The organism is Arthrobacter glacialis, assembly GCF_002909415.1.
Classification (GTDB): domain Bacteria; phylum Actinomycetota; class Actinomycetes; order Actinomycetales; family Micrococcaceae; genus Specibacter; species Specibacter glacialis.
The window spans coordinates 1-56913 of record NZ_PPXB01000015.1; the positions used below are offsets into that span (position 1 = coordinate 1).

The window sequence follows — 56913 nt, forward strand, 5'->3', positions numbered from 1 at the left end:
TGGCATGCGAACCATTGGAAACAGCATTGCCCAAAACACCCACGGCATTGCCGGAAACATTCACCGGAACCGTAATGGGAGCAGCAACCTGAACATTGCCCAGAACGTCACCAACAACCCCGCCCAGAAGGCCCCTGTCTGTATTGGGGATGGGCTGGGCAACTGTGCCCTGGGAAAGCCCACTCACTGCTGTTGACACGGCATCGGCACTGGGCTGCTCGGCGGCACTTGCCGCACCTGCGCCGAGGGCAAGAAGCCCGCCGGCAAAGACCGCTGCACAGAGCGATCGACGAATATTGACATGCATGATGTCCAACTCCTGACTAAGATTTTTTGACCCTGTTTGCGAATGCAAATCAAGGAAATACCGTTGCCTTTCCTGAACGCAGGAAAGTGCTCAACGGTCATCTAGTCAGGTGTGGATCCGGGGTCGCAGGACAAGGAGGCAGGCAGCGGCCAATTGCCGGTGCGCAATACTGATCCTGACAACGAAACAGAGGTGTTGTCAGCAAAATTTTCATGGGCTGCCGCAGAACCACCGGCTCCACCTGAGCCGCCAGAACCCGCACCGGAGGGGGCCCCTGGGGCCGGGCTGGAGCTTACAGCCGGCGCACACGGACCCACAGCAGAACTACTGGCGTCCGATCCGCAGACTGCATAGCCTGTGCCACCTGTTGGCACGGCCGTTCCGGAACTCGAGGAAAGACCCTCACCGGCTGTAGAAGCGTTTGCTGCCATGGCGAGGTACTCAGCCAAGGTGCCAACGTAGGATGAACCGGGTGCAGCTTGAACGCCTGCCACTAGTTTTGTGGGGTCATCGCTTTGCGAGCCGTTCGGCCCCACGGACTCTCCGGCCCCGATCAGGCCCGGTACGTTCACGCCCGGCTCGACGCCTGTGACGGGCAGCTCAGGCACACCGGTTCCCGGGCCGCCTGGATTGCCCGGCAATCCGGGTGCTACAGGAGGCACGACCTGATCCACAATGTCAGAAACTCCGCCAGTGACGGTGTCGACAACTGGCTTCACAGCGCCCGTGACTGGATCAATAACCGGTGCCACAACCTCAAGAGCTGGGGCCGTGACCTGGTCGACGGTATTGAGAACTGGTGTGGTGACCGCGTCAACAATGTTGACCACTGGCGGCACCAGAGAGTTGGTGACATTACGGACTGGAGCAACTACCTGCCCTACGACAGGCACAGAAACTACAGTGTTTTCCACCTGGTCAGTCAATGTCAGCACTGGGGCCACCACTGTGCCAACCGTGTTGGAGGTGATGTCCTTGACCACGGGAACCTGGGAAACTGTTTTGTCCACCGTATTGACGATGGGGCTCAAAATCCCTGAAAGGAGACCTTTTCCCTGGCCAGAAGTTTGGCTGGAACTCGGTTTTGCGCCCTGATCTGAGTCAGTTGCGGCAAAAGCTCCTGATGAGCTCAAAACCATGAACAGGGCAGCAAATAATGCCCCTCCGACGGCCAAGCGGAGGGCGCGCACAAGCGAAGTGTGGAGCAGCAATGACTTTGCGTCATGACCCACAGCATTCACCCCAAAACCGAATAACTAGAGACCTGCATCCAACCCAGCCCGCAAAAAAGCGTTTTCAGTCACATGCACTTGGAATGACTCTACGAGTCTCGAGTGAAAAAATCCAGCGTTGGAGCCTCAATTCCGCCTTTGCTACCGAAATTTCCCGAAATTTACTGGGGCCCTCATACGCTTGACTCCTCTTTTTCACTTAGACATCAGACGTCTGGCTTCTTACTATTTTTCTAGTGAGCAAAACCCCCGAACACCCGTTTTCCGCAGAAATCGATGCCCCAGGACCTGCCCCGCGCACCAAAACCCGCGTTGTGGCAGCCGCCGGAATCCTCGCCGTCGTACTGATTGGTTTGAACCTTCGGGCAGGAATCTCCAGCGCCTCGGCCCTCTTCCACGATCTTCAGCAGGTGTTGGGATACGGGGCCTGGACAGCAGCACTGCTGCCCTCGATCCCCACCCTCTGCTTTGCGGTGGCCGGCGCTGGCACGTCCTGGCTGGTCCGTCGGGTAGGCGTGGAGAAGGCAATAGCCGTTGCCCTTTTCGCGCTGACGGCTGGGCTGGCGCTGCGGGCAGTTCCCAGCGTTGGCATGTTGTTGCTGGGCACCGTGGTCAGCATGTCCGGGCTCGCAGTGTGCAATGTGGCCATGCCGTCCTTCATCCGCGAACACTACTCGGACAAAACCGCCACCATGACGGGGGTTTACACCATCACCATGTCACTCGGTGCAACCATGTCCGCAGCCGTGAGCGTTCCACTCGCCCTCCAGCTGGACTCCCCGTCGCTGGGTCTGGCCGCCTGGGCCGTCCTGTCAGTGGTCACCTTGGCCGCCTTTGTGCCGATCGCCTTGGCCGCACACCGTCGACGTTCAGTTGAGCCAGCAGCACCCATTTCTCCCTGGTCGCTGCTGAAAACCCGAACCGGCCTGCTCATCACCGCGTTTTTCACCATCCAAGCGATCGCCGCATACTCCATCATCAGCTGGCTGCCCACCATTTTGATCGCGGCCGGGCTCGAACCTGCCGAAGCCGGTCTGTTGCTTGGACTGGCGCAGGTGGTTACCGTCGTTGGCAACGTTGCCCTATTGGCCTTGGCGGGCAGGCCGGGCGGCCTGCGCCGCGCGTTCATGGTGGCCAGCGTTTCATATTTGCTCGGCGCCGTGGCCCTGCTGGTGCTGCCTGTCAGTGCCGCCGTAGTGACTTCATTGCTGCTGGGCCTGGGGTTTGGCGTTTTCGCCCTGGTTCTGGTGGTTATCAGCCGCAGCGGAGGCACCACGGCGGAGGCCACTGCCATGTCCACCCTGGCCCAGTCAGTGGGCTACCTGCTGGGGACGCTTGGTCCGTTTGGGATGGGACTTGCGCACACCCTCAGTGGAGGTTGGAGCGTGCCACTCATGATGCTGGTGGGCGTGGCCGCAGTGCAGGTGGTTCTTGCGTGGTTACTCACGGCAACGCGCGGGGACAAGGACGCGGCGGCAGATGAAGCACCCAGCACTGCCCCGGACCTGGTTCCAGCCTTGTCAGAAATACCGGCATGACCTGGCGCCCTCGCGCCGCGAACCACTGGTCCAGGAGGTCATCGGCAAACTGCGCAACGCCATCAGCGCGGGGCTGTGACCCATCGACGGACGCATCCCGTCCGAACAGGTCCTGATGAAGGAACTCGGAGTCTCCCGCGGAACATTGCGGGAGGCCATCAAGTCCCTGGCCCATGTGGGCATGCTGGATGTCCGCCGCGGCGACGGCACATTTGTGCGGGCCACCAGCGAGATTGCCGGTGCAACGCAGAAGCTGATAGGCCGGCACGGGGCCAAACACGTCATTGAGGTCCGGCTGGGACTCGACGCCCAGGCGGCACACCTGGCAGCAATCCATGCATCAACGGAGCAGCTGGACCATATGCGTGGAGTGTTGGCTGCGCGGCGTGATGCCTGGGACAGCCAAGCCCTCGATGAGTGGGTGGCCCTCGATGGGGAGTTTCACCTTGCCGTGGCCCACGCATCCGCAAACCCCTTGCTCGCGGAGTTGTATGAGTCGTTTGGTGATGCGCTCCGCAGCACCCTCATGCCGGAATCCAGTGGAATCGGCGCCAGTTGTCCGCATGCGGGCCATGAAGACCTGCCTCGCGGCCATCGAAGCCAGGAACCCGGACGCCGCGGCGGACACCGTCAGGCCAGATCTAAATTCTTGAAGTTCCTTGCACCGGCTCGAAAAATGCCGCCGCAATAACGGCGGCATTTTCGCGACACAACCGTCCGCGCTGGTGTTAGCCAACCACTGAGGCACCGCGGGAGACGTCAACCATCTCATCGCGGGATACAACCTTGATGCGCTCGCGCTGCACGGGACCGGTCTCCGATGCTGCAGCACCGAGAGCCTTTTCGTGGGCGTCGAGTTCGTTCCAGCCTTCCCAAGAGGTGAACTTCACGCCGCGGGAATCCAGCAACTCGGTGACGGCCTCAATGCCGGGAACAGCTGCAACTGGCAGCTCTGCACGGTCTGCCAGCAAGTGCGTGATGGTCTCGAGAGCATCACCCTTGGTGTGGCCGATCAAGCCAACCGGTCCGCGCTTAATCCAACCCGTTGCGTAGATGCCGGGCACCTGGGTGCCGTCAACGCCCAGGACGCGGCCGCCGTCGTTCGTGACAACTCCGCGCTGGTGGTCAAACTCCACGTCAGGCAGGGCAGAACCAAAGTAGCCCACGGAGCGGTACACGGCCTGGACGGGGTAGTCGAGGAACTCTCCGGTGCCGCGGACGTTGCCCGTGCCGTCGAGTTCGGTGCGCTCAAACTTGATGCCGGAAACCTTGCCATCCGTGCCTGTAACCTCCACCGGGCTGTGCAGGAAGTGCAGGTGCAGACGGCGTGAGGCGCCCGTGGTGGGGTCGGCGGCGTCGTCGTCCTGCTCCACGAGCCAGTTGGTCAGCGTACCCACCATGGTCTTGATCTGGTTGTTGCTCTTGACGGCTGCATCGGAGGCCTCGTCAAAGTCGAAGTCTTCCTCGTACAAGACAATGTCCACGTCACGGGAGTGGCTGAGTTCGCGCAGTTCCAACGGCGTGAACTTCACCTGGGCCGGGCCGCGACGGCCGAAGATGTGCACGTCGGTGACGGGCGATTCCTTCAAGCCGGCGTACACGTTGTCCGGGATTTCGGTGACGAGCAGGTCATCGGCGTGCTTGGACAGCACGCGGGCAACATCCAAGGCCACGTTGCCGTTGCCAATGACGGCAATTTCCTTGGCATTCAGGGGCCATTCGCGGGAAACGTCCGGGTGTCCGTCGTACCAGGACACGAAGTCTGCACCGCCGTAGGAGCCGTCCAGCTCGATCCCGGGGATGTTCAGGTCCGCATCCTTGATGGCGCCAGTGGCGAAGATGACGGCGTCGTAATGGGTCTGCAAATCTTCCAGGGACAGGTCAGTGCCGTATTCAACGTTCCCGAAGAAGCGGATGTCACCGCGGTCCAGCACCTTGTGCAGCGCATTGACAATGCCCTTGATGCGCGGGTGGTCAGGTGCCACGCCGTAGCGAATCAGGCCATACGGCGCGGGGTAACGGTCAAAAAGGTCAATGCTGACGACCAAACCATCGCGCACTTCGGCGCTCTTGGTCAGCATGTCTGCGGCATAAACGCCGGCCGGGCCGGAGCCAATGACGGCAATGCGCAGCGGGCGCTCTTCGGTGCCGGGCGCTGCTGAAGTGTTTGATGACACGGCTGTGCTCATTTCTATATGTATCAAAGGTCTTATGGATAAGTCTAAGAGAGAGTTCTGATAGTTTCCCGCGTGCCGTAGTAGGCCGTAGCGAGTTCGGCCGGTGCCAGCGGACTGACACGCACCACATCGCCGACGACGACGACGGCCGGGTTGCGCACTTGGCCCGCCTGGGAGAGGGCCACGATGGTGCCCAGGGTGCCGATGGTGACGCGCTGGTCCTTGGCGAAACCGTTTTCAATGATGGCCACGGGGCAGTCCTTGTCCCGGCCGGCAGCTTCGAGAACGGGCATTGAGCGGTTGAGTGTTCCCACACCCATCAACAACACCACCGTGTGGTCGCCGCCGTGGGGGACGTTTTCAAGTTCCTCATGGCCGCTGATCATGGTGAAAGCCTTGGCCAGCCCGCGGTGGGTCACGGGGATGCCGGCTGCGGCCGGAACACTGACAGCGCTGGTGACGCCGGGGACAACTTCCACATCCACACCATTTTCACGGCAGGCAATGGCTTCCTCGCCGCCTCGGCCCAGCACATAGGGGTCCCCGCCCTTGAGCCGGACGACCCTGTTGCCCTTTTTGGCCTCGCGGACCAGGATGGCGTTGATTTCAGTTTGTGGCACGGGGTGGTGGCCGGGAGTCTTGCCCACCTCGATAATCAACACGTCCTCGCCCAGTGTTTCCAGCAGGCCGCGCGGACCCAGCCGGTCAGCCACAACAACATCGGCCTCGGCCAGAAGCCTGCGGCCGCGGACAGTGATGAGGTCTTCCGCCCCGGGGCCCCCACCCACCAGGGCCACCGAACCACTGCGCGCGGTGTTCGCTTTGGCGTGCCCGTTTCCTGTGCCGCGGTACCGGCGCAGCGGCAGGTCTCCGCTTTCCAGCGCAGCTGCAATGGCGTTGCGGATGGCCACCGCACGCAGCGGGTCTCCCCCGGCGTTGACTGCCACCTTGATGTCCTGGACCGTGGCCACTGCTGGCGTCCACGCAGCTGAATCCTGTGCGTTGGAATGGTTCACACACCACACACGGTTATCGTCGGCATCTGCAGCCACTTGGGCATCCACGGCAACGTTGTTGGTGGCTGTCACCGCGTACCAGGCATTGGCCATGTCGGCGCTTTCGTAGCCACGGGCGTGCCACGTAATAAGGCTGGCATCGGCCAACTGTTTGGCCGGGGCGCTGAGAACAGGGGCCACCAGCGTGACTTGGGCACCGGCGTCGAGCAAAGCCTTGGCACGCCGGGCAGCAACCGTGCCGCCGCCCACCACAAGGACGGGGCGGCCCAGAAGCCGGAGCGAGGTTGGGTAAAGATCCACGATTGCCATGAAATGACTTTAGAGAAGTGCAATATTTGGACACAAGGGGCGCGTTACACCCGTTAACGTGGCGTCACGTGAGGACATATTTCACATTCGATCCGGCGGCTACCGTGTGCTGCCGGCGAGCAGGCCGCGTCCGCGCAGAAGCCGCTTTTCCACTGGGGCAAAGATGAACAATTCAACGGCAATGCCGACGAAAAGGATGGTCAGGATGGCGGACATGACGATGCCCATGTCCGCAAGCTGGCGACCTTGTTCCAGCATGGAGCCCAGGCCAAAGCCCAGGGTGCCGCCCACAGCGATAATTTCCGCGGCCATCAAGGAACGCCATGAGAACGCCCAGCCTTGCTTGAGGCCGGCAACATAGCCGGGAAGGGCCGCTGGCAGCACCACCCGAACCGCCATCTCCCAGCGGGAGGCACCCAAAACTTGGCCCATCCGTCGGAACTCCGGTGGAATCTGGTCCACGCCGGAAATGAGGCCGTTGATGATGGAGGGGATGGCTCCCATCAAAACCACAAAGTAGACGGTGCCGTCGGTGAGGCCAAACCAGATGATGGCGGCCGGTACCCACGCGACGGAGGGAAGCACCTGCAAACCCGAGATGAGCGGACCAAAGGCGCGCCTGAGCACCTGGACCTGGGCAAGCAGCAGGCCGATGGGTGTGGCCACCAGGACGCTGATGGTAAAGCCCAAAATGCCACGCTGCAAGGAGGTGCCCAGGGCTTCTTGGACAGTGCCGTCGGCCCACAGGGAGCCCAAGGATCCGAGAACGTCCAACGGACCCGGTACCTGGTCGCGTCGGCGCAATCCCAAGGAAACATAGAACTGCCAGGCCAGCAGCAACACCGCCAGGGCCCCCACCGGCAGGAACACCCTGGACCAGTCGAAGCCCTTGCGCACGTCAAGATCGGACTGCAGCGAATCCAACCCGGCTTCAACTGAGCGGAGTTCCTCGGGCGTGCCGCTTTTGAGAACTGGGGCGGTAATTTTTTCAGGCATGACGGCGAATCTCCTCGCGCAATTTTCCGGTGATTTCGCTGGTCAGTTCGCCTGCTTTGCCTGCATTGGTCCGGTGCTCCTCGGAGACGTCCCATTGGGCCACTACCCGGCCGGGCCGGGAGGAGAGCAGCAAGACGCGCTGCCCCAGCCGCACTGCTTCACGAACATTGTGGGTGACGAAGATGATGGTGCGTCCGGTTTCGGCCCAGATCCGCTCGAGTTCATCATGCAAGAGGTCCCTGGTGATGGCATCGAGGGCGGCGAACGGTTCGTCCATGAGCAAGAGCGGCCGGTCCTGCGCCAGCGACCGTGCCAGGGCAACACGCTGGCGCATGCCGCCGGACAGTTCGTGGGGCCGCTTGTCGGCTGAATGGCCCAGCCGCACCAAGTCCAAGAGCTCGCTGGCGCGAGCGTGGCGCTCGGCCCGGCCCATGCCACGCAGTTTCAGCGCAAGTTCGATATTGCCGCGGGCACTGAGCCAGGGAAACAACGCGGAGTCCTGGAACATGAAAGCAGCCCCGTCTGACGGAACCTCAAGGGCTCCGGCCGACGGGGTGTCCAACCCCGCGATAATATTTAAAAGTGTTGACTTCCCACAGCCGGACGCACCCAGCAGGGCCACGAACTCGCCCTGCCTGACGACGGCGTTGACGTCATCCAATACAGGCAAGCCCTTGTCGAACCGCTTGCCGATGTTTTCCAGAACGACGGCGGCTGGCCGAGCGGCCGGTTGGCCGGCCAACCGGCCGCGGCCAGGTTCCTCTGGTGCCGTTTCCACTGTGGTGGGAAGACTATTACTCATTCGCTACCCAATCCCGCCGCACTAACGGCCGCTTTGCCAGCAGTTTTCAAAACCGCATTGATCGGTCCCAGATCAAAAATTCCCGAAATATCCGCTTCCTTCGTGACCCCGGCCTTCACCCCATGATCCAGAAGGGTGGGGAACGTTCCGGCCAGCGGATCAACATTGAACGTCAATTCAGTCAACGAGCGGTCGATGACGTTCTGGGCCAGCGGTTTGCCTGCAGTTTTTGTCAGTCCCGCATTGATGACTTCCGCGGCTTGAGTCTTGTTGTCGTTCAGCCAGTTGACGGACGCAACATGACCTTCCAAAAGACTGGTGACGGTTTGTGGGTGTTCCGCCAGAAACTTTTTGTTGACGATGAGAATCGTGGTGCTGAATTCCCCCTTGTCCCACAAATCAGCCTCGTTGACCAGAACCTTGGCTCCTGCTTCGAGCACCAGGCGTGAGGCCCACGGCTCCGGCAGCCATGCACCGTCGAGCTTGCCGTCTTGGAACAGTTTGAGGGTTTGGGCGTTGTCCGTGGGGTTGATAATCACATCGCCGCCACCGCCGGGGGTTGTCTTGAAGCCTTGGTCGACCAGCCAGGAGCGCAGGGCAACATCCTGGGTGCCGCCAAGTTGCGGGGTGGCCAGAACTTTGCCTTTGAGTTGTGCCGGGGAGGTGATCTCTGGCTTGACGACCAACTGTGCACCACCAGACGTGGCTCCAGCGATGATCCGCACGGATTCCCCTTGGCTCTTCACATAGGAGTTGATCGCAGGGTTCGGGCCAATATAGGCGGCATCAATGGCACCTGCGCTGAGCGCTTCAATGGCTGCCGGTCCCGCATTGAAAACTTGAGTGGTTAATGCCGTACCGTCCAGGGACTTAGCGAAAAGTCCTTCTTGGAGTCCGACGATGGCCGGGGCATGGGTCACGTTGGGGAAGTACCCCAACTTTAGGGTCGCGGCCTTGACGGGGACCGGGGCCGCAGGAGTCTTGTTGGTGTTGTTGATGGATACCACCGTGGCGCCTGCTCCAATAAGGACGACGAGCACTGCGCCCGCGATAAATTCCACTCGTCGGAACTTGCGTTTCGGTTTTTGGCCCGCCACGATGCGTGTGGTCTCCAAGTGGCCATTTTCGGGGCTGCTGGGGCCCTGGTTTGCAGTCATGGTGTGTGTCCTTCGGATGTGATGAGGAAAGGGATGGTAGCAAGCTAGTCATTGCTACATCGCCGCAGCCCGAGGCCTTTGCGGGCTGTTCCGTAGCGACTCATCAAATTCCCCTTCATCAATCCAACGGGAGGTGCCAAAGTGGTCATGGATACACGGTAGAGAAGGCTGACCAAGCTGTTCAATGGGAACGACACCAAAGTTCACAACGCTTCACGTGGCGTCATGAAATTCACTAGCTACGGGCGGTCGCGCTCGGTTCGCAACTTTTTCAACCGTGCCCGCAGTTTTCCTTCTCGATTTGAATCGTTTCCCACTGTTTTAGTCGCGGCGACATACTTTTCGCCGAGTGCCTGGAGCAGGAAGTCATCGGCAACCCTGACTTGGCCCGGAGCAAATCTGTAACCCATCATGCGGGACACTTTATCGCGGTCGGCTGACGCAAACCATGCTTCTGCTTCACTAACCGTATTTACGCCGCTGGCGGCCATAACCTTCACGAGCCACCCGTAGTGTCCTGCCTTGCTGCGCGGATAGTCCGGAAACACCCTGTCCAGCACCACTTGGAGCGAAGCGGCGTCAAGGGGATGCTGCTCTTCAGCCTGTGTGGCGGAAGTTTCGGATTGCAGACGCTTTAAGATGTCACTGATGTTCACGAACTGCTGGTCGGCCAGCTCGATCAGGGTGGAGGCCATGGTGAAGGCGCGGCTGATCTCCGCATTGTCGCGGCTTGAGCCCTTGAAACGGATATCGTGTTCAAACTCGGCCCACGCGTGCTGGAGCACGGTGCGGATCTGCACCTCGAAGCGCTGGCCCGGGTACTCGGCACATGCCGTGGGCGGGTTGTCCGCCGGCACCTCCAGGGTCAGATGCCGCCCGGCGTAGCCAATGCCGCCGTTCTTGCGCATCATGGCGGTTTTGTCTTCATCGTCGTGGCAGATGAACTGGCTGGTGAGGGCAATGGCCACCGCGTCTATGTCCGATTCCACAAACAAGATGACCCGCACACCGATCAAGTCATCGAGGGCCTCTGAACCGCCAGGGTACTTCAGCTGACCATCAGCATCCCGCCGCGAGATTTTCTCGGCTGCGGATTTGGCGGTCTTGACCCTCGCCTGCACATCGTGGTGGTTGAGCCCGTCATCGTGCAGCCTGCCCACAATGGTGTTGCGGATGGCCTGGGCCGCGTTCAGCAGTGTTTGCTCCTGGAACCGATGGTGATCCACACGCAATTCCGTGTCATTCACCGCCTGAATTTCAATGACGATCCCCCCTATCACAGCAAAATCTGAAACCCCAGGCCCAAAACTGAAAGCCGGTCTTTTTCAAATTCTCCCACCTCTGCGGTGGTTGTCCAGCACCGTTTGCAGCGGGCTCGAAGGACATAGTCCCTCCGGGAGTCAGGCGCCGTCGTGGTGCTGCGCCATGAACGCTTCCGGCCCCTGCTCGGCTGCCTTGGGGTCCATCCACAGGATGCTGAACCAATTGCCGTCGGGGTCCTCAAAATCGCGGGAGTACATGAATCCCATGTCCTGGGCTGGGCGGGGTTCGGCGCCTCCGGCGGCAAGCGCCTTCTCAAGCAACGCGTCAACATCGTCACGGCTGTCACAGCTGAGGGCCGTCTGAACCTGCAACGCCTTGGCAGGATCCATGATGGGCTTGTCGGTGAACGTGGCGAAGAAGTCGTACGTGAGCATCATGAGGTAAATGTTCTCGTCGATGACAACGCAGGCGGCGTTCTTATCGGTGAAGTTTGGCTCGATGCTCCAATCGAGTGCTGAAAAGAACTCCTTTGAGCGGTCCAGATCGCGGGTGGGAAGGTTGACAAATACCTGCGTTGGCATGATTTCTCCCTCAATACGGCCTCAACGGCCCAGAACGGTGCGGATAGTTTCATGCTTCCCAACCGCCGCGGCGATGTCAATGGCAACGTCTACGAGAAATGCCGCCGTTCCCGCCTTTTGCCGCCGATATGGCGACGGCATTTTGCGGGAACGGCGGCATTTCCTGGAAGGATCCCTAGATCACGTAGCGTTCGTCCTCATGGTCGCCCGGATGGTCCTTGACCAGGCCGGCGGCGAGGGTGTTGCCGTCCTGCGGATCGATCACCAAAAAAGCGCCGGTGCGGCGGTGGCGGGCATAGGACTCCACCGGCAGCGGTGATGCCAGGCGGATCTGGGCCGCACCAATGTCATTGAGCTCCAGCCCGGAGGCCGCCTCCAGCTCGAAGGAGTCCAGGTTCAGCTTGCCCGTCACGGCACGAACCAATCCCTGCACGGTCTTGCTGCCGTGCTTGATCAGCACCTTGGAGCCCTCACGCAACGGCTTGGCGGACAGCCAGCACAACTCCGCGTAAACGTCTTGGCTGACCTCGCCAAAGGTGCCGGTGGCGGCAATGACATCACCGCGGGCAATGTCGATCTCTTCGCTCAGGCGCAGCGACACCGACTGCGGTGCAACCGCACGCTCCAGCGAGGTGCCGGCAAAGTCGATCCCGACTACTGTGGCCGTGCGTCCAGCCGGGAGCACCGTGATCTGATCCCCCACTGACACCGACCCCGACGCCACTTGTCCCGCATAGGCGCGGTAGTCACGGAAGGAGGCACCGGCGTCGCCCGTCAGGGCAAGCTCGGGAGCCAGCGCACCCTGCGGGCGGATGACCAGCTGCACGGGGAAGCGGAACGGCTCCAGCCCGCGCTCCAACTCGTCGGTGGTGGGCAGCGTTTCCAGAATGTCCAGGAGGCTGGGGCCGGTGTACCACGGCGTGTGTGCCGAACGGTCCACCACATTGTCGCCTTCGAGGGCCGAGACGGGAACGACGACGACGTCGCTCAAGCCAATCTCGCCGGCCACGGACTGCAGATCAACTTCGATGGCACGGTACACAGATTCGCTGAAGCCGACCAGGTCGATCTTGTTCACGGCAACCAGCACGTTGGGAACGCGCAGCAGCTTCAGCACTGAGAGGTGGCGCCGGGTCTGCTCGAGGACACCCTTGCGGGCATCGATCAGCACCACGACGGCGTCCGCTGTGGAAGCGCCCGTCACAGTGTTTTTGGTGTACTGCACGTGCCCGGGGCAGTCTGCCAGGATGAAGCTGCGGCGGTCCGTGGCGAAATACCTGTACGCCACATCAATGGTGATGCCCTGCTCGCGCTCGGCACGCAGGCCGTCCGTCAGCAGTGCCAGGTCGATCTTCTGGGTGCTGCCGTTCTCGCCGCCAAAGCCGCGGTCCGCGGAGGTGCGGGTGACAGCGTCCAGCGTGTCCGCCAGAATGGCCTTGGAATCGTGCAGCAGGCGACCCACCAGGGTCGACTTGCCGTCATCGACGGAGCCGGCCGTGGCGAAGCGGAACAGGGTTCCGGTGCCCAGTGCGGCAGGAGTGGTTTCAATAGCTGTGCTCATTAGAAGTAGCCGTCTTTCTTGCGGTCTTCCATGGCTGCCTCGGAGATGCGGTCATCTGCCCGGGTGGCGCCACGTTCTGTCAGGGTGGAGGCGGCAACTTCGCGCACTACGTCGTGGACTGTTGTTGCGTCGGAGGCCACGGCGCCGGTGCAGGACATGTCTCCCACGGTCCTGTAGCGGACCTGCTTGATGACCACTTTCTCATCGGGACGCGGCTCGGAGACCGGGCCCACGGCACGCCACATACCGTCACGCTCATACACTTCACGGTCATGGGCGTAGTACAGGCCCGGAAGTTCAATGTTTTCGCGGGCAATGTAGCGCCAGATGTCCAGCTCGGTCCAGTTGCTGATGGGGAACGCGCGCACATGCTGACCCACTGTGTGGCGGCCGTTGTACAGGTTCCACAGTTCGGGGCGCTGGTTGCGCGGGTCCCACTGGCCAAATTCGTCGCGCAGGGACAGGATGCGCTCCTTGGCGCGGGCCTTGTCCTCATCGCGGCGGCCGCCACCAAAAACGGCGTCGAACTTGTTCTTGGCAATGGCATCCAGCAGCGGCACCGTCTGCAGCGGGTTGCGGGTGCCGTCGGCGCGTTCGGCCAGCTCGCCGCTGTCGATGAACTCCTGGACGGAACCCACCTCCAGGCGCAGGCCCAGGCGTTCCACAGTGCTGTCACGGAACTCAATAACTTCAGGGAAGTTGTGTCCGGTGTCCACGTGCAGAACGGGGAATGGCACCTTGCCGGGCCAGAACGCCTTGGTGGCCAGGTGCAACATGACCACGGAGTCCTTGCCGCCGGAGAACAGCAGCGCCGGGCGTTCAAACTCTGCCACCACTTCACGGATGATGTGGATGGCCTCGGATTCGAGCAGGTCCAGCGAGTTCAGGGACTCGAGCGGAGTTTCGACATGCTCAACCAGTGGGATGTCTGTGATTTGGGTGCTCATACGTGTAGCCCGCATTCTGTCTTGGAGGTTCCGGCCCAGCGTCCGGACCTGGGGTCGGCGCCGGGGGCCACTTTCTTGGTGCAGGGTGCGCAGCCGATGGACGGGTAGCCCTGGCTCAGCAAGGGATTCACCGGCAGGAGGTTGTCATCGGAGTAGCTGATCAATTCTTCGTAGGTCCAGGTGGCCACGGGATTGACCTTAACCAGGCCGTTCTTTTCATCCCACACCACCAGCGGCGTATCGGTCCGGGTGGGTCCTTCATCGCGGCGCACGCCCGTGAACCACAGCTCGTAGCCACGCAGTGAGCGGCTCAACGGTTCAACTTTTCGCAAGGCGCAGCACTGGGCTGGATCGCGGGCAAACAAGTCCTTGCCCAGCAGCGAATCCTGTTCGGGAACGGTGTTCACCGGCAGGACGTCCACCACGTTGACCCGCAGGTTCTCCGCCACCTCGTTGCGCGTGGCGTAGGTTTCGTCGAAGTGATACCCCGTGTCCAGGAACAGCACATCCACTCCGGGGAGCTGGTCGGCAACCAGCGCCGGCAGTACGGCGTCGGCCATGGAACAGGCGACGGCGGCCGCACCCGTTGCGAAGTTGCGCGACACCCAGGCGATGATTTCCTCTGCGGACGCGTCCCACGCCAGTTCGGCAGCACCGGCCTGGGCAATGGACTTGAGCTCGTCATGCGAGCGGAGCGTTATGGTTGTCATTTCAGCAGCTCCTCATCGGCGCGGTGGGCGAATTCGGCGAATGTTTCGCCCTCTATGCGGGCGCCAACATACTGGCGCACCACGCGTTCCACGTAGTCGGGCAGCTCGGCGGCGGTCACCTTCAAGCCGCGAATGGTGCGGCCAAGGCCTGCCTCGACCCGGTTGTCGGTAGCCAGCCCGCCACCCAGGTGAACCTGGAAGCCGGGGGCTGTGCCGCCGTCGTCCGTGGGAAGCATCATGCCCTTCAGGCCGATGTCCGCGGTTTGGATGCGGGCGCAGGAGTTGGGGCAGCCGTTGATGTTCAACGCGATCGGCTGGGTCAGAACGTTGCTGTCCACCAGATCGGCCAGGCGTGTTTCCAAGGCGGTGATGGCCGTGGCTGCCGTGTCCTTGGTGTTCACCAGGGCCAGCTTGCAGTACTCGATGCCGGTGCAGGCGATGGTGGAGCGGCGGAACAATGACGGGCGGGCGGAGAGGCCCAGGCCGTCCAGCACCGTGATGAGCGGCTCAACCTGCTCCTTGGGCACGTCGAGGATGACGAGCTTCTGGTGCGGAGTGGTGCGCAGCCGGAACGAACCATGAGCTTCCAGAGCATCAGCCAGGGCAGTGAGAATGGTGCCCGACACCCGTCCCACGGTGGGCGTCACGCCAATGAAGAACTTGCCGTCCTTTTGCTCGTGGACACCAATATGGTCACCCGGCGAGGTGGGCTTGGGTGCGGGATCGCCGTCGGGCAGCTTGTGGCCCAGGTATTCGTCCTCCAGAATTTGGCGGAACTTGGCCGGTCCCCAGTCAGCCAGCAGGAACTTCAGGCGGGCCTTGGTGCGCATGCGGCGGTAGCCATAGTCGCGGAAGATGCTGGTGACGCCCAGCCACACCTCGGCGGCCACCCCGGGTGAGACAAAGACGCCCAAACGCTCGGCCAGACGCGGGTTGGTGGACAGTCCGCCACCCACCCAGAGGTCGTAGCCGGTGCCCAGCTCTGGGTGCACCACTCCAACCAGGGCAAAGTCGTTGATTTCATGCACCACGTCCTGCGAGGGGTGGCCGGTGATCGCGGTCTTGAATTTCCGCGGCAGGTTGGCCAGTTCCGGATCGCCAATGAACCGGGCGCTGACTTCCTTGATCAAGGGGGTGGGATCGATGATCTCATCCTTGGCGATGCCCGCCACGGGGGACCCAAGGATCACGCGGGGAACGTCGCCGCACGCCTCAGTGGTGGACAGGCCGGCCGCCTCGAGCCGGTTCCAGATCTCCGGCACGTCCTCAACGCGCACCCAGTGCAGCTGGACGTTCTGGCGGTCCGTCAGATCCGCGGTGTCGCGGCCAAAATCGGTGGAAATCTGCCCGATGACGCGCAGCTGCTCGGTGGTCAACGACCCGCCGTCAATGCGGACGCGGAGCATAAAGTACTTGTCTTCAAGCTCGTGGGGTTCCAGGGTGGCTGTCTTGCCGCCATCGATCCCCTGCTTGCGCTGGGTATACAGCCCCCACCAACGGAAACGGCCGTGCAGATCGGTCTTTTCGATGCTGTCGAAACCGCCGGCGGCGTAGATGGTCTCTATTCGCTCACGGACGCTCAGCCCGCCGTCTTCCTGCTTCCAGACCTCGTTGGCGTTCAGCGGCGCGGTGCCGTCAACCTTCCACTGGCCGTGCGGTTTCGCCGCGGGCCGGGCACGTACGGGACGTGCCGGCGCTGTTTCGGATGCAGTGGGAGCCTGGGCGGTCGCTCCGGCTAGAGCTGTCTGTGTCATAGAAAGAGCGTAGGGTGCCGCGGCGTGCCCACCAATCAAGAACGAAATGCTGCTTCACCTTGGGCAACATTTCGTCATACGCCCCATTTTTGCCCGGCGTGTGCTTGTCCCAAGGCGCCTTTAAAGAAGGACGACGCCGGTCCCGCGCACCTTGGGCGGGTGGGACCGGCGTCGAACCTGGGTCAGCAGATCTGAGCCAGTTATTTTTTCGCAGCTAGGGCAGCGGCGGCAAAGTCCGTGAAGGAACCGTCTTTCCACTGCACGCCGTCCATGAACACTGTTGGGGTGCCCTGCACGCCGTGGGTGGACGCCAGACCGGTGGCAAAGGCAACGTAGGGCCTGTACGTCTTACTGTCCATGCAGTCTGTAATGTCCGCAGCCCCGGCCTCTTGTGCCAGCCGGCCCAGCTCGGCGGCGTCTAGGCCTTCACTGTTCTCTGCGGGCTGGTTGGTGAACAGCGAATCCAGGAACTTTTTGTAGTTCTGCGGGGATTCGCTGGCCACACACGCTGCCGCAGCAGCCGAGCGCGAGGAGTAATTGGTGCCGGCAGAGAATGTGTCCAAATACCCGATGGGCCGGTACTCTACAGTGATCTTGCCTTGGTCCTGCAACGCCTGGATGGCTGGGCCTTGGCTTTGCTCAAATGCTGCGCAATGCGGGCACATGAAATCGATGAACACCACTAGTTGCATGGGCTCACCGTTGGCTGATGCCTGAATGCCAATCGCCGCCGGGTCCAACGCCTGGCCGCCTTGTTCGGGCAATTGTGTGAGGTCAACGCGTGTGTCGGTAGTGGTGGGCGGGACCAGTGCGCCGCCCTGGCCGAAGGTGATCCCGCCAAACGCATTGCTGTTCTCCGGGACGTTTCCTGTGCTGGACACGCCGCCCTTTTGGTTTGAGCCGTCCGGACTGCCCGCGGCGTTGTCGGCGGCCACACCGGCGAGGAAGAGCGATACCACAACAGCAATCACCCCCACAATGGCTGCCAGGGTCATTACATAACCAATGACGAGCCCGGCAATGGCCAGCCCCTTGCCCTCCTCCCCCGTTCGCTTGATCTGGCTCAAGGCAATGTGTCCGGTAATCACACCGGCAATGCCTACAAAGAAGGATGAGACCAGGGAAACAATGGCCAAGGTGTTGGTGCCGCCCTTGCCGCCGGGAGCTGGCATGGGCGGATACTGGCCGTAGGGCGGCTGCTGGCCATAGTGTGGCGGCGTCCATCCCGGCGGGTTTTGCGGATTTTCTGGACCTTGCACCGGGTTTTCCCCCACGAGTTTGCCTTTCGCTAGCCGAACATCCCACCCATCATCCCAGCGACAACCCGGACTGAGGCCATTGCCGCACAGCGGGTCGGGTTTTTCCCGGCCACCAACGGCTGGCGGGCGCGTTAGTCTTCGGTTCCCCGGCCCTGTGCAGCAAGGGCCGAGTCAAAGTGCTCCAAGGCAAGTTGGGCGAGCAGCACTGAGGGCAGCAACGGATCGGACACAAGATCCGCCCCGGCCTGGGACAACTGATCATGGAAGTATCCCGGCGCCAACAAGTATGAGGCAATGGCCACCCCTGCGGCTCCGCCCGCCCGCAGTTGTGCCACAGCTTCGGGCACCGAGGGAAGGGCGCTGGCGCCATAAGCCGCAACAATGCGTTGGGGCCGGCGAACCGCCAGATCCGCTGCCAGGACCTCAATTTGTTCGGCCGCTTCAGGCCGCGAGGATCCCGCGGCCGCCAGCACAATTCCCCAGTCCGCGGGCAAGTCGCCAAGCCGCTTGTGCAGCAACCCGGCCAGACGCGGGTCCGGCCCCAGCGGCTTGGCAGCAAGTGTTTCAGAACGGCTCCGGACAGCTTGGGCAATGTCCACCTGGACATGGAATCCCACGGTTAGCAGCAGCGGCACCACCACCGCCCGCACGCCCGGCGCCACGGCCGCCACCACATCGGGCAGTGCCGGCGTCTGGACATCCACATACGCTTCCAGCACGCTCAGGCCCGGGCGCAGCGCAGCAATTTCCGCCCTGAGTTCATTGATGCGGGCCTGCCCCTGCGCGCTGTTGGTGCCGTGGGCGCAGGCAATCATCACAGTCTCTTGTCCCATGGTTATGTCCTTTCAACGATTGTTCCCAGCCAATGTACGGCAGAAGGCGGTTGGGCCAATACTGTGTTGCGTCAGGGGTCACTGGCAGTATCCACGGCCTGCAGGCCTGCTGTCTTGTTGCTGATCCCCAGGGCCGAGACAACGCCGCCTGCAACAAAAAGCCCCGCTGTAATCAGCATGACACGCCGGAAGGATTCAACGTCAAGTGCCCCGCCCAATAAGAGCGCTGCCAAGGCCACTGCCAGGAGGCCGGCAACCCTTGACACTGCATTGTTGATGGCCGATCCAATGCCGCTTTGCCCCTGGGGCACGGCCCCCAGGATGGCTGCCGTCAACGGTGCCACCGTGATGGACAGGCCCACGGCAAAGACAATCTGGCCGGGCAGGATTTGCCACCAAAAGTTGAACGGCTCGGCCACGGATGTCATGAGCCAGTACCCCGCCCCGGCCACCACGGGACCTGCCGCCATGAACCAGCGCGGCCCGTACTTGCCAGCCAGGGTCCCGAACCGCCCAGCCAGAATCAACGAAATGACGGCGACGGGCAAGGACGCCAACCCGGCTTGCGCGGCGGAAAATCCCACAACCTCCTGCAGAAACAACACCACTATCAGCTGTCCCAAAGACAGTGCGGCATAGATGAAAGTGGTCGCGATGTTGCCCATGCCAAAGTTGCGGATCCGGAACAGGCCCAACGGCATCATGGGCGCTGCCACGCGACTTTCCCACCACAGGAAACCCGCCAGGGCCAGCAGGCCGGCCCCAAAAGGGAGGTAAACAGCGGGGTGTCCCCAGCCCAGCCGGCCTTGTTCAATCAGCGCGAACACTGTCCCGGCTAGGCCGGTAGCTGCCAGTGCGGCTCCCACAACGTCAATCCTGCGGCCGCGGCCTTTCGCTGTGGGGGCGGCGGACGCAAGCAGTGGTGTGGAAGCCGGCAGCGCCAGTCCCCTCAACAACCAGAGCGTGCCTGCAATAGGCACAACGTTGATGGCAAAGATGAGCCGCCAGCTGGCATAGTCAACCATCAGCCCGCCAGCCAGCGGACCGGCCAGAAACGCCGTCCCAGTCCATGCTGTCCAGGTGCCGATGGCCTTGCCTTGGGCTGCCCCAGTGAAGGTGGAGGTAATCAAGGCCAGCGAACTTGGCACCAGCATCGCAGCGCCTGCCCCCTGGACTGCGCGGGCCACGATCAGCAGCGTTGCGCTTGGCGCCACGGCGCAAGCCAGCGATGCTACACCAAAAATGATTAGTCCTGCACGCAGAATCCGCACCCGTCCGAAGGTGTCGGAGAGCGAGCCGGCGATCAAAATTAAGGACCCCAAGGCCAGCAGATACGCATCCACGACCCATTGCTGCGTGGTGATGCCACCGCCCAGGTCCAGGGTCACGGCCGGCAGTGCAACGTTCACAATGGCCCCGTCGAGGAACGCCACAAAGGAGGCCAGGATGGCCACCCACAAGACCCGCTGCTGGACGCCGGTCACGACTTCTTGGAGAAAGCGGTTCGGAGCGAGAGCTTGCGGGAATACTCAATGGATCCATAGCGGAACAAGTGCACGGCAACACGCAATGCCACCACGCCGAAGATGAACAGTTCGGCGATCACAATTGTTGCGGAGACGCCGTCGAGCGAGCCAAATGCGTTGCGCAACATGGCCGTGATGGGGGCTGTGAGTGGGAAGAACGTGAAGATTTGGACTATGACTGAGCCTGGATCACTGACCACCATGGTCACAATGTAAAAAGGGATGAACAGCGTGATCATGACGGGGGCGAACACTGTGCTGGCGTCCTTGGCCGTTGGCATGACCGCGCCAATGCTCACCAGCACGCCGGTGAAGAGGATGAAACCGCCAATGAACAGCAGCGCACCCACCAACATCGGCAGGAATTGGAACTGCAAATTGGAAAGGTCAAAATCGGGTATGGCCAGCTGGTCGTTGAAAAATACGAAAGCAACGGCCATGGGGGATGCAAACACCAGGGCCTGCACGGCGCCCACCATGAACAGCGAGATCACTTTGCCCACCACCAAGGTTGTGGGGTTCAAGGTTGTCAGGATCATTTCGGTGACCCGGTTTTCCTTTTCCTCCAAGGTGGAGGCAAGCATCTGATTGGCCAGCAAAATAATCACCACATAGAACAGGACCAGGAAAAGCAGTGGCGGCACCACAGTGTCCAGCCCGCCCGACGGCTGACCACCCTTGAATGTCTGGGACTCCGTGTCGAAATTGCCTTGGAGCGCCCCAGTCAATTCGGGCGAGCCCACTTTGTCCTGTGCCGAAAGGATCACCAGCTGCTTGGCGACGGCGTCATACGTGCCGTTTTTGAAAATGCCCTGGTCCGTGCCGAAAACCAGTACCGGGTCCGTCACCAGGCTGGCCGGGAAGCTGAAGTAAGCGTTGAGCGTGCCTGCCTTGACACGTTCGACGGCGGTGTCCGGGTCCGCCTCAATCCTCCCGCCCATGGCCTTGGCTATGGCCGGATCAATCAATGTAGAGGCGTCTGTGTAGCTGAAATCTACGGTCTGGGACTTTTGCGCCTCCGTTCTGGACTGTGTGGAGGAGCTGCTGGCAAAGACCAGGGCAAAGACCAGGCCCAGCAGCAGGGGGATGGCAAGGGTGGCAATCCAGAAGCGGCGCTTCTTCACAGTCCGGGTGAATTCAAACTGCACCACTGTGCCCAGGTTGTGGCGGGCCACCTCAAGTCACCGGCCCTGTTGAGTTTGGCTTGTGAGCCGCTGATGGGTCGCCGTAAATCTGGATGAAAATGTCATCCAGGCTGCGTTTGGCGGCCACAAATCCGCTGACGGCCAAGCCTGAGCCAATCAGCTCCCGCAGCACCTGTGACTCATCGGCACTCTCGGCCAGAGAGAGTTCAGCGTAGTTGGTTTCCTGCAGGGTGATCTTGTAGTTTGGCGATTCGTTAATGGTGCCGGAATATTTGAGCTTGATGGTGCGGCCACCAAATTGGTTTTGCACCTCATCGATGGTGCCGTAGGCCTCGGCGCGGCCGTCCTTGAGCAGGATGATCCTCTCACACAGGCGCTCCACCTCCTCCATTTGGTGGGTCACCATCATGACAGTGGCGCCGGCGTCCTTGCGTTCCTCAATGATGTCCAGCAGCAGCCGTCTGTTCACGGGGTCAAAACCCTTGGTTGGCTCATCCAAAATCAACAGTTCCGGTTCATTCATGATGGTCACGCCCAGCTGAATTTTTTGTTGCTCTCCGCCGGAAAGCTTGTCCAACCGCAGATCAGCCTTGTCAGCCAGGTCCACCCTGTCCAAATATTGCCGGGAGAACTTCTGGGCCTCTTGCTTGCTCAGACCCTTGAGCCGGCCAAAGTACGTCATCACGTCCATCACGGATTCTTTTTTGTACAGGCCGCGTTCCTCCGGCAGATAGCCAAGGCGGGAGCCAAAGTCGTCGCTGAAAACCTTGCCGTTGATCTCCAAGGTTCCCGCTGTGGGCCTGTAGATGCCCAGCAGTGCCCGGATCGTCGTCGTCTTTCCACTGCCGTTGCTGCCCAGAAAACCAAACGTTTCCCCACGCTCAACGTCAAAGGAAAGCCCGTCGATGACTTTCTTCGCGGCAAAGTGCATGTGGAAGTCGTGGATATGAATCAGAGGCTGTGCAACGTTCATTTAGTCAGCGTAGTCACATTTGGGGTCCGTGGCGTTGGCGGCATCATTCTGGGCACCCCCAGCAGCTTGTCCCGGCTAGAATTGTAGGCAACGCAACCGCCAATTTTTCGGAGATTTGAATGTCTGACATGTTCGTAGAGAAGTTCCGCGGCCTGGTGCCCCTGTACCTTCAGGAGCCGTGGCAGGAGGCCGACGGCATCACTGTGGCGGACCTTGATGACGTCTTTGCGGAATTGAAGATTTCGGTGCCACTGGCCCTGCGGGAGTTCCTGCATGCTTTGGGCAATTGCGAAGAAATCATGGAAGCGTACTACTTCTTCTGGGATCCTGAAGAGCTGGAAGTCCAGGACGGCTACCTGCTGTTCCTCGAGGACGAGGACGAGGCCTACACCTGGGGCATGCTGGCCGATCAGGCTGACGTTCCCGACCCCATCGTGTGGCGTCGGAACAATGCCACGGGCCAGTGGATCAATGAAGAGGGCACTTTTAGCGAGTTTGTTTTTGACATGCTCGACTGGGTTTTCACCGACTCCGAATAGTCCCCCATCTGGTCGGCGCCAGCTATGGGAATATTCCTCCGCTGGATGTAGCGTAGCGATATGGACGCACAGGAGCATTCGCCAGCTTTGATTCCAGACCCAGCCGCCATCGTGGCACTCGTGGAGACGTTGGTTGCGGGCATGTGGCCTCGCTCAGATTTTGAACGCAAAGCCTTCTTCCAGCGGCTGGGTTTCGCCTCGGGGGCCAAATGGGATGATGCATCCACCGTCTCGGCCACGGCGCACTTTGCCCTGCAAACCCCTCTTGCCGGGGATCTTTTCAGCTCGTGGACGCAGTACCACGGGAAATTCATGGGCGTCAGTATGCAGCCCTACACCTCCATGACCACCAATGATCTTTCCACCCGTGCCGGCTATGAGGCCATCCGGGCCCAGCTCACGGCGCACTACGGCGAGCCGGCCAATCCGTGGCACGACCCCGTTGTGCCGGCCTGTGTTTGGAACGTCAATGGCCGCCGCGTGGTGATCCGCTTCTTCAATCTGCAGCACAGCGGCATGATGCTCAGCGTTGACGACGCCGGACTGGCGGTAGCCGCTGCCACGGAGGCAAAGCGGTTGAACGAGCCCACTCATTGGAACAACAGTGAAGAGGCTGTTAGCCCGTTTGTTCTTCCCCGTTTGGGTGGCCGCGTCTAGTTAAGCAACTGACCCGCAGTAGTGGTCGAAAAACACCGCGAAATCGCGTTTTTTCGAGGGCCCACGCCCGCGAGGGGCCCCGACCGAGGGACGAGGTTGGGGAGCGGGTGGGGATTACTGCGGGTCAGTTGGTTTTTTGGTGGGGATCAGACGTCCCTCGACACCACTGCTTCGGCAAACGAGGTGAGCGCTGCCTTGACCATGCCCTCGGGCAGGGGCGCCAATGCGGCAATCGCGTCGGCGGACCATTCGCGGGCAACCACCCAGGACTCCGCGGTGACGGGGTGCTCGCGCAGTGCGGCAACAGCCTCAGCCAGAGCTTCATCGCCGCTCAGGTCGCCATCAACGAGCGTCAGCACAGCAGCGGCGGAGGCATCGCCGTCGGCGGCGGCCTTACGCAGCAACAGCACGGGCAGGGTCGGTACGCCTTCGCGCAGATCAGTTCCCGGTGATTTCCCGGAAACCTGCTTGAGCCCGGTGACATCGATGACGTCGTCAGCCAGCTGGAAAGCCACCCCAACTTTTTCGCCGTATTCGAGCATGACGTCCTGCAACTCTTCCGGCGCCCCACCAAAGATGGCACCAAGCTGGCCGGAGGCTGCCACGAGGGAAGCCGTCTTGTCGGCTACGACGGAAAGGTAGTGCTCTACCGGGTCTTCATCCTCGCGCGGACCCACCGTCTCGTGCAGCTGACCCAGGCACAAGCGTTCAAAGGTCCGGGCCTGAATTTCCAGCGCCCGACCACCGAGTTCGGACACCAGGATCGAGGCCCGGGCAAAGATCAAGTCGCCGGTCAAGATGGCGACGGTGTTGCCCCACACCTCATGGGCCGTGGGCGCACCCCGGCGGAACGGCGCGGAGTCCATGACGTCGTCGTGGTAGAGCGTGGCCAGATGGGTCAGCTCAACGACAACGGCGGCCTGCACCACTTCTCTACGGCTGGCATCGCCCAGGTGGGCAGCGAGCAGTACCAGCAACGGCCGGATGCGCTTGCCACCGGCTTCTACCAGGTGCCTGCTTGTAGCATCGGCCAAGGGATCCGAATTGGCAATGGCTTCACGAAGTACCTTTTCCACCCTGGCCAGGCTCATGGCAATGGACGGGCCAAGCTCCGGGTCATCAGCGACAGCGGAGAAGCCTGACGGCAATTGCAAACCTGTGGCAATGGCCATGGTGCTGGGGTTGGCGTCCTGCGACTCGGGCAGCCCGTGTCCGGCGTGGGTCCAGCTATGTTTCGCGGAAGTAGTCACTGCTTAACACTAACTATTGGTAGGGATTGTTGCTTGGGCGTGCGGGGAAAGTCTTGATTACTGGTGGCTGGTACCAGCTTCTCCAGTAGATGAATCACTCTATCCTCAAAACCTCGTTCCCCGGCGTCGGTGAGGTTCGCCATCATGCGGACCACAAAACGCATCAGCACAGGGATCGGCATGCCGGTTCGCAGCGCCAGCTTCATGATGGCCGGCTTGCCGATCAATTGGGCGAAGACCCGCCCCAAGGTGAAGTGGCTGCCCCACTGTTCGCGGACGTAGTCGCTGTACCCGGACAAGGCATGGTTGGCGGCCAGCACGGAGTTGGTTCCGGCCGCGCGTTGAATGAACTCGGCGGCGAAGCGGGCCGATTCCATGGCGTAGGAAATGCCTTCGCCATTGAAGGGACTGACCATGCCACCGGAATCACCCAGCAGCAAAAGCCCGGGTGAGTAGTGCGGAGTCCGGTTGAACCCCATGGGCAGGGCTGCGCCACGGATGGGGCCCACTTGGTTTTCGGAAGTGAAACCCCACTCGGGCGGCATGGCGCCTGTCCAGTCGCGCAGCACCTGGCGGTAGTCCAGCTTCCCGAACGCCTTGGAGGAGTTGAGAATGCCCAGGCCCACGTTGGAAGTGCCGTCGCCAACGCCGAAAACCCAGCCGTAGCCCGGCAGCGGGTTGCCTTGCTTGTCGGGGAGTTCCAGCCACCCCTCCATCCAGTCGTCATCGTGGCGAGGGGAGGTGAAGTAGGTCCGGTACGCAACACCCATGGGCCTGTCGTCGCGTTTTTCGTGGCCCAGGGACACAGCCGTGCGGGTGGAGTTGCCGTCTGCGGCCAGCACCAGGTCGGCGAAGAAGTCCTTGCTCTCGCCCGTCTTCTTACCCGAGTCATCCATGAGCGACGCGCGGGCACCCACCACGGTTCCGGCGTCGTCCGTCAACGCTGTGGAGACCGAGTGACCCTCAAGGATCAGCGCACCTGCGGCACGGGCATGCGTGGCCAAGGATTCATCGAAGCCCAAGCGGGTCCGGATCAGCCCGTAATCCGGGAAGTTGCTCAGTTCCGGCCAAGGAACCTCCACCTGCCGCCCGCCAGCAATGAGGCGCAGGCCTTTGTTCCGGCGCCACCCCTCGGCAGGGTCATGCGGCAGGCCCATGAGCTGCATTTCGCGCACTGCACGCGGAGTCAGGCCGTCACCGCACACCTTTTCGCGCGGGAAACGGGTCTTTTCCAGCACCGTCACATCAATCCCGGCGGTGGCCAGGTGGTAGGCCGCTGTGGATCCGGCAGGACCAGCCCCTACTATCAGTACCTTCACGGTGGGTGGAGTTCCTTTAGTTGGCGGACGTTAGTTGGCGGGGGAAGATTCGGCCGACTGCAGCGGCTTGACGGCGCGGTGGACTGCCACAATGCCGCCGCTCAAATTCCGGTAGGCAACGTTTTCCCAGCCGGACTCGGTGAGCCAGGCGGACAAGTTGTCCTGGTTGGGCCAGACCCGAATGGATTCAGCCAGGTAAACATAGGCGTCCGGGTTGGACGCAACTTTTTTGGCGATGGGAGGCAGCGCACGCATCAAATACTCGGTGTACACGGTGCGGAACGGTGAAAAGGTGGGGTGCGAGAACTCGGCCACCACCAGTTTGCCGCCGGGCTTGGTAACGCGCAGCATCTCCCGCAGTGCCTTCTTCGGATCCATGACATTGCGCAGGCCAAAGGAAATGGTGGAGGCGTCAAAGGAGTTGTCGGCGAAGGGCAGGTTGGTGGCATCCCCGGCGATGAAGTCAATGTCGGGGCGGCGGCGTTTGCCCACCTTCAACATGCCCACCGAGAAGTCACAAGCCACTACATTAACACCGGCGTCGGCAAATGGCTCGCTGGAGGTGCCGGTACCGGCAGCCAGGTCAAGGACCCGTTGGCCGGGCACAGCACCAACTGCGTCCACCACAATGCGGCGCCACCGGCGCGTCTGCCCCAGGGACAGAATGTCATTGACGATGTCGTATTTTGGGGCCACGTCGTCAAACATGGCGGCCATTTCTTCCGGACGCTTCTCCAAAGATGCACGGTTCACCCCTTTAGTCTCTCAAACTTTGAAGCGGATCGTGCATTGCGTTGCGGTGCAGTACGCCACTTGTGGGCCATCACACCGCGATTGAGCCGAAGTTGGGCCTGCAGGCGAGTAATCTGGACTCATCATGACTGCTTCCTTGGGCACCCATTCGCTGCGCACCCTGACTACGGCCCTGGATCCGGCCACGCTGGGTGAGCTCGGCGTGACCAACCCCGCCAGCTTGCTGGGCACCCTGGGCGGCACCGATCCGCTGTGTTGGCTGCGGCGCGGCGAAGGATTCCTGGGCTTTGGTGAAGTCACCGCTTTTACAGGTGCCGGGCGGGGGCGTTTTGCCGACGCCGAACAATGGTGGAAAACCCTGTTGGCCGATGCCCGGATCATCAACCCCCTGCGCCTGCCCGGCACCGGCGCCATGGCGTTTGGCTCCTTTGCCTTCTCCAAAACCAGCAGCTATGAATCGGTGCTGATTGTCCCGGAACTGGTGGTGGGTTTTTCCGGTGGCACCACCTGGCTGACCCAGATGAGTGTGGACGGCACTGCCCCCACCGCCGAATCCGCCCTCCATCTGCTGCGCTCGGCAATAGCAGGGGCATCACCTGCTGACAGCTCGACGCCGGAGCCCGCCCCCGCCGGCACGGTGCGTTCCGGGGCGCTCACCGAGGACCAGTGGAAGGATTCAGTCACCGCAGGGGTGGCGGCCATTGCCCGGGGCGGCCTGGAAAAGGTGGTTTTGGCCCGGGATGTGGTGGCAACGTTCGCCGAACCGGTGCAGAGAGTTTCAATTCTGCAACGATTAATACGCCTATACGACGAATGCTGGACCTACGGGGTGCACGGCCTGGTGGGCGCAACACCGGAAATTTTGATCAAAATTGACGGCTCGGTGGCCCAGGCAAGGGTTCTTGCCGGAACGTTGGATCGGGAAGACGAACCCGCCGGGTCCACGGGCTTTGCCACTACCGTTTTGGGCGGCTCCATCAAGCAGCGCCAGGAACATGACTTTGCTGTCAGGTCCCTGGTCCGGCAACTGGCGCCATTCGCCAGCGATCTGGCATTCCCGGCCGAACCCTTCATCCTGGAGCTGCCCAATGTGTGGCACCTTGCCTCAGATGTCACGGCCGAATTGGCCAGTTCCAACGGGCATTTACCCAGTTCCTTGGCCTTGGTTGAGGCTTTGCACCCTACGGCAGCAGTGTGCGGCACCCCCCGGGAGGAAGCCGGAACGCTCATCCTGGAGCTTGAAAAAATGGACCGTGGACCCTACGCCGGACCGGTGGGCTGGCTCGATGGTGACGGCAACGGCGAATGGGGCATCGCCCTGCGCGGGGCAGTGCTGGAAGACCCGCACAGCGTGCGCCTTTATGCGGGCGCCGGCATTGTGGAGGCCTCGGATCCGGAGGCTGAACTGGCCGAGACGTGGGCTAAATTCCGTCCCATGCTGCAAGCCTTGAACGTTCCACAGAACCGTTAAAGTGGGTCGCTGAGTCTGGAATGTCAGACACGATCGTGTCTCGGCCACTTGCTAGCCTAGGTAAAAAGTTGTTCAATAGTGAAATGTCGTTTACCGTGATGCAAATCACTCGGGGCTACACTATATTTCATCGACACACTGTTCCATGAAACAAAGGGCTAAAAATGCATATTTCAACCAAACTGTCAGTTCGTCTCGCCGCGGTAGCTGCCGTCGCAGCATTGGCACTGACCGGCTGCACCACAGCATCCCAGGATGGTGGCGGCGAAAGCAGCGGAGGAGCTTCACAGCCTGCCGCGTTCGATCCCACGACAGTAGCCAAGGACGACGCCTTGATTGCGTTGCTGCCAGCAGCCCTGAAGGAAAAAGCCACCCTCACAGTAGGCTCCGATACCTCCTACGAACCAGCCGAGTTCCTGGACAAGGACGGACAGACGCCCATCGGTTATGACGTTGACTTTGCCAAGGCAATCGCAGCAACGTTGGGCAAGACGGCAGAGGTTCAGACAGCTGACTTCTCAGGCATTCTCCCCAAGCTGGGCACCGTCTACGACATGGGATTGTCGTCTTTCACCGTCACGCAAGAACGGTCAAAGGCCGTGAACTTCATTAGTTACTTCAATGCTGGTGTGCTGTGGGCAGTGCAAAAGGGCAACCCCAAGGGCATCACCATGGACAACCTGTGCGGGAAGAAGGTGGGCGTCCAGACGGGAACCGTCCAAGAAGACCCTGACGTGAAGGACCGTTCCGCGGCCTGTGTTGCAGCAGGGCAGCCTGCCATCGAAATCATCTCGCTGAAGAACCAGACTGAGGTCACCACCCGACTGGTTGGTGGCACCATCGACGCCATGAGCGCCGATTCCCCCATCACCCGCAATGCGATGGCCAAGACAAATGGCCAGCTGGAAACTTTGGGTGATGTGTATGACTCCGCCGAACAAGGCATCGCGATCGCCAAGGCTGACACCGAATTTGCCGGTGTGATCGAGAAGGTCATGAACAAGCTCATCGATGATGGCTCCTACATGAAGATCTTGGAAAAGTGGAACAACACTGAAGGTGCCGTCACCCAAGCGGTCCTGAACCCCGCCCCGAAAAATTGAGCAGGGGATCCCGGCGTCAGACCATGGTGGGCAAGGACGCCAGCCTTGAACTGATTGACGCAGTTCCCGTTCGTCACCCGTGGCGATGGGTTGGTGCCGCCGCCATACTGCTGGCCCTCATCTTGGTCATCCAGTCAATGACCACCAACCCCAAGTTCTATTGGGGAACCTTCCGGACCTATGTCTTCGACGTACTGGTCATCCAGGGCGTGGGCTGGACGCTGATCCTGACCGCCAGCTCCATGGTCATTGCCATTGTGCTGGCCATCCTGCTGGCGTTCATGCGCCAATCCGACAACCCTCTGTTCAGGTACGTTTCCTGGGTGTGGGTCTGGTTCTTCCGTGGCACCCCTGTGTACACCCAGCTGCTGTTCTGGGGATCCATCGGGGCCTTGTATCCCAAGATCATTGTTGGCGTCCCCTTTGGCCCGGAACTGTTTTCTTGGGACACGGCCACGGTCATCAACGCAACCGTCGCGGCAATCGTGGGCCTGGGCCTGAACGAATCCGCGTACCTGGCGGAGATCTTCCGGGCCGGCCTGAAGTCCGTGGACAATGGCCAAATGGAGGCGGCCGAGGCATTGGGCATGCGCAGGTCAAAGGTCATGTGGCGGATAATCCTGCCCCAAGCCATGCGCGTGATCATTCCTCCCACCGGAAATGAAACCATCGGCATGCTCAAAACCACCTCGCTGGTGTTGGCCGTGCCGTTCACCCTGGACCTGACATTCGTGACGAATGCATTGGCCAGCCGTACATTCCTGCCCATCCCGTTGTTGATGGTCGCCGCATTCTGGTACTTGGTGATCACCTCAGTGTTTATGGTGGGCCAGTTTTACATCGAACGGCACTTTGGCAAGGGCGTTGACAACGTCATGAAAGCTCCGGTCAAGGCCACTGAAGTTGCTGCTTCGGCCCATGCAAACCCGGTGAAAACCACCGACGGAACCACGGAAGGTGGCAAGCAATGACCGACACAACTTCAACGGCCTCGCCGGTACCCGCCGGGGTCAAGCCGCTGGTGGACATCCAGGGAGTCCACAAGTTCTTCGGCGAGCACCATGTGCTCAAGGGCATCGACATGAGCGTGAAACCCGGCGAGGTCTCAGTAATCATCGGCCCGTCAGGTTCCGGCAAGTCAACGCTCTTGCGCTGCATCAACCTCCTGGAAACCATCAGTGCCGGCCGGATTTATGTCCACGATGCCCTCATCGGGTTCAAGGAGATCAACGGCAAGTTGCACGACTTGAACACCAAGCAGATCGCCGGCCAGCGCCGGGAGATTGGCATGGTGTTTCAGCGCTTCAACCTGTTCCCGCACAAGACTGCCCTGCAAAATGTGATTGAGGCTCCCACCCAGGTGAAGCGCCAGTCCAAGGCAGCGGCCAAACTGAAGGCACTTGAACTGTTGGAGATGGTGGGGCTTTCCGATCGCGCCAACTTCTACCCGGCTCAGCTGTCAGGTGGCCAGCAGCAGCGTGTTGCCATTGCCCGTGCGCTGGCCATGGAGCCGGAGTTGATGCTCTTTGACGAGCCCACGTCAGCTCTGGACCCCGAGCTGGTGGGCGATGTCCTTGAAGTCATGAAAAAACTGGCCAAGTCAGGAATGACCATGATTGTGGTGACCCATGAGATTGGTTTTGCCCGCGAAGTGGGCGACACCTTGACGTTCATGGACGGCGGCGTGGTGGTGGAGAGCGGAAACCCGCGCGACATCATCGCCAACCCCCAGCATGACCGGACCAAGGAGTTCCTCAGCAGGGTCCTCTAACCCCGTTCCTTCAAACTGACCCGCAGTAGTGGTCGAAAAACGACGAGAAATCGCGTTTTTTCGACCACTACTGCGGGTCAGTTGGTTTTTTGCTAGATGATGACGTTCAAGGCCGCGGTGTACCCCGCCGCGACGGAACCGGTGGTTGACGCCAATTGGTGGATGCCGCCGTCGTCCCCAAAAACCATGTCGCTGGCAAGCGTCGTGTTGGGGAAGTTCTGCTGGCTGGATTCGTATCCGGCGGACTCGTACACCTCATTGCAGGAGGCCTCCGTCATGGCGATTTGGGATGTGCGCAGGATTTGTCCCGCCGAGGTGGCATTGGACATGCTCTCAAACACCTCAAAGTGCATGTGCGGCCAGCGGCCGTTGTAGGCACCCGGGAAGATGGTGGTGAACGTGAGCTGGCCGTTGGCGTCGGCTTCCTGGACGCCGCGCAGGAAGTTCTCGTTCTCCAGGCCCTGGTCATACAGGGAATACTTGCCGTCGCGGGTGGCGTGCCACAGGTACACGGCGGCACCGGAGAGCGGTTTGCAGCCCTGCGCATTGTCCAGAAGCGTCAAGGTGACCGTCAGCGGAACACCCTCGGCCCTGGTGGTCGAGGAGCCAAAACTGGCCACAATGTCACGGCGAACCACTCCGGACGCCGTGAGGACGTCGGGCCCGTTGGAGCCGTCGGCCGGGTACGGGCCACCTGTTTCCTCCGGAGTGTCCGGGGTGTTGGCGGTGCATTCAGCGAGTGCACGGGTGACCTGTGCAGTGGCAACGGGTGTGCTGCTGGACGTGGCAGCAGGAGTGGTTGCGGCGGCGGGTGCAGACGTAGCGGCCATAGTGGCGCCAGCTGTGGAGGCGGTGCCGCCGGGAGCCGGTGTGCAGGCCGCCAGGCCCGCGATGGCGCCGGCTCCGAGCATGAGGCCCAAGGTGCGGCGGCGGGTGAACATGGTGCCCAGATCAAATTCCAGGCCCCTGTCATGGTCGGGGTGCGGCGAGTTATTCATGGCATCCACTCCATCAAAGCTTGCTATGCATCAGCTGTGTTCCCACTGTACTGAGCATAAAAGCTTGCAACCAGACCCCGGCACAAACGCCGCTTTCCAAACTGACCCGCAGAAAACGGCGAAAATTCACGATTTTGAGGTGTTTTTCGGCGTTTTCTGCGGGCTAGTTGGTTTTGAGGGCGGCGGCGATGCGGACGTGCTGTTCGCGCAGGCCTGCCCGTGTGGCCGACACCTCGATGATGCGCCGCCCGGCCACCGGCCCGGCCAGTGCCGCATCCAGCTCCGCAGCCCTACGGACCAGGGTGTGGCTGAAACCGTAGGCGGCGGCCAAGGCTGCCAGGTTCACGGTGTGTGGTGTACCAAAGAAGCGTTCGACGGCGGCCGCGTAGTCCGGTGCCGCCGCGAGCTCACCGTGCTCCAAGACTGAGAAAATGCCGCCACCGCCATCATTCAAGACCACGATGTGCAGCGGGGGCGCCTGCTCGCTGGAACCAATGTTCAGGGCACCGGAGTCGTGCAAAAAGGTCAGGTCACCCACCAGGACGCGGGTTGGTTTGTGCGTTGCCAGCGCCACACCCGTGGCTGTTGCGACGGTGCCGTCGATGCCCGCCAAACCGCGGTTTGCGAAGATCCTGGCGTTGCTTTCTTCAGTGGGCTTTCCGGCCAGGTCAACGTCGCGCACAGGGTTGGACGAGCCCAGCACCAGGTTGCTGCCGGGATCTTGCTGGGCCCTTTCCCACAGTTTGCGGGCCACCAGCTGACCGGCCAGCGCACCGGGCTGCGGCGCTTCCGCCAGTACGGCGTCGAGGGCGCCTTCAGCGTGAGCGGAGGCATCCTGCCAGGCCTGAAGCCAGCCGCTTGGCCCGCACCCGGCAAAGCCAGTCAGCTGGTCCCACTGGGTCAGGATCAGCTCCGGCCGCCGGCCGGATTCAAACCACGTCACGGGAGTTGGCAGATACAGCGCCCGTTCCAGCCCAGTGGTGGCCATCAACGTGCTGATTTCCCGGGACAGGGTGGGGCGGCCAAACAGCACCACGCGTTGGATGGGGTTGGAACTTTCGGGTCCAAATTGCTCCAGCAGGAGGCGGTAGGGGCCAATGGCGTTGGGCCCAAAGCGGGCGTTGGAAGAGGGCTCCGCCAGCAGCGGCAGCCCCAGCATGCGGGCAAAGTACTCGGCCTCGGGACCGGCGTCGTGCCCGGCCACCACCACCGTCCGGTGACTGGTGGAGGGCAACACCATGACGGGCTCGGCGCCTTCATCGGCTTTCGCGGGTGCACCGAGTTCACTGGGTGCACCGGCTGTACCGGGCGCATCAACAACTGGCAGCAGCCGCTCCCATTCGGAACCGTCCAGCGCTGGCGTCAGCGGATCCCGGAACGACAAATTAACCTGTACGGGCCCGCCCGGGATGCCTTCGAGCCGTCCGCGCGCGGCACTAAGGGCCGTGGAGATCGCAGAGGTGGGGTCAATGCCGGCCGCAACGTCCGTGGCGAAGCGTACGTGCTCGCCAAAGAGATCCAGCTGGTTCGTTGTCTGGTTGGCCCCCGTGCCGCGCAGTTCATCGGGCCTGTCGGCGGACAGCACCACAAGCGGGATTCCGGCGTGGTTTGCCTCCATCACCGCTGGCAGGAGATTGCCGACGGCCGTTCCGGAGGTTGTCACCACAGCCACGGCGGCGTCAGCTCCCAGGGCCAGCCCCAGCGCCGTAAATCCGGCCACACGCTCGTCAATGCGCACGTAGGTGCTCAGCCTGCCGTCGGCTTCTGCCTCGGCCAAGGCATACACCAGGGGTGCGCTGCGCGATCCCGGCGCCAGCACCACATGTGCCACCCCTGCGCGTTCCAGCGCGTCTACTACATAGCGGGCGGAGTCCATTGAGCTAAGAAAAGTCACAGCCCCATCTAATCATCATGAGCTCATCCTGGGTTGACCGGGAGTTGTCAGAGCAGTGCGTAGCAGCGGCGCAGGCGCTGCAGCCACCACTCGCGGCGTTCCGCCGGTGCCGCACATTGCGCCAGCAGACCGGGGTCTGCCACCACCTCACGCACCTCCATGCCACCGGCAACTGCCACCAGGCTGGGATCGGCAATGTCGGCCGCCATGAGGGACACGGTACCCAATCCACAGGCGTAGGGCAGCTCTGGAAGCGCGGCGGCCAGCGCCAACCCGGCGCTGATTCCCACGGACGAATCCAGGGCCGAACTCACCACTGCCGGCAGCCCGGCTTCAGCCACAATCTCCAGGGCACGCCGCACGCCACCCAGCGGCGCCGCTTTCACCACGAGGAGATCCGCTGCCCCGGCACGCGCCACGGCAAGAGGATCCGTGGCCTTGCGGACACTCTCGTCGGCAGCAATCAGCACAGTTCCACGCAAGGCCTTGCGTACGGCTGCCAGCTCCGCAATGGAGGCAACGGGCTGCTCGGCATATTCCAACCCAAAGACGGAGAGCATTCGAAGCGCCGACACGGCCTGCTCAACATCCCAGCCGCCGTTGGCATCCACCCGAATTTTGGCCTCGGGCAGCAAATGCCGCACGGCCCCCACACGGGCGGCGTCCTCGGACAGGGACTGCCCTGCCTCGGCCACCTTGATTTTCACCGTATGAACAGCATCAAAGGCCGCCAATACTGCGGGAACCTGGGCCGGGGCCACAGCCGGAACCGTGGCGTTGACGGGCACCCAATCACGCACCCTCGCTGGCTGCCCCAGCCAGCCAGCCTCCAAAGCCGACGCCAACCACTTGGCGGATTCCTCGTCGTCGTACTCCAGGAAGGGGCCAAATTCGCCCCATCCGGCAGGTCCTTTGAAAACCATCACCTCGCGGGCCTGAACACCCCTGAATTTCACGCGCATGGGGAGCGAAACGACGTGGGCGCCGGCCAGGACTTCATCCAGGGGTGGGAGCGAAAACATGTTCCCACTGTAGCGCCAAAGTCAGGGTGTTCCCATGAAACTGTGGGAACCTAGAGGCGATGAATACCCACGCCGCATCTCGACGCGCAGGCCCTCGCGGAGCACGTGCGCCCAGAATTTCTGCGTGGCCTTTTATAGTTGCGGCATTGATAAGTTTGGCCGGGTTGATCCTGACGTACAGATTCTTCGTCAATACCACCACGGGCCAGTTCATTGACGAGTCCGCTTTGGTGGAGGCTGCCGTGGTCCGGGATCGGATCGGCGCCCAAACGGCCCAGCTGCTGGACTTGCTGCCTGCCACCTCCGTGGTCATTGCTGCCGTGGTGGTCCTGTTCGTCACCGTTGCCAGGCGCCGCTGGAAGGCTGCCGGCATTGCCATTGCCGCCATGGCAGCCGCGAATCTCTCCACCCAGCTCATCAAGGCCGGACTGCCTGACCGTCCGCACATGGGTGTTTCCACCTTGGCGTTGAATTCGCTGCCGTCCGGGCACAGCACTTTGGCCGCCAGTGCCGCGGCCGCCGTTTTTCTGGTGGTGTCGCCGCGATGGCGACCCGCCGTCGCCTTTGTGGGCGGCGGCTACGCCATCATGGCCGGGGTTTCCACCCTCATCAACCAATGGCACCGCCCCGCCGACGTGCTGGCTGCGTTCTTTGTGGTGGCCTTGTGGACTGCCCTGGCGGCCCTTGCTGTCATGCGGGGCGGTCCCCAGTGGAATGTGTGGCTGGGCTCGAGTAGGCACTGGGCGTCCTCGCGCTGGTGGACGGCATGCACGGTGATCTTAGCGGCCCTTGGCGTCGTACTCACAATGTTGAACCTGCGCGCTGCCGACGCCGCCGGAACCGTCAGCACCATCACCTATTTCTTCGCGGGGGTGGGCCAAATTGTTGCCGTGGGCTTTGGGCTGACGTTTGCGGCCACGCTGCTCCTTACCCTGCCAGTTCGACGCCGGTCCTAGCCTTAGGCCTCACTGTCCCGGTGTGGCGGGCCGGCTGCGCGGCACCCAGTACCCCAGCACAGCTGCCGCAGCCAGTCCCAGGATGCCGGTGGCTGCGATGCCAAAGGACAAGGACACCACAGCTGTGAGCCCGGCCAAAATGGCGGGGCCGCTGGAGCCGCCACAGTCTGACAGGAATCTCCAGATGCCCAGGAATTGAGCCCGGCCGTGACGGGGCGAGTAGTCGGCCCCCAGCGTCATGATCATTCCGGAGCCAATACCGTTGCCGAAACCAATCAGGAGTGCCACCAGCAGCAGGGACCCGGCCCCCGTGGTGAGCGGCATGAGCAGCAAGGCGATCCCCATGAGTGTCATGGACGGTACGGCAACCCAGTTGCGGCCCTTTTTGTCCATGACCTTCCCGGCGGGATAAAAGACCAGCATGTCGATGGCACCGGACAACCCGTAAATCAACGACGTCGCGGCCGGGTCAAGGCCAAGGTTGTCGGCCCACAGCGGCACCACCACCTGGCGGGCCGATCGCACCGCGCTGACCAGGATCACACCAATGCCGATGGTGAGAAAGAGCCTGCGGTTGGCGATGATCAAGGAGCGGACGGTGGGCATGGGCCCCTTGGGTGCGGGTCCGTTGCCGCTGACCAAGTCCGGCAGCCACCAGGCCAGGACCCCGGCAGCGCCGATGGCCACCGCGGCAACCCAGTAGGCGCCCTGCAAGCCCACGAGGTGGATGACCAGCGCACCAATGAACGGCCCGGCAAACAGTCCAATACGCCCAACCCCGCCCAGGGTGGACATGGCGCGTGCCCGCATGAGCGGCGGCACGGCCTCGGTGAGGTAACTTTGCCGGGCCAGGTTGAAGACGGCCGCCGCGGCACCGATGAGGAACACCCCGGCACCAAAGACCAGCAGATTGGAGGAAAAACCGCACAGCATCAGGGCGACCAGGCTGAGCCCGGCGGCACCCATCATGCTCAGGCGCTCCCCGAACTTTGCTGTCATGAGCGAGGCCGGGATGTTGCTGACCAGTGATCCGATCCCGATCAGGGCCACCACCAACGCAGCACCCGCCAGGGAGGAGCCCAGGTCGCGGGCACTGAGGGGAATGATGGGGAGGATGGCGCCTTCGCCGATGCCAAACAGCAATGATGGCCCAAACGCCGGGACGGCGATGGACCACAGGCTAAAGTCACCGGGGTTTGCGCTCTTGTTCACTATCCCCACTGTAGACCCGGCCGGCGACAGCTACGGGCACGAGTCAACCCTCCGGGCGGTCAGCTTCCATGCGGTCGGCCATCCGGGCTGCAAACTCGGCGGTCACGGGCCGGCCATGGCCTGGCACCATGACGGGGAACCTATCCCCCATGCCTGCCAGTTGGTGCAGGACCTCGACCCATTCCAGCGGATACGAATCCTCACATTGCGGTTCGCCGCCTTCCTCCACCACGTCACCGGCAAAAAGCACACCGGGCGCCCCGACCATCAAATCACCGTCTGTATGGCCGCGCCCCAGGGTGAACAAGTCAACGCTGATCCCACCCAGACCCAACGTCACAACATCATCGTGAACCAGTTGTGTGGGCACCACAATCCCGGTGTCCAACCCCGTACCGGCAGCCATTTCCGGCTCGGCTCCGGCCACCTCGGCTCGTTGTGACTCCCCCGTCCCGGCGATGCTCCGCGCGGTGTTGGCGTGCGCCCAAAACTCGGTGACGCCGTCGTGCATGAAAACGGCGTTGCCAAAGAAGTGGTCCCAATGCGCATGGGTAATGGCCACAACCAGCGGCAGCTCAGTCAGTGTCCGCACGGCGAGCAAGATTTCATGTGCGTGCCGCGGCCCGCAACCGGTGTCGATCAGCAATGCGCGTTCGGCACCAACAACGAGCCCAATGTTGACCAGGGCCCTTTCACCGGAGCTGGGCATCAGGTAGATTCCACTGCCCAGTTGTTGCCATGAATCTGCCATGCACCCACCTTAGCGGCGCTAAAGGTCTGCCAGCACGGAGGCGGGGTTTTCCATGGCATCGGCCACGAACCGCAGGAAGCCTGCGGCCACGGCACCGTCGCACACGCGGTGGTCGAACGCGAGGGTCAGCTCGGTCATCTGGCGCACGCACAACTCCCCGTTGACCACCCACGGCTTGTCCATGATGCGCCCAATTCCCAGCATGGCAGCCTCCTGGTAGTTGATGATGGCGGCCGAACCGTCCACTCCAAACACGCCGTAGTTGTTGATGGTGAAAGTGCCCCCGCGCAGCGTCTCCGGCCCCGCCTTGCCGCCACGGGCTTGCTCCGCCACGGCACGAATCCGTTCATCCAGGGTGCGGGCGCTGAGTCCTTGAACGTTGCGGACCACGGGCACCATGAGTCCGCGCTCCGTTTGGGCGGCGATGCCAAGGTTGATACCGGCAAACTCCACGAGCTCCTGTTCGGGCCCGTTGTGGGCCACTTGCATGTTCAGTGCCGGGAAGCGGCCCAGACCGGCGGTGACGAAGCGTGCCACAAATGCCAGCACGCTGGGGGCTCCACCATCTTTGGCCTTCAGCTCCCGCCGCAGTTCCATGAGTGCCGTGGCGTCAACGTCAACCCACACTGTGGCGTCAGGAATTTCAGCCCGGCTGCGGGTCATCGCCGCGGCAGCTGCTTTCTTCACGCCTGTCAGCGGTGTCCTGCCGGCCACTTCGAGGCCGGTCCGCTGATCGACGACGGCGCGGGAGCCTTCCGGTGCCGCGGGCGCCAGTACAGGCCCGCCCGCCGCAGCCTGCTCCACATCGCGGCGCAGGATGAGCCCGTCGCTCCCGGAGCCATGGATGTTGGAGAGCTCCAGGCCGTGGTCGTGGGCCAGTTTCCGCACGAGCGGCGAAACCACCAGATGGGCCCGGTGCTGAACCGCGGCGGGGCCCGAGTCCTGAGCATGAAGGTGCTGGCGCAGCGCAGGACGGGTCCGCCCCGGTCCCCCGTGCGACGACGTCCCATAGCCAATGAGCACGTTGCCGGAGCCTTCAGCGGAAGTGGCTAAAGCGGGGGTGGGTGCCCCCACTTCCGCGGCCGCCGAATTCACGGAGATCAGTGGTTTCCCAACGGTCAGGGTGTCGCCTTCGGCGCCGTGGAGGGTTTCCACCACGCCTTCAAAGGGCGAGGGCACCTCCACCACGGACTTGGCGGTTTCCACCTCGGCGATGGGCTGGTCCACATGGACGACGTCACCGACGTTGACCAGCCACGTGACCAGTTCGGCTTCGACCAGACCCTCGCCCAGATCAGGGAGGAGGAACACTTGCAGGCTCATGGGGTCTCCCACTGAAGGTTGTCGACGGCGTCGAGGATACGGTCCACGCCGGGAAGGTAGTACTTTTCGAGTTTGGGCGCCGGGTAGGGGATGTCGAAACCAGTGACCCGCAGGACGGGTGCGGCGAGCGCGTGGAAGCAGCGTTCCTGGATGCGGGCCACAATCTCGGACGCCATGGAGGCAAAGCCGGGAGCCTCGGCGATGACGATGGCCCGCCCGGTGGATTTAACGGCGGCGGTGATGGTTTCGTCGTCGAACGGCACCAGGGAGCGCACGTCGATGACTTGCAGGGAGCGGCCCTCTTGCGCAGCCGTCTCGGCGGCCGCGAGCGCCACTGCCACGGAGGGTCCGTAGGCGATCAAGGTGGCGTCGGTGCCGTGTCGGGCTATCGCAGCGTGGCCAATCGTGGACGGCGCAGCAGCACCCACGCCTTCTGAGTACCCGGCCCGCAAGGCATCCAGGTCAACGGTGTCCTTGCTGAAGTACAACTTTTTGGGTTCCAGGAACACCACGGGATCAGCGGAGGCGATCGCGTCGCGGAGCATGACATAGGCGTCGGCCACGGTGGAGGGCGTGAGCACCGTCAGCCCCGGCGTGTGCACATAGTAGGCCTCGGAGGAATCACAGTGGTGTTCCACCCCGCCAATCCCGCCGGCGTAGGGAATCCTGATGACCAGGGGCAGGCGCACCTGGCCGCGGGTGCGATTGCCCAATTTGGCCACATGGCTGGTGATTTGTTCAAAGGCTGGGTAGGCGAAGGCGTCGAACTGCATTTCCACCACGGGCCTCATCCCGTTGATGGCCATCCCGGTGGCCATGCCGATGATCCCGGATTCGGCCAGCGGCGTGTCAAAGCACCGCTCCTCGCCAAACTGTTGGGTGAGCCCGTCGGTCACCCGGAATACCCCGCCCAGGGTGCCCACGTCTTCGCCAAACACCACGACGGCGGGATCTGCGGCCATGGCGTCGGCCATGGCCAAGGTCAGCGCTTTGGCAAAAGTGATGGTTTGGACACCGGACAGGCGCTCCCCCGGCTGGGCAGCCGGTGTGGCAGGCTGGGGCGTCTGGGCAATGGTGGTCATCGTGAGGCTCCCATGGTGGCTGATGATGCGGCAAGTTCCGCCGCAAGCAGGGTGCTTTGCTCGCGCAATTGAGGTGTGGGCTCGCTGTAGACGTACCGAAAGAGATCCAGGGGGTCCACCGAGGTCTCTGCGTTGAGCCCGTCCCGCAGCGTCTTGGCCATCGCTTCCGCAGCCACGGCGATGCGTTCGCGGTCAGCGGCAGCCAGGGCCCCGGCGTCGTGCAGGTATTTCTCCACTCGCAGCAGCGGGTCCTTCGGCACCCACTGGGCCACCTCGGCGTCACTGCGGTATCGGGTGGAGTCGTCGGCGTTGGTGTGCGCCTGCATCCGGTAGGTGTGCGCCTCCACGAGCGCCGGCCCGCCCCCGTTGCGTGCGCGGTGCACCGCGTGGCCCAGGACGGCCAGCAAGGCGGCCAGGTCGTTGCCGTCCACGCGCTCGCCGGGCATCCCATAGCCCACGGCCTTGTGGGCCAGGGAGGGGGCAACGCTTTGGCGGATGAGCGGGACGGAGATGGCGTATTGGTTGTTTTGGATCAGGAACACCACCGGGACATGGAAGACGGCGGCAAAGTTCAGCGCCTCATGGAAGTCACCCTCACTGCTGGCGCCGTCCCCGCAAAGTGCCAGCACCACTGTGTCCTCGCCGCGCAGCTTGGCCGAGTGCGCCACCCCCACCGCATGCAGCAGTTGGGTGGCCAGCGGAGTGGTGGGGTTGGCCGTGTTGTAGTCGTGGGGGTTGAAGCCGGAATGCCAGTCTCCGCGCAGCGACTCGAAGGCTTCCACGGGGGCCACACCGCGGCCCAGCACGGCCACGGTGTCACGGTAGGTGGGGAAGAGCCAATCGCTGCGTCGCAGGCACATGACCGCTGCCACCTGGCAAGCTTCCTGCCCGTGCGACGACGGGTACACGGCCATGCGCCCCTGCCGCACCAAGGCTCCCGCCTGATCGTTGACGCGCCTGCCGACCACCAGGCGCTCATAGCCCTCCAGCATCGTTGCCATCTCGGGGAGCTGGTAAGGCTCCTTGTATTGCTTGTGTTGCTTGGCTGGCGCCTCGCTGCCGTCGGCGGCGATGAGCTGGACGGGTTCAGCCGAGGGCAGCATGTAGCTCTGGCTCTCGAGGAATTCCGGGTGGGTCGTCATTGAACTCCGCCCTCCTTTGGTAGTCGGCTCGCCCCGCAACATAAGCGGAGGCGCAACAAAGATGTTCTGTTCCTTCAGTATGTGATTCACACCGTTTTGTATCCATAGTTTTGTAATTCTCTGGAATTTGCCGATCAAGATCCGTAGTCTGAGAGACACAATGACATGTGATAGGCGTTACGGTCCCAGCTTTTTGCGGGGAGTCTTTCGCCCCGCCCCAGCCGAACCAGGAGTGCCGTGACCGAGAGTTCCCCACCACCGCTCGACGAGGTGGACAAGAAGATCCTGGCTGAACTCACCCGGGATGGCCGCATGTCGGTGAGCACCGTCGCGGAGAACGTGCACATCTCCCGCGCCCATGCGTATTCGCGGATCTCCCGCCTGACCACGGACGGGATTCTGACCAAGTTCACCGCCCTGGTGGACCCGATTAAGGCGGGGTTGAAGTCCTCCGCCTATGTCACCTTGAAGGTGAGCCAGCATTCCTGGCGGGAACTCCGGGAGGAATTGCGGGCCATCCCCGAAGTTGCACACATAGCCTTGGTGGGCGGCGATTTCGACGTCATCCTGCTGGTCCGCGCCGAGGACAACCAGGGCCTCCGCAAGGTCATTTTTGACCGGCTCCAGTCCATGCCGGGCGTCCTGGACACCCAAACGTTGCTCATCTTCGAGGATCTGGACACCAGGTAGCGACTTAGAGCCTGCGGCCGCGAACCGAGTGTGCAGATAATGCGATTTCCAGCTCCGGAAGTCACATTATCTGCGCACTGGGTGCAGGACTTGCGAGCCGGAGGGAGCAGTCGGGGCGTAGGCTCGGGCCATGGACACTTCAAGCAAAGCCACCGAACTGCTCCGTCTCCACCAAGCACCGGAAGTCCTGCAACTGGTCAACGTCTGGGATTCAATCACAGCCAAGGTCATTGCGGATCTGCCCGGCACCAAGGCCCTCGCCACAGCCAGTCATTCAATTGCGGCTTCGTTGGGCTATGAGGACGGCGAGCACATTCCGGTCCAACTCATGATTGATGCTGTGGGCCGCATTGCCGCCGCCACGACTCTTCCCGTCTCTGCCGACCTTGAGGCGGGGTATGGCAACCCCGGCGAGACCATCAAGAAGGCCATCGGAGTGGGCATTGTGGGCGCCAACATTGAGGACCAGATGCGCCCTCTTCCGCAGGCCATCGCCCAGATGAAGCAGGCTGCCGACGCAGGTGCGGCGGAAGGCATCGATTTTGTTCTCAATGCACGCACTGACGCTTTCCTGCGTGCCGGGGACCGCGACCCGCGGGAAGTGCTGGAGGCCGCCATCGAACGAGGACGGGCCTATCTGGACGTTGGAGCCGCGTGCATCTTTGTCCCGGGAAAGTTGGACGAGGCCACCGTCACCGCGCTGGTTGCAGGCATCGGATGGGGCAAGATCAACGTCATCAATGTTCCCGGTTCGCTCAGTCCGGCAAAACTGCAGGAGTTGGGCGTTGCCCGCATTTCCTACGGCCCGTGGATCCAGCGTGTGGCCTTAACGGCGATCGCAGACGCAGCCACGGCACTCATGAACAATGGCGCCCTGCCGGAGGGCACACGTCCGCTCAACTAACGGCCCGTGAACCCTGGTTTCCGTTTGGCCGAGAAGGCCGCGAACCCCTCGGCGTAGTCGGAGGTGTGGGAGAGCTCCACTTGCGCCTCGTTTTCCAGTACGACGGCGTCCCACAGTCCCAGCCGCCGGTCGCGGATCGCTGCCACGAGTTCCTTGCTGGCGTTGAATGCCTGGGTGGGGCCTGTTGCTGCTTTCTCGGCGGCGGCCCGCGTGGTCGGTAGTAAATCCTCAGCCGGCATGGCCCTGCTGAATAAGCCGCCCTTGACGGCGTCCTCCCCGCTCATGAGTTCGGCGGTGTAGATCAAGTCGAGGGTGCGGTGCATGCCTAGGCGTTCGGCAAACAGCCAGTGGCCGCCGGAATCCAGCGTGGCCCCGAGGTTGCCGAACGGGGAACCGATTTTCGCATTGTCGGCCACATAGACCACGTCCGTGGCGATGAGCAGCCCCAATCCCACGCCCAGGCATGCACCCTGGGCGGCGGCGAAAGTGGGTGCGGGGAATGCGCTCATCTTCTGCAGCAACGGGGTTAACAAGCCCTCGAGGTAGCGGCGTGCATCGTCGTTGGCCCCGTCAACCCCGGCGATGTCCCGGCCGGCACAAAATGCCCGCCCCTCGCCCCGGAGCAGCAATGCCCGAACACTGCCAGCCGCGACAGCAGAAGCCGCCTCGTCATATGCAGCGCTGAGTTCACCCAGATCACCCTCCTTGAGCGAGTTCAATTTGTGCGGCGCATTCAAAACAATCTCTGCCACGCCCTCGGCAAAGGAAAGCTCAATCATGGTGACTCCTCAGTTGGCGGGATCGGGTCCGCCACCGTGACCACCGAGGGCCTAGACGTCGTAGTCAACGGTGACCTCGGGCGTGGTGGGGCGGGATTGGCAGGTGAGGACGTAGCCGTTGTCCACTTCATCCGGCTCCAAGGCGTAATTTTCCGCCATGTCCACATGTCCCGACACGAGCTTGGCGCGGCACGTGCCGCAGACGCCGCCGGCGCAGGCGAAGGGGACGTCGGGGCGTACGCGCAGGGCTGCGTTGAGGATGGATTCGCGGGCGTGGGTGGGGCTGAGGATGTCGGCCTTGAGCCCGTCGAGGGTGAACGTGATCTTGTAGTTCTCCTCGGATTCGTCCACGACCACACGGCGGCCAGCCTGACCTTCGGGCCGGCTGGGCGTGCCGGTGGTGAAGAGTTCAAAGCGGATCCGGTCCGTGGGCACACCGCGGGCTGCGAGCACGTCACGGCACAGCTGGACCAGCTCGAAGGGTCCGCACAGGAACCATTCGTCCACGTCGTCGCCGTGGATGGCGGTGCCCAGCAGCGCCTCCAACTTGTCGGCGTCGAGCCGTCCGCTCATGAGCGGGGCGATGCGCTGCTCCCGGGAGAGTACGTGGTGCAGGGCAAGCCGGGCCGGGTAGCGGTCCTTGAGGTCGGCCAGTTCCTCCAAGAACATGACGTCCATGGAGGCTTTGTTGGCGTAGACCAGGTCGAAGCGGGTCTCTGCGTTGGCGGCCAGCAGCGTTCGGGCAATGGCGATGACGGGGGTGATGCCGGAGCCCGCGGCGATGGCCACAAACGTGCCCGCCCCGCGGACCAGGTCTTCGGGATGGTTCATGCCGGTGAGGACATTGGAGACGTCGCCATGCTTGGAGATGAACGCGCCCATGGGGCTCATGACATCCATGGTGGCGCCGGCACTCAGCTCGGCGTTTGCCCAGGTGGAGAACTGTCCGCCAAGGTCGCGCTTGATGGCCACCCTGATCTCGGAACTGCCGTCGTCGAACTGTACCGGGGCGGCGCAGATGGAGTAGCTGCGCCGCACTTCCCGCGGCACGCCGTCGTCGTCGGGCATCTGCGTGCGCAGGGCAACATACTGCCCGGGGAGGTAGTCGTAGTAGCCGGACAGCTTGGGCGGGACGGCAAAGGTGACCTCGATGGCGTCCTCTGTGAGCCGGCGGACCTGGGCCACGGTCAGTGTGTGGAAGGCGGCACGGCGCCGGGCGGCGGCGTTGGCGGGGACGCTCATCAGAGCACCTTGAAGTAGTCAAAGGGTTCCTTGCAGTCCTGGCAGACGTACAGCGCCTTGCAGGACGTGGAACCGAAGCGGGTAATTTCCTTCGTGTTCAGCGACTGGCATTGCGGGCACTTGACCGCCAGCGACAGCCGCACACGGCCGCTGTGCCCCCCGGCGCTGGCCAGCCCGCTGGGGGCGGCGATCCCGTATTCCTCCAGCCTCGCCTTGCCCGCGTCCGTCATCCAGTCGGTGGTCCAGGCCGGGGCCAGCACCGTTTCAACTGTGACGTGCAGGTAGCCTTCCGCGGCATATACGCGCAGCAGGTCCTCGCGGATGGCATCCATGGCCGGGCAGCCCGAGTAGGTGGGCGTGATGGTGATGCGCACGGACGGCTTGCCGGCGACGCCCCCCGGCCCGCCGGCGTCGTCCACGTCAACGCTGCGCAAGATACCCAGATCCTCGATGGTCAGCACCGGAATTTCGGGGTCGCATACCCGGGCGGCAATCTCCCATGCCAGCTGCCGCGCCGATGTGCGGATCGTGTCCATGGCGCTCACCATCTGGCTCCGGGGTATTCGCGCGCCAGCACCTGCATCTCGGCCAGCAAATACCCAAGGTGTTCGGAGTGGCGCCCGTGCCGCCCGCCGCCGCTGGCCATGGACGACGCCGGGACGTCCACTTCCGCCTCGGCTAGGACTTCCCCGGTGGCGCGGTCAAACTCCGCGCGCAAACTTGAGGGCACCACCCCGGCATCGCCGAGTCGCGCCGTCAGCGCATCGTCTTGAAACAGTTCCCCGGTGAAGGGCCACATCAAGTCCAGCCCGGCCAGCATGCGGCGGCGGGATTCCTCCGTCCCTCCAGCCAGGCGCAGCACCCACTGCGTGCTGTGGTCCAGGTGGTAGTCCACTTCCTTGACTGCTTTGGCGGCAATGGCGGCCAGCATGGGGTCGCTCGATTGGGTCAGCCCCCGGTAGAGCGGGAACTGGTAGTTGGCCGCGATGAATTGCCGGGCGATGGTGGCGGCAAAATCGCCGTTGGGCTGCTCAAACAAGTGGGCACAACGGAATTCCGGTTCCCGGCGAAAGTAGGCCAGCTCGTCCTCGGACTTGCCCCACGCACTGCCGGCGTACGTCAGGAAAGAGCGGGCGTGACCCAGCTGGTCAAGGGCAATGTTGCCCAGCGCCACGTCCTCCTCCAGCTCGGGCGCTCGGGAGATCCAGTGGGCCAGGCGTTGCGCCAAGATCAAGGCGTCATCTCCGAGCCGCAGCGCGTACTGTGCCACGTCCTCACTTGCCTTGGCCGCACCGTGCCGGGCGGCCAAGGCAATGTCTTCGGGTCGCAGGGCATTTCCGGGCGTAATGCGGGTGGCCGAAGCGGAAGCGTCACCCAGTTTTGCTGAAGGCTGCATTAGAGGTGTTTCACCCCTTCGCTCTTCGTGTAATACGTGGCGTGCCGGTAGTCCTTGCCCTGGGGCGATTCAAAGAAGGAGCCCTTGGCGTCGGGGTCGGAGGCTGCGATGGCGTCGGCCGGAACCACCCAGATGGACACGCCTTCATTGCGGCGCGTGTATAGGTCACGGGCGTTCCGCAGCGCCATGGCGGCATCGGGTGCGTGGAGTGAACCGGCGTGGACATGGCTGAGACCCCGATTGGAGCGGACAAACACTTCCCACAGGGGCCAGCGGTGGGCGCTGTCTCCGGCAGCCGGCGTCAAACTTCCAGCGAATTCTTGGGCGCTCATGTTGAGGCTGCCGCTTTCTGTGCGTTCTTCACGGCCTGCTTTTGGGCATACACCGCCGCAGCTTCGCGGACCCAGGCCCCGTCGTCGTGGGCCGAACGGCGGCGCTCCAGACGCTGGGCGTTGCAGGGGCCGCGTCCGGCCAAGACTTCCTTGAATTCTTCCCAGTCCAGCGGGCCGTGCTCCCATTTGTTGCTGTCTTCGTTGACGCTGATGTATTCATCCGGCAGGCTCAGGCCCAAGACCTTGACCTGTTCAACCAGCATGCCCACAAAGCGGGAGCGGAGCTCGTCATTGCTGAAGCGCTTGATGTTCCACGCCATGGACTGGCGGGAATTGGGCGAATCGTCATCCGGCGGGCCGAACATCATCAACGACGGCGCGTACCAGCGGTTCACCGCATCCTGTGCCATGGTCCGTTGCTCGGGGGTGCCGTTGGCCAGTTCCAACAAGATCTCAAAGCCCTGCCTCTGATGGAAGGACTCTTCCTTGCAGACGCGCACCATGGCCCGGCCGTAGGGTCCGTAGGAGGCGCGGCACAGCGGCACCTGGTTGCAGATGGCGGCGCCGTCCACCATCCAGCCGATGGCACCCATGTCAGCCCAAGTGACGGCGGGGTAGTTGAAGATGGAGGAGTAGCGGGCCTTGCCGGCAACCAGGGCATCCATCATGTCATCGCGCGTGGTCCCCAGGGTTTCGGCGGCCGAGTACAGGTACAAGCCGTGCCCGGCCTCATCCTGGACCTTGGCCATGAGGATGGATTTGCGCTTGAGGCTTGGTGCCCGCGTGATCCAGTTGGCTTCGGGCTGCATGCCAATGATCTCGGAGTGGGCGTGCTGGGAGATTTGCCGCACCAGCGTCCTGCGGTAGGCCTCGGGCATCCAGTCCTTGGGCTCCACCCGAGAATCCTTGGCGATGATGCGCTCAAAGTTGGCCTGTCCGGCCGTATCCTCCTGCTGGAGTGCCATAACGTCTCCTTCGACGATTGCCTTGACGGCCCCAGAATTAATTACCGACCGTTCGTTCAGGATATAGTGGCGTGCATACCCAGTCAATGACTCGATGTCCCGGAAAGCAGGCGCTCATGCCCACCATCGCCAAACGTGGCCGGCCCGGATACGACCAGCAATCTGTGCTTCGGATCGCCGTGGACGTGTTCAATAAGCATGGCTACGAGGCCACCTCCATGGGGTTCCTCGCCGAGTACTTAGGCATCTCCAAGTCCGCGATCTATCACCATGTTCCATCCAAGGAAGATCTGCTGCGGCGAGCGCTCGAGGAAGCGTTGGGGGGCCTGGAAGGCGTTTTGACGCTCGACGGCGCCACCTCCGGAGCCCCTGATGCCCGCCTTGAGTTTGTGCTCAGGGAAACGATCGGGGTCTTGGTGGAGCGCCTGCCGTTCGTTACCTTGTTGTTGCGGCTGCGCGGGAACACCGAAATGGAGCGAGAAGCGATGGCACGCCGCCGTGTCTTTGACCGCACCATCACGGAGCTCGTTGCGCAGGCCCAACAGGACGGCACGCTGCGCACCGATATAGCTCCTGGCACCATCACGCGCCTCTTATTCGGCACCATCAACTCGATCGTGGAATGGTACAGGCCCGGAGGGTCACTTTCCGCGGAAAAACTGGCCGACGATGTCCTGGCCATGTCATTTCACGGGCTGCGTGAATAGGGGCACTCTAGGAGCTGCAGGAGGTCTCTTCCAGGGTTTCATTCATCCACAGTTCGAGCCAGTTCGAGAGTTTTCCACATTCTGCTGATTTCCTCGAAGAATGTCAGACCCCTTCGGTAAAATTAGTGACATGGAAGCAACGGCAAGGGTGCCGGGACAACCCGGATCCGCGCAAGATCGCAGGACGGCTGGTGAACACATTCACCAGCTACTGGGTCTGGCCGAATCCCTTGTACGTACTGCCGTGCCCAAGCCCATGGCCCCGGAATCACTGCCCCTGGTTTCTTCCCCGCTGGGAGTAGACCTTGGCTTGCTGAGCGATGATGAGGCTGTGGCGTGGGCGCAAAACTTGGAACAGCTCAACAGACACCTGCAAGGCCTGCTCGTACAAGCCGCGGGGGAACTGTCAGAGCGGGTTTACGCCGGACGGTACAAAGACGCTTGTTCCCGGAAACCGGCCGAACTACTTACCTCTTCACTGAAGCTCAGCCGGGCTGAGGCCGCCCGCCGGATCCGGCTGGCTAGCCATTTTCAGACCAGCACCGATCCGTTGACGCAGGTGGCAACGACGCCAAGCCAACCCATCCTTGGTTCGGCCCTGTTCACCGGGCGAGTGTCAAGCGAACAGGCCCTGATCGTTTCCGGATTTGTCGATGAGGCAGCATGGCTTGCCAGTTCCGGGAGCATCCTAGAGGCACAGCCAAGTGAGCTCGAGGAGTTATTGACCCGGCAGGCCGAGGATGAACCGGCCGACATCCTCCGCATCCTGGGCAGACATGCCTTGGCCCTGCTTGACCCCGATGGGCAAAAACCCTCCGAGGCCGATCTGGTAGCCAAGCAGGGCATCTTCTTTCGAAACCCGCGGAATGGGTTAGTCCACGTGGACGGATTTATGACCATCCGCCAATATGAGCACCTGATGGCCGGTATCGGGTGGAGTAGTAGCCCCAAACCGAGAGACCCCGAGTCACAAGAGGCCGAGCAGAATGTGGCCGAGCAACAAGACGGCTCGAATCAGTCCATCCCGGGAGTATCCGAGCTGCTGGCGCAATTGCTGGTCACTTCCAGTCAGAATGGGCCCGTACAACCTCCCGTTCAACCTCCCGTTCAGCATCCACTGCAGCCGTTGTGGACACCATCCACCGGTGACGACGGATCCACCTGGCTAAAACCACCGCCAAGCCTTGGCATCGCAGAGAGGTCGCAGGGTTGGCGCAAGCCGCTGGCTCCCGATGACATCCCGCCACGGCCACCCGAAGCTCCTCATGATGCAACGCCGCCCCGCTTTCAAGGTGAAAAATGGTTCTGGTTTCCTGACAACCGTGACGTGACGGCATCGAACAACGGCTGGATACGACCTGCACAAGGCGGCAGCCCGACTCCCGGCAACCCGGTTCCCAGCCCCGGGGTTCCCATCCCCGGGGTTCCCATCCCGGATGCTCCCGGCCCGGATGAGGCCGGCCCGGATGAGGCCGGCCCGGATGAGGCCACTTCTACCACCGCGCCGGTGGATGCTGGGGCCACAGCCCCGCCTGAAACTGTTCAATCGCAGCCCTGGCCGCACCTGATCGACGGTGTTTGGGTGCCGGAGCCCGGCTCGAACGGCGGTCTGGGCGGCTTGGATCCGATCGATCCGAACAGCACTGACCCAGCAGTCAAGGACAGGCGAACCCACGGGCAAAAGCTTCTCGACGGGCTGATCAGCTGCGTTCAACTCGCTGCCCGCACCGGCCAACTCCCCATGAATGGCGGACTGAAGTCCCAGCTATATCTCTCGGTCACCCAAGCTGACCTCGACAAGAAGGACGGTACCTCAATCGTGCTTGCTCCGTATAGCGGTCCCGTCGCCCTGGCCTTGTTCGAGGAAGACCTGTGCACATCGGAGGTCACACCGCTGTTGCGCGACACCAACGGCGGCGTTCTTGACGTGGGTCGCACCCAGCGCCTTTTCACCTTCGCCCAGCGCAAGATTCTCCCGGCCCGCGACATGGGCTGTGCCTACCCTGACTGCACGGCGCCCCCGTTTTGGACTGAAGCGCACCACATTATTCCGTGGCAGCACGGCGGCCGGACCTCCGTGGACAATGCCGTCTTGTGCTGCAGCCTGCACCACCACTACCTTCATGACAGGGGCTGGACAATTAGGCTCGAAGGCGGGATTGCCTGGTTCACCCCGCCCTACAGTGTTGACATCCTGCGCAGGGAACGCCGCAACAACTTTCACCACGGCCGGTCCTGACGTGCAGGTCCTGACAAGTTTGTCCTGAGATACAGACCACGACGCGATTTCGGTCCTTACAAATTGCCGGCGTACAGCGTTTCTTCCTTCTCCACGAGCGTCAGCACGTCGTACGTGGCCACGATCTCGCCGTCTTGGTTGTGCAAGATGGCATCCCAGCAGACCTCGCCATATTCGTCGGTCACGCGTGGGATGATCTTTTTGGCTGTCAGCGTCACACGGATCGAGTCCCCGGCAGCAACCGGCGTGATGAAGCGCAACGATTCCAGCCCATAGTTGGCCAGCACAGGCCCGGGCGCCGGTTCCACGAAAAGCCCGGCAGCCCAGGACACCAGCAGGTACCCGTGCGCCACGATGCCGGGGAAGAACGGGTTTTTCTCCGCAGCCGCGGCGTCGGTGTGGGCATAAAACGTGTCGCCGGTGGAGTTCGCAAACGCAGTGATGTCCTCGAGCGTGACCTGCCGCAGTCCCGAGGCGAACGCATCCCCGATCCGCAGCTCTGCGAGCGACTTCCGGAACGGGTGCACGGCACCTGCGACGGCCCCAAACTCCGCTGAACCGGCCGTCACACGGTCAGCACCGGTGTGCCACACGCCAGTCACGGCCGTGAGCATATTGGGTGAGCCCTGAATGGCTGTGCGCTGCATGTGGTGCTTGACAGAGCGGATACCGCCCAGCTCTTCGCCGCCACCGGCACGCCCCGGCCCGCCGTGCACCAAGTGCGGCACGGGAGATCCATGCCCGGTGGATGTTCGGGCGTCTTCACGATTGAGTACCAGAACCCGGCCATGGTGGGCGGCAATCCCGGTCACCAAAGCCCTGGCCGTGGCCGGATCGTTCGTGCAAACGGTCGCCACCAGGGACCCGGCCCCCAGTGCAGCGAGCCTGACCGCCTCGCTGACATCCAGCCCCTGTCCGTCATGGCCGGGATGAGTCGCATAACCAATCACACTGGACACTGGCCCAAAGGCCTCCAGTGCGTGAACTTCCGGAGCCTCCGCGTTGGCCCAGCTCAGCAGCACCGGAGTCATGAACGCGCCATCGGCCACGGCGGCCACCGTGCCATCCGCGCGGGTCACCGTCGGTGCGTCCAGGGTTCCGTAGGCCAGTTCGCCACCGGCGGAGAGCATGGTTTCGACGGCCGCTCGGACGTCTGCCAGCTGTTCCAGCGAAGCGAGCGCGCCCATCGTGACACCCTCGGCCCGGGGATCCCCCACCACCACCCGTTCGCTGATACGCGCACCGATGGCGTCTATGACCGCCTGTTTGAGTTCGTTGGGGACGATCGTCCGGCGGATGGAGGTGCACTTTTGGCCGGCCTTGACAGTCATCTCGGTGACAACGGATTTGATGAACGCATCGAATTCGAGTGTTCCGGGGACGGCATCCGGACCCAAAATGGCGGCGTTCAGGGAGTCGGTTTCCGCCGTGAACCGGACCCCGCCGTGGGCCACATTCGGGTGGTTTTTGAGCGTAATGGCAGTGGCAGCGGAGCCAGTGAAAGAGACCATGTCGCGGTAGTCCAAAACGTCCAGCAGGGTGCGCGCGGAGCCAGAAATCAGCTGTAACGCCCCTTCCGGCAGTATCCCCGATTCGACGATGGCGCGTACGGCGGCCTCGGCCAGGTAGCCGCTGGGCGTGGCCGGCTTGACGATGGTGGGCACACCTGCGATGAACGCCGGGGCAAACTTTTCCAGCATCCCCCAGACAGGAAAGTTGAAAGCGTTGATCTGGACTGCGACGCCCGGAATCCGGGTGTAGATGTGCTCGGCGATGAATGAGCCGTCCTTGGAAAGTACCTCCACCGGACCGTCGACAATCACGTTGGCGTTGGGCAGTTCACGCCGCCCCTTGGAAGAAAACGTGAACAGCACCCCAATGCCGCCGTCGATGTCCACCATGGAGTCGATCTTTGTGGCACCCGTTCGGGCGGAAATGTCGTACAGCTCCTGGCGGCGATCATTGAGGTAGGCGGCCAGTTCGCGCAGTTTCAGGGCCCGTTCGTGAATGGTCAGCTGGCCAAGTTGGGTTTGTCCCACCGTGCGGGCATGCTCGACGGCAGCGCCAAGGTCCAGCCCCTCGGCGGACACCCTCGCCAGCACCTCGCCGGTACTGGCGTCGCGGGCGTCGGTGCCTGTGACTCCGCTGGCAGGGGTCCACCAGGCATCCTGGACGTAGCTCGGAACAGTTTCAATTGACGTTGCAGTGGTCATCGTGGACCCGTCCTTTCTCTGCTGGTTATGTCTTGGGTGGTCATGTCTTAGGTGGCCATGGTGCTGGCCGCTAGGCCCAGGGAAAAAATCCTTGACCGGACTTGCGCCCCAGCTCGCCGCGGGCCACCTTGTCGCGCAAAATCTGCGGCGGCGCAAAGCGTTCGCCCAGCGTTTCGGCCAGGTATTCAGCAATGCCCAGACGCACGTCCAGGCCCACAATGTCCGTGGTCCGCAACGGGCCGGTGGGGTGTTTGTAGCCCAACACCATGGCGTTGTCGATGTCCTCCGCGCTCGCCACACCCTCTTCGACCATGCGCATGGCTTCCAGCGCTATGGCCACGCCCAGCCGGGAGGAGGCGAAGCCGGGCGCGTCATTGACCACGACGGCAGTCTTGCCCAACGCCTGGACCCAACCTTGCGCCGTGGTCACCAGCTCAGCGCTGGTTTGCCGCGCAACGACCACCTCGATCAGCGCGGACGCCGGGACCGGGTTGAAAAAGTGCAGGCCAATGAAGTTCTGCGGGCGGGCCAGCTCCGCGGCCAGTCCCGTCATGGACAGGGAGGAAGTGTTGGAGGCCAGCACGGCATCATCGGCCAGATGCGCTTCCACGCCTTGCAGGGATGCCACCTTCAAGTCCCAGATTTCAGGCACAGCCTCCACCACCAATGCGCACGGAGCAAAATGGGCGTAATTCGTGGAAAGCCTGAGCCGTTCCATGATGCGCTCCGTGGTGACCTCCGGGCCGCCTGCCAACCCCATCCCCACTGACTTGTCCACGGCAAGGACCACACGCACATGGGCGCCCTGAACGGCGTCGAGGTCACGCTCCACCACCAGCACCTCGCAGCCGGCCATGAGGAAGGCGTGCGCAATACCGGCACCCATGCGTCCACCGCCCAAAACACCCACGTTCTGCGGGAGCGTTGGCCAAAAGGCCCCCGTATCTGAGCGGGCGTCGGGTGTGGAGGTCATGGTTTTCTCCTGTCCAAAAACGCCTGCATGCGCGCAAATTTGGCCGGTGATTCAAACAGCTCGGCCTGGGCCAGGTTGTCCACCCCGGGGTGGGCGTCCCGGGGTTCATGGAAGATTCGCTTAGTGGCTTGCACGGCCAGCGGATCCTGGCGGGCGATCGCGTCGGCGAGCGCGTGGGCGGCCGGGAGCAGATCGGCGGATTCCACCAGTTCTGTGATCAGCCCGGCGGCCAGACACCCCTCCCCCGTGAGGATTCGCCCCGCCAACAGGATTTCCTTGGCCAGCGGCTCTCCCACCAGTTCCTTCAACCGCCACGTGGCACCGGCCGCAGCCATGATGCCGAGGCTGGTTTCCGGCTGACCCATGCGCAGCGCGCGGGTGCCGATCCGGAAGTCCGCGGCGTAGGCCAGCTCGGCCCCGCCGCCCAGCGCGTACCCGTCCAGGGCGGCGATGACGGGCATGGGCAGCGCGGCGATCCTGGTGAAAAGCCCCGAGTTAATGCCTTTCAGGGCGTCCTCGCGACGGCGTTCCAGCAACTCGGAAACATCGGCCCCGGAGGCAAAGATTCCCGGCATGCCGGTTGCCTCATCGCCCGGGATACCGGTGAGGAGCAGGATCTTGGGCGCCGTCTCCAAAGAGCCGCAGACGCGGTGGAGCTCAGCCACCATCTGCGCGTCAATCGCATTCCGCACGGCGGGCCGGTTCAGCTGCACGGCCACGCGGTCGTTCTCCTCGGTGACCAGCAGCGTGGCGAAAGTCCTGGGGTCGAGGCGGGTGCCGGCGTCGTCCATCACAGCCCCTCCACCAACAGCCGGCCCACCGGCGTGCGAACCCCGCCCACCAGGAATGCTTGGGGTGTTCCTGCGGCCATGATTGCACCCTTCGAACGCGCGGTGACGGCGCGGCACGTGCCGCCGTCGGGAACAGCCCGTCAATTTACCGACCGTTCGTTCTATAAATATTCCACGGGTCCTCCATGCGGTCAACCATCCCACCCCGGCGAGACCGCCCCTTCCTCACCCGCCCGCCTCATTGGGGCGGGGCATTCTCCGCTGTGGGCATAGACCCGAACTGTGCCATCGATGCCTCGATAGAGTTGAACTCATGACACTTCTTGACGACTCAGCCGCTCCTTCAACGCCCGTTTCAGCGCCGCCCGTTGCCAAGAAAGTTCCCGTGGAACGCACCCACCACGGGGACACCTTTGTGGACAACTACGAATGGCTGCGGGAAAAGGAAAGCCCCGAGGTGGTGGCCCACTTGAACGCCGAGCAGGCCTACACGGACGCTGTCACGGCCGGACAGGAGCAGCTGCGGACTGACATTTTCAACGAGATCAAGAACCGCACGCAGGAAACTGATTTGTCCGTGCCCAGCCGCAAGGACGACTGGTGGTACTACGGCCGCATGGTGGAGGGCCAGGCCTACGGCATCCAGTGCCGGGTGGCGGCCAGCAGCGACGGCACGCTGGCTGACTGGACGCCCCCGCTGGTGGAGCCCGGCGTGGATGTTCCGGGCGAGGTGGTCCTGCTCGATGGCAATGTTGAGGCCGAAGGCCAGCCGTTCTTCTCGCTGGGCGGCGCCGCCGTGACCCGCGACGGGAACCTGTACGCCTACGCCGTGGACAACGCCGGGGATGAGCTGTTCACCATCCGCATCAAGGACCTGCGCACGGGCGAGCTGCTGGAGGACACCATCGAGAACGTGTTCTACGGCCTGAGCTTCTCCCCCGACGGAACCACCCTGTTCTACATGGTGGCCGACGATTCCTGGCGCCCGTTCCAGGTCAAAACCCACGTCCTGGGTACGCCGATTTCCTCCGATGCCGTCCTGTACCAGGAGGACGACGTCGCCATGTGGACAGGTTTCGACCTCTCCGCCGACCGCCGCCACCTGATGATCAGCATCGGCTGCTCCGAATTCAGTGAAACCCGCCTCCTGGACTTTGCCGCACCCGAAAAGGGCTTGCAGGTTCTGATCCCGCGCAGCGCTGAGATCCTGTACGACGCCGAGCCCTTCCTTTTGGCGGGCGTCGAGAAGGTCCTGCTCACTCATGACCGTGACGCCGTGAACTCGATGATTTCCCTGGTTGACGCTGCGGAGTTCAGCAAGGATGTGCCGTCACAGCGCTGGGACACAGTGGTGGCGCACGACGACTCCGTGCGCATCAACGGCGCCACCGTCACCGCCACCCACATGGTGGTTTCCCTTCGCAAAGACACCATCGAACGCATCCAGGTGACACCGCTGGAGGGACTGGGGACAGCGGGGCAGGGCGCCGCCGTCGAACCTGTCTTTGATGAGGAGCTGTACACGGCCTCAATGGGTGGAAGTGAATACGAGTCCCCCGTGATCCGCTTGATCTACACCTCCGACTTCACGCCCCCGCGCGTCTACGACTATGTGCTGCCCGTGGCCGGAGCTGAGGGCGAACTCCTGTTGCGCAAGGAAACACCTGTTTTGGGCGGCTACCGCGCCCAGGACTACGTCGCCGAACGCGAATGGGCCACGGCCACCGACGGCACGCTGGTTCCGTTGTCGGTGCTGCGCCGGGCGGACCTGCCCCGCGACGGCAACAACGCGGCCGTTGTATACGGCTATGGATCCTACGAGGTCAGCATGGACCCCGGATTTGGTGTGCCGCGCCTGTCCCTGCTGGATCGCGGCGTGGTGTTTGTGATTGCGCATGTCCGCGGCGGCGGCGAGATGGGCCGCCACTGGTATGAGGACGGCAAGAAGCTCACCAAGATGAACACCTTCACGGACTTCATTGCGGCCACGGACTGGGTTGCCGGCTCCGGCTGGGTGGATCCGGCACGGATTGCGGCCATGGGCGGCTCGGCCGGCGGGCTGTTGATGGGTGCCGTGGCGAACCTGGCCCCGGAAAAGTACGCGGCCGTGGTGGCCCAGGTCCCCTTCGTGGATGCGTTGACAACCATCCTGGACCCGGAACTGCCTTTGTCGGCGCTGGAGTGGGAGGAGTGGGGCAATCCCATCACCGATCCTGCGGTGTACAAGTACATGAAGGAGTACACCCCGTACGAGAACGTGCGCGCAGTTGCGTACCCGAAGATCGCGGCCGTCACCAGTTTCAACGACACCCGTGTGCTGTATGTGGAACCGGCCAAATGGGTCCAAGAACTG

The 56913-nt window shown here is 62.7% G+C and carries 51 protein-coding genes and 1 pseudogene (1 of these 52 only partly in view); 14 read left to right on the forward strand and 38 right to left on the reverse strand.

Annotated elements, in window-relative coordinates; genetic code table 11:
* Both CVS28_RS15875 and CVS28_RS15880 read right to left on the reverse strand, forming a co-directional pair.
* Positions 1-307, reverse strand: a pseudogene (locus CVS28_RS15875) (hypothetical protein); the annotation flags it as partial.
* 101 nt (positions 308-408) lie between these two features.
* Positions 409-1317: a hypothetical protein gene (locus tag CVS28_RS15880; protein WP_133159171.1), complete on the reverse strand. Its 909-nt coding sequence runs from the start codon at positions 1315-1317 to the stop codon at positions 409-411.
* Between the two features lie 458 nt (positions 1318-1775).
* Here CVS28_RS15880 and CVS28_RS15885 point away from each other — a divergent pair, with 458 nt between their 5' ends.
* Together CVS28_RS15885 and CVS28_RS15890 are read left to right on the forward strand one after the other, a co-directional pair.
* Positions 1776-3077: an MFS transporter gene (locus tag CVS28_RS15885; RefSeq protein ID WP_207797238.1), complete on the forward strand. Its 1302-nt coding sequence runs from the start codon at positions 1776-1778 to the stop codon at positions 3075-3077.
* Between the two features lie 115 nt (positions 3078-3192).
* Complete coding sequence (locus tag CVS28_RS15890) at positions 3193-3768, forward strand: FadR/GntR family transcriptional regulator (protein WP_341476419.1); 576 nt, start codon at positions 3193-3195, stop codon at positions 3766-3768.
* 37 nt (positions 3769-3805) lie between these two features.
* Here CVS28_RS15890 and CVS28_RS15895 read toward each other — a convergent pair whose 3' ends face one another.
* The 16 genes from CVS28_RS15895 to CVS28_RS15970 form a co-directional block, all read right to left on the reverse strand.
* Positions 3806-5266 carry an FAD-dependent oxidoreductase gene (locus tag CVS28_RS15895; RefSeq protein WP_207797239.1) on the reverse strand — a complete coding sequence of 487 codons (1461 nt, stop codon included), beginning with the start codon at positions 5264-5266 and terminating at the stop codon, positions 3806-3808.
* A gap of 32 nt (positions 5267-5298) precedes the next feature.
* Complete coding sequence (gene cobA / locus CVS28_RS15900; protein ID WP_103482127.1) at positions 5299-6579, reverse strand: uroporphyrinogen-III C-methyltransferase; 1281 nt, start codon at positions 6577-6579, stop codon at positions 5299-5301.
* Positions 6580-6678: 99 nt separating this feature from the next.
* Positions 6679-7575, reverse strand: a complete 897-nt coding sequence (locus CVS28_RS15905; protein WP_103464983.1) for an ABC transporter permease — start codon at positions 7573-7575, stop codon at positions 6679-6681.
* Positions 7568-8377 (reverse strand): ABC transporter ATP-binding protein, encoded by an 810-nt coding sequence (locus CVS28_RS15910; RefSeq protein WP_103482128.1) that lies wholly within the window; start codon positions 8375-8377, stop codon positions 7568-7570. Before CVS28_RS15910 ends, CVS28_RS15905 begins: the two co-directional genes overlap by 8 nt.
* The gene (locus CVS28_RS15915) at positions 8374-9534 is read right to left on the reverse strand and encodes an ABC transporter substrate-binding protein (protein ID WP_103464985.1); all 1161 of its coding nucleotides are present in this window, start codon (positions 9532-9534) and stop codon (positions 8374-8376) included. The genes CVS28_RS15910 and CVS28_RS15915 overlap by 4 nt, the downstream gene beginning before the upstream one ends.
* Positions 9535-9773: 239 nt before the next feature.
* Complete coding sequence (locus CVS28_RS15920) at positions 9774-10781, reverse strand: GTP pyrophosphokinase (RefSeq protein ID WP_165788179.1); 1008 nt, start codon at positions 10779-10781, stop codon at positions 9774-9776.
* 153 nt (positions 10782-10934) lie between these two features.
* Positions 10935-11378, reverse strand: coding sequence for a VOC family protein (locus CVS28_RS15925; protein WP_103464987.1), 444 nt, complete (start codon positions 11376-11378; stop codon positions 10935-10937).
* A 175-nt stretch (positions 11379-11553) separates the two neighbouring features.
* Positions 11554-12939, reverse strand: a complete 1386-nt coding sequence (locus tag CVS28_RS15930) for a sulfate adenylyltransferase subunit 1 (RefSeq protein ID WP_103482129.1) — start codon at positions 12937-12939, stop codon at positions 11554-11556.
* A complete protein-coding gene (gene cysD, locus CVS28_RS15935; RefSeq protein WP_103464989.1) occupies positions 12939-13886 on the reverse strand; it encodes a sulfate adenylyltransferase subunit CysD in 948 nt (315 codons plus the stop codon). Before cysD ends, CVS28_RS15930 begins: the two co-directional genes overlap by 1 nt.
* Positions 13883-14596 carry a phosphoadenylyl-sulfate reductase gene (locus CVS28_RS15940; protein ID WP_103464990.1) on the reverse strand — a complete coding sequence of 238 codons (714 nt, stop codon included), beginning with the start codon at positions 14594-14596 and terminating at the stop codon, positions 13883-13885. The genes cysD and CVS28_RS15940 overlap by 4 nt, the downstream gene beginning before the upstream one ends.
* Positions 14593-16350 (reverse strand): nitrite/sulfite reductase, encoded by a 1758-nt coding sequence (locus tag CVS28_RS15945; RefSeq protein WP_103482130.1) that lies wholly within the window; start codon positions 16348-16350, stop codon positions 14593-14595. Before CVS28_RS15945 ends, CVS28_RS15940 begins: the two co-directional genes overlap by 4 nt.
* Positions 16351-16550: 200 nt before the next feature.
* A complete protein-coding gene (locus CVS28_RS15950; RefSeq protein ID WP_133159172.1) occupies positions 16551-17522 on the reverse strand; it encodes a thioredoxin domain-containing protein in 972 nt (323 codons plus the stop codon).
* Positions 17523-17740: 218 nt separating this feature from the next.
* Complete coding sequence (locus CVS28_RS15955) at positions 17741-18442, reverse strand: sirohydrochlorin chelatase (RefSeq protein ID WP_243399929.1); 702 nt, start codon at positions 18440-18442, stop codon at positions 17741-17743.
* A 71-nt stretch (positions 18443-18513) separates the two neighbouring features.
* Positions 18514-19926: an MFS transporter gene (locus tag CVS28_RS15960; RefSeq protein ID WP_103464993.1), complete on the reverse strand. Its 1413-nt coding sequence runs from the start codon at positions 19924-19926 to the stop codon at positions 18514-18516.
* Positions 19923-21119, reverse strand: a complete 1197-nt coding sequence (locus CVS28_RS15965; RefSeq protein WP_341476420.1) for an ABC transporter permease — start codon at positions 21117-21119, stop codon at positions 19923-19925. Before CVS28_RS15965 ends, CVS28_RS15960 begins: the two co-directional genes overlap by 4 nt.
* A gap of 25 nt (positions 21120-21144) precedes the next feature.
* Entirely contained in the window at positions 21145-22086 is a 942-nt protein-coding gene (locus CVS28_RS15970; protein WP_103464995.1) for an ABC transporter ATP-binding protein, read from the reverse strand.
* Between the two features lie 119 nt (positions 22087-22205).
* On the opposite strand from CVS28_RS15970, the gene CVS28_RS15975 reads away from it, so the two are divergent.
* A complete protein-coding gene (locus CVS28_RS15975; RefSeq protein ID WP_103464996.1) occupies positions 22206-22625 on the forward strand; it encodes a hypothetical protein in 420 nt (139 codons plus the stop codon).
* A 60-nt stretch (positions 22626-22685) separates the two neighbouring features.
* The gene (locus CVS28_RS15980; protein WP_103482133.1) at positions 22686-23282 is read left to right on the forward strand and encodes a hypothetical protein; all 597 of its coding nucleotides are present in this window, start codon (positions 22686-22688) and stop codon (positions 23280-23282) included.
* A gap of 146 nt (positions 23283-23428) precedes the next feature.
* Here the strand turns inward: CVS28_RS15980 and CVS28_RS15985 are convergent, their stop codons facing one another.
* The 3 genes from CVS28_RS15985 to CVS28_RS15995 are packed head-to-tail and all read right to left on the reverse strand — an operon-like array spanning position 23429 to position 26604.
* Complete coding sequence (locus CVS28_RS15985; RefSeq protein WP_103464998.1) at positions 23429-24532, reverse strand: polyprenyl synthetase family protein; 1104 nt, start codon at positions 24530-24532, stop codon at positions 23429-23431.
* Positions 24529-25851 carry a geranylgeranyl reductase family protein gene (locus CVS28_RS15990; protein ID WP_103464999.1) on the reverse strand — a complete coding sequence of 441 codons (1323 nt, stop codon included), beginning with the start codon at positions 25849-25851 and terminating at the stop codon, positions 24529-24531. Before CVS28_RS15990 ends, CVS28_RS15985 begins: the two co-directional genes overlap by 4 nt.
* A 30-nt stretch (positions 25852-25881) precedes the next feature.
* Positions 25882-26604, reverse strand: a complete 723-nt coding sequence (locus CVS28_RS15995; protein WP_103482134.1) for a demethylmenaquinone methyltransferase — start codon at positions 26602-26604, stop codon at positions 25882-25884.
* A 124-nt stretch (positions 26605-26728) separates the two neighbouring features.
* Between CVS28_RS15995 and CVS28_RS16000 the strand changes: the two genes are divergently transcribed.
* From CVS28_RS16000 to CVS28_RS16015, 4 genes are all read left to right on the forward strand, one after another.
* Positions 26729-28075, forward strand: coding sequence for an isochorismate synthase (locus tag CVS28_RS16000; protein ID WP_103465001.1), 1347 nt, complete (start codon positions 26729-26731; stop codon positions 28073-28075).
* A gap of 164 nt (positions 28076-28239) precedes the next feature.
* On the forward strand, positions 28240-29178 hold the full coding sequence (locus CVS28_RS16005; RefSeq protein ID WP_103465002.1) for an ABC transporter substrate-binding protein: 939 nt from the start codon (positions 28240-28242) through the stop codon (positions 29176-29178).
* A 23-nt stretch (positions 29179-29201) separates the two neighbouring features.
* A complete protein-coding gene (locus tag CVS28_RS16010; protein WP_103465003.1) occupies positions 29202-30149 on the forward strand; it encodes an amino acid ABC transporter permease in 948 nt (315 codons plus the stop codon).
* The gene (locus CVS28_RS16015) at positions 30146-30949 is read left to right on the forward strand and encodes an amino acid ABC transporter ATP-binding protein (RefSeq protein WP_103465004.1); all 804 of its coding nucleotides are present in this window, start codon (positions 30146-30148) and stop codon (positions 30947-30949) included. The genes CVS28_RS16010 and CVS28_RS16015 overlap by 4 nt, the downstream gene beginning before the upstream one ends.
* A gap of 92 nt (positions 30950-31041) precedes the next feature.
* Here CVS28_RS16015 and CVS28_RS16020 read toward each other — a convergent pair whose 3' ends face one another.
* From CVS28_RS16020 to CVS28_RS16030, 3 genes are all read right to left on the reverse strand, one after another.
* The gene (locus tag CVS28_RS16020) at positions 31042-31947 is read right to left on the reverse strand and encodes an intradiol ring-cleavage dioxygenase (RefSeq protein WP_103482135.1); all 906 of its coding nucleotides are present in this window, start codon (positions 31945-31947) and stop codon (positions 31042-31044) included.
* A gap of 163 nt (positions 31948-32110) precedes the next feature.
* Positions 32111-33823, reverse strand: a complete 1713-nt coding sequence (gene menD / locus CVS28_RS16025) for a 2-succinyl-5-enolpyruvyl-6-hydroxy-3-cyclohexene-1-carboxylic-acid synthase (RefSeq protein ID WP_103482136.1) — start codon at positions 33821-33823, stop codon at positions 32111-32113.
* 65 nt (positions 33824-33888) lie between these two features.
* Entirely contained in the window at positions 33889-34863 is a 975-nt protein-coding gene (locus tag CVS28_RS16030; protein ID WP_103482137.1) for an o-succinylbenzoate synthase, read from the reverse strand.
* 146 nt (positions 34864-35009) lie between these two features.
* Here CVS28_RS16030 and CVS28_RS16035 point away from each other — a divergent pair, with 146 nt between their 5' ends.
* Complete coding sequence (locus CVS28_RS16035; protein WP_243399930.1) at positions 35010-35819, forward strand: phosphatase PAP2 family protein; 810 nt, start codon at positions 35010-35012, stop codon at positions 35817-35819.
* 9 nt (positions 35820-35828) lie between these two features.
* Here CVS28_RS16035 and CVS28_RS16040 read toward each other — a convergent pair whose 3' ends face one another.
* The 5 genes from CVS28_RS16040 to CVS28_RS16060 are packed head-to-tail and all read right to left on the reverse strand — an operon-like array spanning position 35829 to position 41329.
* Positions 35829-37031 carry an MFS transporter gene (locus CVS28_RS16040; RefSeq protein WP_243399931.1) on the reverse strand — a complete coding sequence of 401 codons (1203 nt, stop codon included), beginning with the start codon at positions 37029-37031 and terminating at the stop codon, positions 35829-35831.
* Between the two features lie 43 nt (positions 37032-37074).
* Positions 37075-37782 carry an MBL fold metallo-hydrolase gene (locus tag CVS28_RS16045; RefSeq protein ID WP_103482140.1) on the reverse strand — a complete coding sequence of 236 codons (708 nt, stop codon included), beginning with the start codon at positions 37780-37782 and terminating at the stop codon, positions 37075-37077.
* Positions 37783-37800: 18 nt separating this feature from the next.
* Complete coding sequence (locus CVS28_RS16050; protein ID WP_103482141.1) at positions 37801-39105, reverse strand: dihydrolipoamide acetyltransferase family protein; 1305 nt, start codon at positions 39103-39105, stop codon at positions 37801-37803.
* A complete protein-coding gene (locus CVS28_RS16055) occupies positions 39102-40187 on the reverse strand; it encodes an alpha-ketoacid dehydrogenase subunit beta (RefSeq protein ID WP_103482142.1) in 1086 nt (361 codons plus the stop codon). The genes CVS28_RS16050 and CVS28_RS16055 overlap by 4 nt, the downstream gene beginning before the upstream one ends.
* A complete protein-coding gene (locus CVS28_RS16060) occupies positions 40184-41329 on the reverse strand; it encodes a thiamine pyrophosphate-dependent enzyme (RefSeq protein WP_243399932.1) in 1146 nt (381 codons plus the stop codon). The genes CVS28_RS16055 and CVS28_RS16060 overlap by 4 nt, the downstream gene beginning before the upstream one ends.
* Before the next feature lie 237 nt (positions 41330-41566).
* Between CVS28_RS16060 and CVS28_RS16065 the strand changes: the two genes are divergently transcribed.
* Positions 41567-42019: an Lrp/AsnC family transcriptional regulator gene (locus CVS28_RS16065; protein WP_103482144.1), complete on the forward strand. Its 453-nt coding sequence runs from the start codon at positions 41567-41569 to the stop codon at positions 42017-42019.
* Positions 42020-42149: 130 nt separating this feature from the next.
* On the forward strand, positions 42150-42923 hold the full coding sequence (locus CVS28_RS16070; RefSeq protein ID WP_103465015.1) for an isocitrate lyase/PEP mutase family protein: 774 nt from the start codon (positions 42150-42152) through the stop codon (positions 42921-42923).
* On the opposite strand, the gene CVS28_RS16075 is transcribed toward CVS28_RS16070, so the two are convergent.
* The 6 genes from CVS28_RS16075 to paaA are packed head-to-tail and all read right to left on the reverse strand — an operon-like array spanning position 42920 to position 47637.
* Positions 42920-43702 (reverse strand): enoyl-CoA hydratase/isomerase family protein, encoded by a 783-nt coding sequence (locus tag CVS28_RS16075; RefSeq protein WP_103482145.1) that lies wholly within the window; start codon positions 43700-43702, stop codon positions 42920-42922. The two genes, CVS28_RS16070 and CVS28_RS16075, sit on opposite strands and share 4 nt — an antisense overlap.
* A 51-nt stretch (positions 43703-43753) precedes the next feature.
* Positions 43754-44944 (reverse strand): 1,2-phenylacetyl-CoA epoxidase subunit PaaE, encoded by a 1191-nt coding sequence (gene paaE, locus CVS28_RS16080; RefSeq protein WP_103482146.1) that lies wholly within the window; start codon positions 44942-44944, stop codon positions 43754-43756.
* Positions 44944-45480: a 1,2-phenylacetyl-CoA epoxidase subunit PaaD gene (gene paaD / locus CVS28_RS16085; RefSeq protein ID WP_165788180.1), complete on the reverse strand. Its 537-nt coding sequence runs from the start codon at positions 45478-45480 to the stop codon at positions 44944-44946. The genes paaE and paaD overlap by 1 nt, the downstream gene beginning before the upstream one ends.
* Before the next feature lie 5 nt (positions 45481-45485).
* On the reverse strand, positions 45486-46340 hold the full coding sequence (gene paaC, locus CVS28_RS16090; RefSeq protein WP_103482148.1) for a 1,2-phenylacetyl-CoA epoxidase subunit PaaC: 855 nt from the start codon (positions 46338-46340) through the stop codon (positions 45486-45488).
* Positions 46340-46672 carry a 1,2-phenylacetyl-CoA epoxidase subunit PaaB gene (gene paaB / locus CVS28_RS16095; protein WP_103482149.1) on the reverse strand — a complete coding sequence of 111 codons (333 nt, stop codon included), beginning with the start codon at positions 46670-46672 and terminating at the stop codon, positions 46340-46342. The genes paaC and paaB overlap by 1 nt, the downstream gene beginning before the upstream one ends.
* Positions 46669-47637 (reverse strand): 1,2-phenylacetyl-CoA epoxidase subunit PaaA, encoded by a 969-nt coding sequence (gene paaA / locus CVS28_RS16100; RefSeq protein WP_103482150.1) that lies wholly within the window; start codon positions 47635-47637, stop codon positions 46669-46671. The genes paaB and paaA overlap by 4 nt, the downstream gene beginning before the upstream one ends.
* 116 nt (positions 47638-47753) lie before the next feature.
* Here paaA and CVS28_RS16105 point away from each other — a divergent pair, with 116 nt between their 5' ends.
* Together CVS28_RS16105 and CVS28_RS16110 are read left to right on the forward strand one after the other, a co-directional pair.
* Entirely contained in the window at positions 47754-48344 is a 591-nt protein-coding gene (locus tag CVS28_RS16105) for a TetR/AcrR family transcriptional regulator (protein WP_103482151.1), read from the forward strand.
* A gap of 130 nt (positions 48345-48474) precedes the next feature.
* Positions 48475-50583 (forward strand): HNH endonuclease signature motif containing protein, encoded by a 2109-nt coding sequence (locus CVS28_RS16110; protein ID WP_165788181.1) that lies wholly within the window; start codon positions 48475-48477, stop codon positions 50581-50583.
* Positions 50584-50639: 56 nt separating this feature from the next.
* Here CVS28_RS16110 and paaZ read toward each other — a convergent pair whose 3' ends face one another.
* The 3 genes from paaZ to CVS28_RS16125 form a co-directional block, all read right to left on the reverse strand.
* Entirely contained in the window at positions 50640-52796 is a 2157-nt protein-coding gene (paaZ, locus tag CVS28_RS16115; protein ID WP_103482153.1) for a phenylacetic acid degradation bifunctional protein PaaZ, read from the reverse strand.
* Positions 52797-52866: 70 nt separating this feature from the next.
* Positions 52867-53769 carry a 3-hydroxyacyl-CoA dehydrogenase family protein gene (locus tag CVS28_RS16120; RefSeq protein WP_103482154.1) on the reverse strand — a complete coding sequence of 301 codons (903 nt, stop codon included), beginning with the start codon at positions 53767-53769 and terminating at the stop codon, positions 52867-52869.
* Positions 53766-54560 carry an enoyl-CoA hydratase/isomerase family protein gene (locus tag CVS28_RS16125; RefSeq protein ID WP_103465025.1) on the reverse strand — a complete coding sequence of 265 codons (795 nt, stop codon included), beginning with the start codon at positions 54558-54560 and terminating at the stop codon, positions 53766-53768. Before CVS28_RS16125 ends, CVS28_RS16120 begins: the two co-directional genes overlap by 4 nt.
* 313 nt (positions 54561-54873) lie before the next feature.
* On the opposite strand from CVS28_RS16125, the gene CVS28_RS16130 reads away from it, so the two are divergent.
* Positions 54874-56913, forward strand: partial view of a S9 family peptidase gene (locus CVS28_RS16130; protein ID WP_103465026.1) — the 5' portion only. The gene runs 153 nt beyond the window's last position; the window shows 2040 of its 2193 coding nt (coding positions 1-2040); the start codon lies at positions 54874-54876; its stop codon lies off the right edge, out of view.

Excerpts from the sequence above, each read along its gene's own strand:
- CVS28_RS15890 (WP_341476419.1), top strand. The coding sequence starts at position 3,193 with ATGAAGGAACTCGGAGTCTCCCGCGGAACATTGCGGGAGGCCATCAAG.
- CVS28_RS15895 (WP_207797239.1), bottom strand. The coding sequence starts at position 5,266 with ATGAGCACAGCCGTGTCATCAAACACTTCAGCAGCGCCCGGCACCGAA.
- cobA (WP_103482127.1), bottom strand. The coding sequence starts at position 6,579 with ATGGCAATCGTGGATCTTTACCCAACCTCGCTCCGGCTTCTGGGCCGC.
- CVS28_RS15905 (WP_103464983.1), bottom strand. The coding sequence starts at position 7,575 with ATGCCTGAAAAAATTACCGCCCCAGTTCTCAAAAGCGGCACGCCCGAG.
- CVS28_RS15910 (WP_103482128.1), bottom strand. The coding sequence starts at position 8,377 with ATGAGTAATAGTCTTCCCACCACAGTGGAAACGGCACCAGAGGAACCT.
- CVS28_RS15915 (WP_103464985.1), bottom strand. The coding sequence starts at position 9,534 with ATGACTGCAAACCAGGGCCCCAGCAGCCCCGAAAATGGCCACTTGGAG.
- CVS28_RS15925 (WP_103464987.1), bottom strand. The coding sequence starts at position 11,378 with ATGCCAACGCAGGTATTTGTCAACCTTCCCACCCGCGATCTGGACCGC.
- CVS28_RS15930 (WP_103482129.1), bottom strand. The coding sequence starts at position 12,939 with ATGAGCACAGCTATTGAAACCACTCCTGCCGCACTGGGCACCGGAACC.
- cysD (WP_103464989.1), bottom strand. The coding sequence starts at position 13,886 with ATGAGCACCCAAATCACAGACATCCCACTGGTTGAGCATGTCGAAACT.
- CVS28_RS15940 (WP_103464990.1), bottom strand. The coding sequence starts at position 14,596 with ATGACAACCATAACGCTCCGCTCGCATGACGAGCTCAAGTCCATTGCC.
- CVS28_RS15945 (WP_103482130.1), bottom strand. The coding sequence starts at position 16,350 with ATGACACAGACAGCTCTAGCCGGAGCGACCGCCCAGGCTCCCACTGCA.
- CVS28_RS15950 (WP_133159172.1), bottom strand. The coding sequence starts at position 17,522 with ATGCCAGCTCCCGGCGGCAAGGGCGGCACCAACACCTTGGCCATTGTT.
- CVS28_RS15955 (WP_243399929.1), bottom strand. The coding sequence starts at position 18,442 with ATGGGACAAGAGACTGTGATGATTGCCTGCGCCCACGGCACCAACAGC.
- CVS28_RS15970 (WP_103464995.1), bottom strand. The coding sequence starts at position 22,086 with ATGAACGTTGCACAGCCTCTGATTCATATCCACGACTTCCACATGCAC.
- CVS28_RS15975 (WP_103464996.1), top strand. The coding sequence starts at position 22,206 with ATGTCTGACATGTTCGTAGAGAAGTTCCGCGGCCTGGTGCCCCTGTAC.
- CVS28_RS15980 (WP_103482133.1), top strand. The coding sequence starts at position 22,686 with ATGGACGCACAGGAGCATTCGCCAGCTTTGATTCCAGACCCAGCCGCC.
- CVS28_RS16000 (WP_103465001.1), top strand. The coding sequence starts at position 26,729 with ATGACTGCTTCCTTGGGCACCCATTCGCTGCGCACCCTGACTACGGCC.
- CVS28_RS16005 (WP_103465002.1), top strand. The coding sequence starts at position 28,240 with ATGCATATTTCAACCAAACTGTCAGTTCGTCTCGCCGCGGTAGCTGCC.
- CVS28_RS16010 (WP_103465003.1), top strand. The coding sequence starts at position 29,202 with ATGGTGGGCAAGGACGCCAGCCTTGAACTGATTGACGCAGTTCCCGTT.
- CVS28_RS16015 (WP_103465004.1), top strand. The coding sequence starts at position 30,146 with ATGACCGACACAACTTCAACGGCCTCGCCGGTACCCGCCGGGGTCAAG.
- CVS28_RS16020 (WP_103482135.1), bottom strand. The coding sequence starts at position 31,947 with ATGAATAACTCGCCGCACCCCGACCATGACAGGGGCCTGGAATTTGAT.
- menD (WP_103482136.1), bottom strand. The coding sequence starts at position 33,823 with ATGGACTCCGCCCGCTATGTAGTAGACGCGCTGGAACGCGCAGGGGTG.
- CVS28_RS16030 (WP_103482137.1), bottom strand. The coding sequence starts at position 34,863 with ATGTTTTCGCTCCCACCCCTGGATGAAGTCCTGGCCGGCGCCCACGTC.
- CVS28_RS16045 (WP_103482140.1), bottom strand. The coding sequence starts at position 37,782 with ATGGCAGATTCATGGCAACAACTGGGCAGTGGAATCTACCTGATGCCC.
- CVS28_RS16050 (WP_103482141.1), bottom strand. The coding sequence starts at position 39,105 with ATGAGCCTGCAAGTGTTCCTCCTCCCTGATCTGGGCGAGGGTCTGGTC.
- CVS28_RS16055 (WP_103482142.1), bottom strand. The coding sequence starts at position 40,187 with ATGACCACCATTGCCCAGACGCCCCAGCCTGCCACACCGGCTGCCCAG.
- CVS28_RS16060 (WP_243399932.1), bottom strand. The coding sequence starts at position 41,329 with ATGACGACCCACCCGGAATTCCTCGAGAGCCAGAGCTACATGCTGCCC.
- CVS28_RS16070 (WP_103465015.1), top strand. The coding sequence starts at position 42,150 with ATGGACACTTCAAGCAAAGCCACCGAACTGCTCCGTCTCCACCAAGCA.
- CVS28_RS16075 (WP_103482145.1), bottom strand. The coding sequence starts at position 43,702 with ATGATTGAGCTTTCCTTTGCCGAGGGCGTGGCAGAGATTGTTTTGAAT.
- paaE (WP_103482146.1), bottom strand. The coding sequence starts at position 44,944 with ATGAGCGTCCCCGCCAACGCCGCCGCCCGGCGCCGTGCCGCCTTCCAC.
- paaD (WP_165788180.1), bottom strand. The coding sequence starts at position 45,480 with ATGGACACGATCCGCACATCGGCGCGGCAGCTGGCATGGGAGATTGCC.
- paaC (WP_103482148.1), bottom strand. The coding sequence starts at position 46,340 with ATGCAGCCTTCAGCAAAACTGGGTGACGCTTCCGCTTCGGCCACCCGC.
- paaB (WP_103482149.1), bottom strand. The coding sequence starts at position 46,672 with ATGAGCGCCCAAGAATTCGCTGGAAGTTTGACGCCGGCTGCCGGAGAC.
- paaA (WP_103482150.1), bottom strand. The coding sequence starts at position 47,637 with ATGGCACTCCAGCAGGAGGATACGGCCGGACAGGCCAACTTTGAGCGC.
- CVS28_RS16105 (WP_103482151.1), top strand. The coding sequence starts at position 47,754 with ATGCCCACCATCGCCAAACGTGGCCGGCCCGGATACGACCAGCAATCT.
- CVS28_RS16110 (WP_165788181.1), top strand. The coding sequence starts at position 48,475 with ATGGAAGCAACGGCAAGGGTGCCGGGACAACCCGGATCCGCGCAAGAT.
- paaZ (WP_103482153.1), bottom strand. The coding sequence starts at position 52,796 with ATGACCACTGCAACGTCAATTGAAACTGTTCCGAGCTACGTCCAGGAT.
- CVS28_RS16120 (WP_103482154.1), bottom strand. The coding sequence starts at position 53,769 with ATGACCTCCACACCCGACGCCCGCTCAGATACGGGGGCCTTTTGGCCA.
- CVS28_RS16125 (WP_103465025.1), bottom strand. The coding sequence starts at position 54,560 with ATGGACGACGCCGGCACCCGCCTCGACCCCAGGACTTTCGCCACGCTG.